Origin of the sequence: Deinococcus aerius (assembly GCF_002897375.1) — a bacterium.
In the GTDB taxonomy this organism is placed as follows: domain Bacteria; phylum Deinococcota; class Deinococci; order Deinococcales; family Deinococcaceae; genus Deinococcus; species Deinococcus aerius.
Map to the genome: position 1 here is coordinate 56,818 of NZ_BFAG01000016.1, position 54,090 is coordinate 110,907.

The following is a 54,090-nucleotide window of genomic DNA, read 5'->3' on the forward strand; positions in this document are numbered from 1 at the left end:
GGTCTTCACGTCGCCCGCCAGAATAACGGCTTGCGGCCCGGTACGCCCTCCCGCCGGGGGTAGCGGTCGGGGGTGGGGCTGGTCTTCTCGACCACGACCAGGGTGCGGGCATCCCCGGCGACCGGCAGCGTGAAGGGCTCCACGCCCCGCACCTCGCCCCCCACCTCGGCGGCGGCCCGCCTTCCGGCCTCCAGTTCCTCCGGCGCGATCGGCCCCTTCTGCGCCACGAGCAGTCCACCTCCCCGCAGGAACGGCAGCGCGAGTTCGGCCAGGACGGGGAGTGCCGCGACGGCCCGCGTCACCACCCGGTCGTAGGTTTCACGCTGTCCCAGTTCCCGCCCCAGGGTCTCGGCGCGTCCGACAAGCGGGTGGACATTTTCCAGCCCGAGGGCCTGCGCCGCCCGGCCCACGAACTCCACCTTCTTGCGCGTCGCGTCCATGGGAACGAGCTGGAGGTCAGGCCGCACCAACGCGAGCGGGAGGGCGGGGAACCCGGCGCCCGTGCCCAGGTCGAGGACCCGCAGTCCCCCCTCCAACCAGCCGCCACGCAGGCAGGTCAGCGAGTCCACGAAGTGCTTGAGCACGATGTCCCGCTCGTCATGAAGGGCGGTGAGGTTCATCTGGGCGGAGGCTTCCCGCAGGAGGGCGAGCAGCCGGGCGAACCCCTCCACCTGTCCGGCGTCCAATTCCAGCCCCAGTTCCGACGCGCCCTCCACCAGCAGGGTCTGGCCTTCCGGCGTCACAGCCCGTACTTCACTTTCATCGCCTGATACCGCTCGAACACATGCTCGTCGATCTCCCCCAGCGGCAGGGCGTCCAGCAGCGGCACCAGCCGCTCGCGCAACACGTCGCCCCGCGCCATCCATTGAAAGTAGCTCCGCCCACCGTGGTGGTACGGCCCGTAAAGCCGCGAGCCGGGGCACCACGCGAGGAGCCGCCCGAACAGCCGCTCATGCCGAAGGTGCATCCTCACCGTCACCTGGGGCTGTTTGCCATCACCCCCGAAATGTCCCTCGCCGATCAGGACGCCTAGCAGAACGCCAGTTTCAAATGCTGAAGGCTCCAAGACTCTCCTCCTGTTTCACCGTCAAGTTTCTCGTGAAACGGGAGGGGCGTCAAGGCGGGAGAGACCCTATTGTTTCACCGTTAGGTTTCCCGTGAAACGGTTGTGCCCCTACGCAGGTGGACGAGCAGGGCGCTGATGTCGGCATGCCGAACACCGGGGACGCGGGCAGCTTGGGCAACAGTAGCGGGTTTCGCCCGGCCCAGCTTCTCGCGCGCCTCGTTCGAGAGGGCCGTGATCCCGGCAAAATCCACCCCGAGAAGACTCAGCCCGCGCGCCTTGTCCTCCGAGGCCAACTGACGCTCGGCCCGCTCGATGTATCCCGCATACTTCACCCGAATCGTTAAGGCTTCCCGCTCGTCCGCCGATAAGTCGGGGAGGTTGAGACCCAACGCCTCCACGTCTTCCAGCGTAAACTCCGGCCGTCGCAGCCAAACGTCGCCGGGTTGCCCCTGAAGACGCTGCGTTTGCAGAGAACGCATGCCTTCACCAACCCGCCGATATTTTTCGGCCACGGCCTGTCGCCTGAACTGGTCTACGAGGCCCAACTCAAACCCCAGCTCAGTCAGCCGCTCGTCGGCGTTGTCCTGCCGCACCACCAGGCGGTGTTCCACCCGGCTGGTCATCATCCGGTAGGGTTCGTCGCTCCCCTTGAAAACCAAGTCGTCGAGGAGAACGCCCAGGTATCCCGTTTCACGTGAAATCCGAACCTGCTCCAGCCCCTGGGCGCGGCGGGCGGCGGCAGTCCCCGCCACCAGGCCCTGGGCCGCCGCCTCCTCGTAGCCGCTGGTGCCGTTGATCTGCCCGGCGGTGAACACTCCCGGCAACAAGCGGGACTCCAGATTGAGGGTCAGCTCCGTGGAATCCACCACGTCGTACTCCACGGCATAGGCGTACCGCTGAATTACCGCCGCCTCGAACCCGGGAAGCGTGCGGACAAGTTGGTCCTGGAGCGCGGGCGGCAGGCTGGAGCTGAAGCCCTGGAGGTACACCTCGCTCGTCTGCACCCCGTCGGGTTCCACGAACAGCAGGTGGCGGTCGTGGTGGGCGAAGCGCACAACCTTGTCCTCGATGCTGGGGCAATACCGTGGCCCCAGTCCCTCAATGTCCCCGGCGTACATGGGCGACTCGTGCAGATTCTCCTGAATCAGGCGGTGCGTCTCGGGCGTGGTGTGCGTCTGCCAGGTTGGGGATTCGGTCGCGCGGGGGCCGGGCCGACCCGTGAACCCGCGCGGCTGGGGATCGGCGGGAATCTCCAGGAGATCGGCGAAGCGCACCGAATCCGCACGCACCCGGGGTGGTGTGCCGGTCTTGTACCGCTTGAGGACGTGCCCACCCCGGGCCAATGCCTCACTTAGAAACCGCGAAGGTGGCTCGCCCTGACGGCCCTCGGGGCGCGAGTGGCGGCCATACCAGGTGACGCCACGCATGAAGGTCCCGGCAGCGACGACCACACTCCGGGTATGCAGGCGGCGTCCGTCGGTGGTGACCACGAACCAACCCCCATTGCCATCCGGCTCCAGGTCTGCCGCCTCGCCCCGCACCACGTCGATCTCCGGGTGGCCCAGAATCACGTCCTGCGCCCGTTCAGCGTAGGCGTCACGCTCGTTCTGCACCCGCAAGGACTGCACGGCGGGACCCTTGCTGGCGTTCAGCACCCGGGTATGGATGGCCGTGTCATCGGCCAGACGCCCCATCAATCCGCCCAACGCCTGCACCTCAAACACCAGTTGGCTCTTGCCAGGGCCGCCCACCGCCGGGTTACAGGGCATCCGGCCAATGGTCGCGGGGTTTCCAACCAGCAGCGCCGTGCGGGCAAACTTGGCGGCGGCCCAAGCGGCTTCCAAGCCCGCATGACCCCCACCGATGACGATCACATTCCAGCCGCTCATCTCAGCCGGAAGTGTACCAATGGGGGAGGGGCCGCTACTCCGTTCAGGGTCACGGTGGGAAGGACGCCGCTGCATACGCGCTCACCCTGTCCCACATCCTTCCCGGAGGCAAAGGCACGGGAACAGAGCCGCACCCCGCCGCACCGGTTGGCCGAGCGGCTAGAATGCCTAACGAGCGTTAGCCAGATAGTCAGGCAGCGGCTGCCTCCCGGCAGGGTGCTGCCTCCCGCTCAGGAGGCCCCTCATGATTCAGCCGTTCACATCTGACCCCCTGCGGTGGGTCGCGGAAGACGGCCTTCCAATCCGGGAACTGCCCGACCGGTTCACCCCCGCGGTGTTGCGCGACCTGCACCGCGAGATGGTGCGGGCGCGGGAGTTCGACAAGAAACTCGTCACCCTGCTTCGGCAGGGCCGCACCACCTTCTACGCCCAGTCGAGCGGCATGGAGGCCACCCAGGTCGGCCTGGCCCGCTCCATCCGGGTCGGGCACGACTGGGTGTGGCCGTACTACCGCGACCACGCGCTCGGCCTGGCGATGGGTGTGCCGCTCCTCGACCTGATCAGCCAGTGCCTGGGCACCAACTCGGACCTCTGCCGGGGCCGCCAGATGCCCCACCACTTCGCGGCCCAGCGGCAGAACTTCGTGTCCATCAGCTCCTCCATCGCCTCGCAGGTGCCGCCCGCCGCGGGCAACGCGATGGCGCAGAAGTACCTCGGCGTGGACGAGATCACCGTCTGCACCTTCGGCGACGGCGCGACGAGCGAGGGCGACTGGCACGCGGGGATGAACATGGCGGGCGCGGCCGGGGCGCCGTGCCTCTTCGTCTGCGAGAACAACCAGTGGGCGATCAGCACCAACCTGCGGGCCCAGACGGCGAGCGAGACCATCCATATCAAGGCGAAGGCCTACGGGATGCCGGGCTACTACGTGGACGGCAACGATGTCGTGGCCGTCATGGAGGTCGTCTCTCACGTGGCCGAAGGGGTCCGCGCCGGGAACGGCCCGGCCCTGGTCGAGTGCCTGACCTACCGGGTGGGCTCGCACTCCAACGCCGACGCGGACGCCGAGAAGAACTACCGCACCCGCGAGGAGGTGAACGCCTGGCTCGCCCGCGACCCGATCACCCGGGTGGAACGGCTGCTCGACCACCTGGGCGAGCCCGTGAGCGCCGAGGAACGCGCCGACCTGATTAGCGCCGTTCACCGCGAGGTGGACGAGGCGGTGCTGAGGGCCGAGGCGACCGGGCAACCCGACTGGCGCATCATGTTCGAGGACGTGTACGCCGACACGCCCGTTCACCTGCGCGAGCAGGCCGCCTTCCTCCGCAATGAACAGGAAGGGGTGGGGGCATGACGGCGACCCAGCCCAAACCGAGCACCACGACCGGAGCAGGGGAGACGCGCATCCTCACGCTGATCCAGGCGATCAACGAGGCGATGGCAGAGGAACTCGCCCGTGACGAGCGCGTGGTGGTCTTCGGCGAGGACGTGGGGGCGCGCGGCGGCGTGTTCCTGGCGACCGCCGGGCTCCAGGAGAGGTTCGGCCCCCGGCGGGTCTTCGACACCCCGCTCTCCGAGGCGAGCATCGTGGGCGCGGCGGTCGGCATGGCGGTGCGTGGCCTGCGGCCCATCGCCGAGATCCAGTTCGCGGACTACATGGGGCCGGGGTTCGACCAGATCATCAGCCAGGCGGCCAAGATTCGCTACCGCTCGGGCGGGCAGTTCACGGCGCCGCTCGTGATCCGCACCCCCTCGGGCGGCGGCGTGAAGGGCGGGCACCACCACAGCCAGAGCCCGGAGAGCTACTTCTGCCACACACCGGGCCTCAAGGTCGTGATGCCGTCTACCCCCTACGACGCCAAGGGGCTGCTCAAGGCCGCCGTGCGCGGGGGCGACCCGGTGATCTACTTCGAGCCCAAGCGGCTCTACCGGGCGGCCAAGGGCGAGGTGCCCGCGCAGGACTACACGGTCGAGATCGGCCAGGGCGCGGTCCGGCGGGAAGGCACCGACCTGACGATCATCGGCTACGGCGGCGTGATGCCCGACGCGGAGAAGGCGGCTCAGGCCCTCGCCGCCGAGGGCGTGCAGGCCGAGGTGATCGACCTGCGGTCGCTCGTGCCCTGGGACCGCGACCTCGTCCTCACCAGCGTCGCCAAGACGGGGCGGGCCGTCCTGGTCAGCGAGGCGCCGCGCACCGCCAACTTCATGAGCGAGGTGGCGTACACGGTTCAGGAGGAGCTGTTCGACTCGCTCCTCGCCCCCGTCCTGCAGGTCGCGGGCTTCGACACGCCGTACCCCTACGTGCAGGACAAGGTGTACCTGCCCGGCCCCAACCGCATCGCGGCGGCCTGCGTGCGGGCGCTGAACTACTGACCCCCACCCGATGAAGCCCGACCTCCTGCGCCCCCTGCTCGGCATCCTCGGCCTCGCCATCGGCTTCGGCGTGTACCCCCTCGCGGAGAGTGCGCCGCAGCCCTGGCCGCACGTGCTGATCGGCGGCATGTTCGTGGCGCTGGGGCTGGCCGCCTGGTTCTACGCGCGTGGTGAACGCTGGATTCAGGCCCTCGGTGTGCTGCTGATGCTGTACGGCGTGGCCCGGATGCTGTTCCTGCGCTGATATTCAACTTCCCAGACGAGGTTTTCCCATGAAAGAAGTGCTGCTGCCCGAACTCGCCGAGAGTGTGGTCGAGGGCGAAATCCTGAAGTGGCTGGTGCAGGAGGGCGAGACGGTCGCCCTGGAACAGCCCCTGTGCGAAGTGATGACGGACAAGGTGACGGTGGAGCTGCCCAGCCCCTACGCGGGCGTGCTGGAGCGTCGCCTGGCGAACGAGGGTGACGTGGTTGCCGTTCACGCCCCCATCGCCGTGATCGCCGAAGCAGGCGCGACAAGTGGGGGAGGGGAGAGGGCGAATCAGACCACCTCGGCCGCCCCCGGCGTCACCCAGGCCATCCAGGAAACCTTCGAGAATCCCGAAACCACCGAGGCCCCCCTGCCCATTCAGGCCGCCGAGGAGCGCGAACAGGTCGGCGGCAGCATCGTGGAGGCGGGGCACACGGCCGCGAGGGGCGACGACGACGCGAGCCTCTTCAAGGCCTTCGCGTCGGACGAGACGGTGCGGCTCCAGGGGCTGGAGAACCGCAGCGGCAGCGGCGCGCCGGGGACCTACACGGGCGGCACGGGGAGCATCCTCAACCGGACGCAGACGCCCTCGGGCCGGACGGACGGGCGGGTCCTCGCCGTGCCCGCCGCGCGCAAGCTCGCCCGGGAACTCGGGGTGGACCTCGCGGGCGTGCAGGGCAGCGGCCCCAACGGGCGCGTGCGGGTGGACGACGTGACGGCCCACGCCCAGGGCCAGCAGGCGCAGTCCAGCGCTCCAGCACAGGCGGTCCCGTCTCCCGCTCCCCAGCCCGCCCCGGCGGCCCCCACGCCTCAGCCTGCCCCCTCGGCCAAGGGCACGGGCGGCATGCCCGTCGCGCCCGTGCAGTACCGCACGCCGAAGGGCTACGAGCACCTGGAGGACCGGGTGCCCCTGCGCGGGATGCGCCGCGCGATCTCCAACCAGATGCAGGCCAGCCACCTCTACACCGTCCGCACCCTGACCGTGGACGAGGTCAACCTGACGAGGCTCGTCGAGTTCCGCTCACGTGTGAAGGACGAGGCGCAGGCGGCGGGCGTGAAGCTCTCCTACCTGCCCTTCATCTTCAAGGCGGTGGCCGCCGCGCTCCGCAAGTATCCCAGCCTCAACTCCTCCTTCGACGAGGCGACGGGCGAGATCGTCATGAAGCGCTACTTCAACATCGGCATGGCGGTGGCGACCGACGCGGGCCTCACGGTGCCGGTCCTGCGGGACGTGAACCAGAAGAGCATCCTCGAGCTGGCGCGGCAGGTTTCGGACCTCGCCTCGCGCGCTCAGGCCGGGAAGCTCACGCCGGACGAGCTGGCGGGCAGCACCTTCTCGGTCACGAACATCGGCTCCATCGGGGCGCTGTTCTCCTTCCCGATCATCAACGTGCCCGACGCGGCCATTTTGGGCGTCCACTCCATCCAGAAGCGGCCCATCGTGAATGAGCGCGACGAGATCGTAGTGGCGCACATGATGTACCTCTCGCTGAGCTTCGACCACCGCCTGGTGGACGGGGCCGAGGCCGCGCGCTTCTGCAAGGAAGTGATCCGGCTGCTGGAGAACCCCGACCGGCTGATGCTGGAAGCGATGTAGGAGCACTCAGCGATCAGCAGTCAGCGAGGTACTGAAGGCTGACTGCTGATCGCTTCTTATCCCCCGGGTCATGGGGCCGTCAGCTTGACCCGCTAGTGTACCTGCTGACGGGACCCGGGCTCCCCTGCCCGCCCGCCGATTGGATTACAGTGACCGTGATGAACCGCGCCCTCGCCCTGCTGACGCTGCTCGCCCTCGCCACCCCGGCGCAGGCCCTGAAGCTGATCGTCTGGGACCGCGAACTCCAGACCAAGCTGGGGTACGGCGAGACGAGCGGGGACCGGATGGTGGTCCAGCTCGTGCGGGACTACAGCGGCCCAGTCTACGTCCTGTTCTCCCGCGACGACGACGAAAAGGCCCAGGGGCTGTATCCCAGCCTGAAAGGCCGTTATGACGGCGCCCTCAAGGGCGGACAACTGACCCTGGACGCACCCAACGGGACCGTGACCCTGGCCCGCTTCCTGACGGGTCTCGGGCTGACCCTGCAATCGCAGGCGGCGGGACAGGCCCTGAGCCTGCCCGGGCTGCGCGCGGTGCCGGAAAAAGCCAAGCTGACTGAGCCCAAAGACCAAGGAGACCGCTGAATGCTGGCACAGATTCTGGTGGTGGAGGACGATCCCCACCTCGGACCACTGCTCAAGGAGTACCTGTCGGCCGACTACCTCGTGGAGCACGCCTCCACCCTCAAGGAGGCGCAGGCGTGGCTGGGGACCCACTCGCCGCAACGCCTGCTCGACCTGAACCTGCCCGACGGGGACGGGCTGGACCTCGTGCAGGCGTTGCGGCAGTATTCCAGCACGCCGGTCCTGGTGCTGTCGGCCAGAAGTGGCGTGCAGGAACGGGTGGCGGGCCTCAACGCGGGCGCGGACGACTACCTCACCAAGCCCTTCGCCATGCCGGAACTCGACGCACGGATCACGGCCCTGCTGCGCCGCACGGCGGCCGGGACGGGCGTGAACCTGGGCAACACCAGCCTCTCGACGAGCAGCCTGCTCCTCACGGTGAACGACAAGAACGTGAACCTCACCGAGCATGAGGCGCGCATCCTGGAACTCATGATGCGGACACCCGAGCGGGTCTTCTCGCGGGCGGACATCGAGTCGCACCTGTACGGCTGGGAGACGCCCAACAGCAACTCGGTCGAGGTGCGGATTTCGCAGCTTCGCAAGAAGCTGGAGCAGGCCGCCTCCGACCTGCGGATCCGCACCATCCGCAATGTCGGGTATGTCCTGCAAACCTGACCTCTTCCCCCTACACTCCGCCTATGCCCGCCTCCACGACCCATCCCGCGCCCTGCCGCCGGGGTGGGCCGCAGCCTTCTGAGGGGAAGGGCGCTTGACCCGGCCCGCCCCCCTCAGGAGCGCGCGGGTGGCCTGGCGCCACAGCCTGCGTTTCCGGCTGGCGCTGGTGTACACCCTCGTCGCCCTGGCCCTGATTACCGTGATCGGGCTGGGCGTGATGACCCTGCTGCTGCGGCAGATGGACGCGCAGTTCCAGACCCGGCTGGACGAGCGCGCCGACACCCTGGCGGAGGCGTGGCTGGGCGGTCAGCAGGGCCTGGGGAAAACGCCGGGCGGCGCGGGCACCTACACGATGATCGTGGACGAGGACGGGCAGGTGCTCGCCGCCACCCCCAGCCTGCGGCAGTACGAGAAGGCCCCCTTCCCCTTCGAGGGCCAGCGGACGGTGCAGCTCGGGGGGTCCTCCGCCCGCACCGCCACCCGCAAGCTGGGGGGCTTCGGGACCCTGTGGGTGGCGCTGCCGGAGGACGACCTGGTGGCCGCCCGCCAGAGCGCGACGAACGCGCTGCTCCTCGCGCTGCTCGTCACCCCGGTCCTGATGCTGGTCGTGGGGTGGGGGGTGGGCCGCCGGGCGCTCGCGGGCCTGGGGGAGGCCGCCGACCTCGCCGACCACATCGACCCCACCCGCAGCGTCGCCACGCTGCCCCTCCCGGCGCGCGAGGACGAGGTTCACCGCCTGCTCGCGGCCCTCAACCGCCTGCTCGTCCGCATCGAGGCGGTGCAGGCGCGCGAGAAGCAACTGCTGGGGCAGATCGTCCACGAGCTCGGCGCCCCGCTGACAGTCCTCAAGGCCAGCCTCGCGCGGGCCGCCGACCGCACCCGCGACCCCGAGGTGGTGCGCGCCGCCCTCGTGACGGACGAACTCACCTTCACCACCCAGGACCTGATGCAACTCGCTCGGGGACACCTGGAGATGAAGGTGGCTTGGCACTTCATCCCGGCGTCGGCGCTGCGCGGGCGACTCGACCGGCTGGTGCCGGGCACCTCTTTTGCCGGGGACTGGGGCGGGATGCTGCTGTGCGACCCCGACCGGCTGACCCAGGCCCTCCGCAACCTGCTCGCCAACGCCCGCCGCGCCGCCGGGCCGGAGGGGACGGTCAGCCTGACCCTGGAGGAAACCGCCGACCACGTCACCTTCACCGTGCGCGACAGCGGCCCCGGCCTGCCCCCGGAACTCGGCGAGCGGATCTTCGAGCCCTTCGTGAGCGGCAGCGGCTCCAGCGGCCTGGGCCTGAGCGTGGCCCGGCAGATCGCCGCGCTGCACGGCGGCACCCTGACGGCCGGAAATGCCCCGGGCGGCGGGGCCCAGTTCGTCCTCACCCTCCCCGGCGTGGCCCTGGGCGACGAGGAGGACGAGGAGCCCGCCGGGCAACCGGGGACGGCCCTCTCCGCCCCGTAGGCCCGCTTCCGGGCCTGCCGGGGGCACATCACGAAAATCCCCGGAGCCTGGACCGGACCCCCGTTATCCTGGCGCGGTGACCCCCACCCTCGACCGCACGGAACTCCACGCGCTGCTCACCCTGCGCTTCACCCCCCATCTGGGTCCGCGGCGCACCGAGCACCTGCGGCGACACTTCGGGAGTGCGGGGGCGGCCCTGAGCGCCCCCCTGACGGCCCTGCGCGATGTGCCGGGCCTCGATGCCCGGTCGGTGGCGGGGGTCGGGACCGCGGGGCCCCGCGAGCAGGCGGAGGCGGAACTCGCCAAGGCGGCCCGGGAGGGGGTGACGCTGCTGGGGCGGGGGTTGGAGGGTTATCCCGACGCGCTGGAGGCCCTGGGGGACCCGCCCGCGGTCCTGTGGGTACGGGGCGACCTCCCCGAGTTCCCGGTCGTGCCGCGCGCCGTGGGCATCGTGGGCACGCGCGGCGCCAGCCCGCACGCCCTGGGCCTGACGCGCCGACTCGCTGCCGACCTGGCGCGGGCGGGGGTCACGGTCGTCAGCGGGCTCGCGCGGGGCGTGGACACTGCCGCGCACGAGGCGAGCGTGGACGCCGGGGGGATCAGCGTGGCGGTGCTGGGCAGCGCGGTGAACATGATCTACCCCAGTGAAAACGCGGGCCTGGCCCGCCGCCTCACCCTGGTCAGCGAGTACCCGCTGGACACCGGCCCCGCGCAACACCACTTTCCCACCCGTAACCGCATCATCGCGGCCCTCTCCAGCGCGACAGTGGTGGTGGAGGGCGAGCTCAAAAGCGGCTCGCTGATCACCGCCACCCATGCCCTGGAGTGCGGGCGCACCGTCTTCGCGGTGCCGGGCCGGGCGGGGGACCCCCGCGCCGCCGGGCCCCACCGCCTGCTGCGCGAGGGGGCCGTGCTGACCGAGACGGCGGGGGACATCCTGGACGAGCTGGGGTGGGGGGACGCGCCCGCCGCGCCCCTCCCCGACCTCCCGCCCGAGCAGGCCCGCGTCCACGCCGCGCTGACCACGCCCGCGACGCTCGACGACCTGCAAGGCGCGACCGGCCTCGCGCTGCCCGACCTCCAGACCGCCCTGGTGATGCTGCAACTGATGGGCCTGGCGGAGGAGGTCGGCGGGCGCTGGGCGAGGCGGTAGGCACAAGCTAAAGAGCACGCCGCGCCCCTCCTCACGCGGCCCGGCCTCCCGCCCCGCTACGGTTGGCCCATGGACAGGGACTTCACGATGGTGCTGCCCGGGGGCCGCGTTCCGGCCCGCTTCGTCACCCTGGAGGACGGGACTCCCGGGGTCGAGGTGGAGGGGGTACGCTTTCCCCACGTCACCGACGAGGTGCCCCACGGCATCCGGGGAAACGGTGACGATCAGCGCCGGGTGCTGGACGGCCTGCGCGGGCGCTTCAGGATCACGTCCGACTCCCCGATCCTCGCCTTCGAGGTGGGGGAGGAAGGTTCCGGCCACTGAGCCCCGTGCCCTCCAAGAGGGGAGAGGAGCCCATGCCCCTGACCGATGCTGAGGCGAAGGTCCTCCGCGGGATGCGGGAGGGTGCCGAACTCGCCCTCCACCTGCGCCAGACCGGGCGCGGCCCGTACTACACGCTGGGGGGAAGAAGGCTCAGCGTCGTCACCTTCAAAGCGTTGGAGGGCCGAAAGCTGATCGCCCGGGAGAGCGGTGGGCAGACGAAAGCCGTCTACACCCTGACCCGGGCCGGGGAGGAGGCGCTGGCCGACTGGGAGGCCACCCGGGCGCCTAACCGCCTTCTGTTGCCGTAAGCCGTTCGGGCAGGGCCAGCGCCTCAAAGGTCGCTGGTGCCCGTCACTCCCCCTGTATCACCGGAGACTAGGCCCTCGCCACTCTCGGCCTCAGCCGCTCCGCCCTCCTGCCCAGGACTTTCCCCGCTGCCGTCCGCATTCCCGGACACGTCGTAGGTTTCGGGCGGGGCCCCCGCGGCAGAGACACCGTCGATGCTCCCGGCCTCTCCCGGCACTCCCGCCTGATCGGGCGTGTCCTCGGTGATCCCGCTCATGCCACCCGTGGCGGCGCCGCCGTCGTCATTGCCTGTCATGTTCCCTCCTCTGGCTCAGCCTCCACAGCTTAGGAAGTGCGAAGCCGGACGATGGCGGGAGGGATAGGGGACTTCGAGCCTGACGCGCGACCGGGAACTTGCTGAACGCAAAGGGCAGCCAGGGGGTCAGCGCGGCCATATTGTCAGGGGGAGGAGCGCGCCCCGCTCCGTTTTCAAAAGGTACTTGCCCGCGGGGGGCGCCTTGACCCGCAAGGCCAGCCCCGGAAACTCCCGCGCCTCTCCTGGCTGGAGGACGATCAGCATCAATTCGTCAGTGCAAATGGGAATTGACTCCCCCGGCTCCTCGGGCAACGGCTGCCCCCGGGAGGTCAGCACCCGAAGGGGCAAAAACCCACTACAGCCGTACGCAAAGGCAGCGGGACGGTCCAGCGTGTTTCTGACCTGCACCCGCAGCAGGCCTTCCAGCGGCTTCCCAGCCGTGATCTGGCCGCGCACCAGCAGTTTTTCCTCGAACTGCGGCTTCTCCTCCCGAGCGACGAGCAGGGCGCGTGGCACGCCCCATTCCCGCGCCAGCTCGTCCAGGTATGATCGGGGCGAGTCCACCACGACCCGGTTCAGCCCAAAGTCCACCACAGGCTGTGCGGAGGGCTGCTTTGCCGCGATCCGCCGCACGGCCTCCACCAGCGTCCGGGCACTGTAGCGGGCCGGGATGGCAACTGGCAGGGCTGGGAGGTTGAACGTCTCCCTTACGGCCACTGCCGCCTGCGCGGCCAGATTCGGGAACACAAGGAGGGGCACCGCGCGGGAATGTCCGTTCTGCCGCGGCTGGAGGACGAACCCCGCGAACCCAGGCACACGAGCCTGAATGTCGAGGAGAAGCTTCCATTCCGGCCCGTTGCTCGCCACCAGCATCGACGTTTCCGCCCCGGCGGGCGCAAGCAGACTGAGCAGGAGAGCGCACGCCACCCCCCGCCAGTGTCGCGTGCGGGAGGAGTGTTCAGCCATGCTGCGGCCCATAGTCCTTTTCCACGTCCACCCGCGGGGGGCCGGGCAGCGTCACACCTTCCCGGGTCTCATCGAGCAGGTCCGGGAGCGGCGTCCGCAGGCCCACCCGGAGGGCCCCCTCCTGCCCGGAAACCCCGTCCAGACCGGGATCGAGGGTCAGGCCCCAGCCGCCACCGGGCCAGTCCACCCGGACCTCCAACGTTTCCCCCCGGGCCAGCGCGGCGACCTCCAGATCGTCGAGCCGAACGCGGACCTTCCCCGACGTGAACCGCACCTTCATGTGCCCCACTCTAGGCGCGCCGTCCGGTCACGTGGGATGCTGCGGCATGACCGGGAAAAAATTGAACGTGCTCGTGCTGGGCGGAACGCAGTTTGTGGGGCGGCACATCGTGGAGGCGCTGCTGGCGGAGGGGCACCGGGTCGCCGTGCTCACCCGTGGCCGCACCCCCGACGAGCTGCCCCAGACGGTCGAGCGCCTGAAGGGGGACCGCGACGAGGGCGCGGCGGGCCTGGCGGCGCTGGAGGGCCGCACCTGGGACGCCTGCGTGGACGTGAGCGGCTACACGCCGAGGCAGGTGCGCGCGAGTGCTGAAGAGCTGCGGGATCGGGTGGGGCGCTACGTCTTCGTCAGCACCGTGAGCGTCTACGCCGAGCAAGGCCGCCACCCCATTCGGGAGGACGACCCCCTGCTGCCCGAGGCCGCCGAGGACGTGACCGAGGTGACGGGCGAGACGTACGGCCCCCTCAAGGTGACCTGCGAGCGAATCGTGGGGGAGGTCTTCGGCGAGCGCGCGACCATCCTGCGCCCGCAGATCGTGGCGGGGCCATACGACCCCACCGGGCGCTACACGTACTGGGTGGACCGGGTGGCGGCGGGTGGGGACTTCCTCGCCCCCGGCGACGGCTCCGACTTCATCCAGGTCATCGACGCCCGCGACCTCGCGCGCTTCACGGTCAGGGTGCTGGAGGAGGATATCCCCGGCGTCTTCAACCTCGCGGGTCCCCGGCTGAGCTGGCGGGAGTTCCTGAACCTGGCGCGGGAGGCGACGGGATCGGACGCCCACGCGGTCTGGGTGGACGAGGCGACGCTGGAGGCGCAGGGCGTGGGCTGGCGCGAGTTGCCCGCCTGGGTTCCGGCGGGAGGCGAGCAGGGCGGGCTGATGGACGTGAGCAGCGAGCGGGCGCGGGCGGCGGGCCTGACCCACACCGACCCCCTGACGACGGCCCGGGACACCCGCATGTGGAGCGCAAACACGCCGCAAAAGCTCTTCCTGACCCCCGGGCGGGAGGCGGAGGTGCTGGCCTCCACCCGCCGGGGCTGAGTCTTCCCCTCTCGCCTCTCTCCCGGGAGAGAGAACGGGAGGGGGTGGTATGCTGGCCCCGAAAGTCCGAGTGGGCAAGACCTAGGGGAGGTGCGCCTTATCACGCAGGAAATCTGGGCGGACGTGCTGGGGTACGTCCGCAAAAACATCTCGGAAGTCGAGTACCACACCTGGTTCGCCCCCGTGAAGAACCTGGGGGTGCAGGACGGCTCGCTCGTGCTGGGCGTCCGCAACTCGTTCGCGCAGGAGTGGTTTCGCAAGCACTACCTGGAACTGCTGGAGGACGCGCTGCGCAGCCTGGGCGCGCAGAACCCGCAGGTCAGCTTCCAGGTGCTGCCCGCCGTGCAGGAGGCGATGATCCTCCCGCAGGACCCGCCGCCCGCGCCCACCCTGGGGCAGCCGCTGGGCCAGATCAGCCGGCCCGCACCCCCCGCCGTGGCCGCCGAGAACCGCAAGAGCCTGAATCCCAAGTACACCTTCGAGAATTTCGTGGTGGGGCCGAACAACAACCTCGCGCACGCGGCGGCGCTGGCAGTCGCCGAGTCGCCCGGCAAGGCCTATAACCCCCTCTTCATCTATGGGGACGTGGGCCTGGGCAAGACGCACCTCATGCACGCGGTCGGGCACTACATGACCGAGCGGTATCCCGAGAAGCGCGTCGAGTACGTCTCCACCGAGTCGTTCACGAATGACCTGATCAACGCCATCCGCGACGACAAGATGACCCAGTTTCGGAACCGCTACCGCTCGGTGGATCTGCTGCTCGTGGACGACATCCAGTTCCTGGGCGGCAAGGAGCGCACCCAGGAGGAGTTCTTCCACACCTTCAACGCGCTCTACGAGAACCACAAGCAGATCATCCTGAGTTCCGACCGCCCCCCCAAGGACATCGAGACGCTGGCGGGACGGCTGCGCAGCCGCTTCGAGTGGGGCCTGATCACCGACATCCAGAGCCCCGAGTTCGAGACGCGCGTGGCGATCCTCAAGATGAACGCCGAACACAACCGCATCGACATCCCGCAGGAGGTGCTGGAGCTGATCGCCCGCCAGGTGACGAGCAACATCCGTGAGCTGGAGGGGGCCCTGATGCGGGTCGTGGCGTTCGCCAGCCTGAACAACGTGCCCTTCTCGCGCGCGGTGGCCGCCAAGGCGCTGAGCAACGTGTTCGCGCCGCAGGAGGTCAAGGTCGAGATGATGGACGTGCTGCGCTCGACCGCCGCCCACTTCAACATGCCTCCGGACGTGATTCGCGGCTCGGGCCGGGTGCGCGAGGTCGTCGTGCCCCGCCAGGTGGCGATGTACCTGATCCGCGAGCTGACGAGCCACTCCCTGCCGGAGATCGGCCAGTTCTTCGGCCGTGACCACTCCACCGTGATGCACGCGGTCTCCAAGGTGACCGAGCAACTGGGCAAGGACCCCGAGCTGACGGCCTCGGTGGACGCCCTGCGACGCCATCTCCAGAATGTGGAAGATGAGGAAAACCTTGCGTAGTTTCATCTTCAATTCCTTGATGAACAGAATAAGTTCCAAAAACCGTTCCAAATCCGTGTGCAAACTTTCACTTTCTGTGGAAAACCCTGTGGATAACCTGTGGAAAACCCCGTTTTTTCTGTGGAAAACTCTGTGGAAAACCGGGTGGTCATTTAACCCTGTGGATAAGTGCCCGAGTTATCCACAGGTTATCCACAGGGAAGTGCCAGTTATCCACAATTTTGTCCACAGGCAAGATCGGCTCCTGGAGCGGCCCTAGGCCACTTTTCCACAGTTTCCACAGGACCTACTACTACTACTACTATCTTTTTAGTTTTAAAAGAACAGGTAAAAGATAGGGGCGAACCCAGAGAGGGGAATGATGAGAGCGCACGTCACCAAGAAAACCCTGAGCGAAGGTCTCGGCCTGCTGGAACGAGTGGTCCCCAGCCGCAGCAGCAATCCCCTCCTGACCTCCCTGAAGGTGGAGGCGTCCGAGGCCGGACTGACCCTGAGCGGAACCAACCTGGAAATCGACCTGTCGTGCTTCGTGCCCGCCGAGGTGCAGGACCCGCAGAGCTTCGTGGTGCCCGCCCACCTGTTCGCGCAGATCGTGCGGAATTTGGGCGGCGAACTCGTGGAGCTGGAGATCGTGGGGAGCGAACTCGCCGTGCGTGCGGGCGGGAGCGACTTCAAGCTCCAGACCGGGGACCTGGAGGCGTACCCGCCGCTGAGCTTTCCCGCCCACGCCGACGTGAGCCTTGACGCCGCCGAACTCGCCCGCGCCTTTGGCAGCGTGCGTTACGCGGCGAGCAACGAGGCGTTTCAGGCGGTCTTCCGGGGCATCAAGCTGGAACACCGCGGCGGCGGCTCCGCCCGGGTCGTCGCCTCCGACGGCTACCGGGTCGCCATCCGCGACTTTCCCGCTGACGGGGATGGCCGCAACCTGATCGTCCCCGCCCGCAGCGCCGACGAGCTGATCCGGGTGCTGAAGGACGGCGAGGCCCGCTTCACCTACGGCGAGGGGATGCTCAGCGTGACCACGGACCGCGTCCGCATGAACCTCAAGCTGCTTGACGGCGACTTCCCGGACTACGAGCGGGTGATTCCCAAGGACATCAAGCTTCAGGTCACGCTGCCCGGCACCGCGCTCAAGGAGGCCGTGAACCGGGTGGCCGTCCTCGCCGACAAGAACGCGAACAACCGGGTCGAGTTCCTGGTCAGCGAGGGCAAGCTGCGCCTGGCCGCCGAGGGGGACTACGGGCGGGCGCAGGACACGCTGGACGTGACGCAGGGGGGCAGCGAGCCCGCCATGAGCCTCGCCTTCAACGCCCGACATGTGCTGGATGCGCTGGGACCCATCGAGGGGGAAGCCGAACTCCTCTTCTCGGGCTCCACGAGCCCCGCTATCTTCCGCGCGAGCGGGGGGGGCGGGTACATGGCCGTGATGGTCACGCTGCGCGTCTAAGGGGGCAGTGGAGGGCAAGGAGGGGCATGTCCGGCGCCTACCCTCCCCGGCTTAGACCGCGTGCATTCACCTCCGGCCCGGGGCGCCTATAGTGTCCGCGCTACACTTGGCGCCGAGTGGTCGGCCCGGCAGTTTGCGAACGAACAGGGGAGGCAAGCGCATGAACATCGAGAAAGTCATCGCCCGTGAAGTGCTGGACTCGCGTGGAAATCCGACGGTGGAGGCCGAAGTCTTCCTCGACAGCGGCTTTTCTGGCCGCGCCATCGTGCCCAGCGGCGCCAGCACCGGCACCCACGAGGCGTTGGAGCTGCGCGACGGGGGCGGGCGCTACGGCGGCAAGGGCGTGCAGAAGGCCGTGCAGAACGTGAACGAGGCGCTGGGTCCCGCCGTCGTGGGCCTGGACGCCTCCGACCAGGGCGCGGTGGACGCGGCGATGCTCGACCTCGACGGGACGCCGAACAAGGGCCGCTTGGGCGGGAATGCGATCCTGGCCGTCAGCCTCGCCACCGCCCGCGCCGCCGCGAACGAGCTGGACGTTCCCCTGTACCGCTACCTGGGCGGCAGCAACGCCAAGACCCTCCCCGTTCCGATGATGAACGTCATCAACGGCGGCGCCCACGCGGACAACTCGGTGGACTTCCAGGAGTTCATGGTGATGCCTGTGGGCGCCCCCACCTTCCGCGAGGCGCTGCGCTACGGGGCCGAGACGTTCCACGCGCTGAAAAAGGTTCTCTCGGGCCGCGGTTACAACACCAACGTCGGCGACGAGGGCGGCTTTGCCCCGGACCTCAAGAGCAACGAGGAGGCGCTGGAAGTCCTGCTCGAAGCGATCCAGAAGGCTGGGTACGAGCCGGGCCAGGACATCTGCATCGCGCTCGACCCCGCCGTGACCGAGTTGTACAAAGGCGGCCAGTACCACCTGGAGAGCGAGGGCCGCGCCCTCTCGACGCAGGAAATGGTGGACTTCTGGGCCGACTGGAGCAGCCGTTACCCCATCGTGTCCATTGAGGACGGGCTGGCGGAGGACGACTGGGAGGGCTGGCAGCTCCTGACCAGCCGCCTGGGCGACCGGGTCCAGCTTGTGGGCGACGACCTCTTCGTGACCAACCCCGAGCGGCTGCAACGCGGCATCGAGACGGATGTGGGGAACGCGATCCTGGTCAAAGTCAACCAGATCGGCACGCTGACCGAGGCGATGGACGCCATCGAACTCGCCAAGCGCAGCCGCTACGGCACGATCATCAGCCACCGCTCGGGCGAGTCGGAGGACGCCTTCATCGCCGACCTGGCTGTCGCCACGAACGCTGGGCAAATCAAGACGGGCTCGGCTTCCCGCTCGGACCGCATCGCCAAGTACAACCAGCTCCTCCGAATCGAGGACATGCTCGGCGACCGGGCCGTGTATCCGGGGCGCCGGGCGCTGAGGTAGGAAGCGGTCAGCCGTCAGCGATCAGCTTTCAGAAGGTGCTGGCGGCTGATCGCTGATTGCTGACGGTTCTGGAAGAGATTCCAACACGGAAAGCAAGGACCCGATATGAAACACTTTGACCGAGCAACCAAGATCGTCGCCACCGTCGGCCCGGCGAGCCGCAACCCCGAGGTGCTGGGCCGGATGATCGACGCGGGCCTGAACGTGGTCCGCATGAACTTCAGCCACGGGGACCCCGAGGACCACCGCCAGACGGTGCAGATGGTGCGGGAACTCGCCACCCGCAAGGGCGTGACGGTGGGCATCCTGCAAGACCTCCAGGGGCCGAAGATCCGGGTGGGGCGCTTCCGCGAGGGGGCCGTGACCCTGGAGCCCGGCCAGAAGTTCACGATCACGATGGACGATGTCGAGGGCGACGAGACGCGCGTGAGCAGCACCTATAAGGGGCTCGCGCTCGACGTTCACCCCGGCATGACCCTGCTGCTCGACGACGGCAACCTGAACCTGAAGGTCGATCAGGTGCGCGGCAACGACGTGCAGACGACGGTAATCATCGGTGGCGTGCTGAAGAACAACAAGGGCATCAACGTGCCGCAGGCCGAACTCGCCGTGCCCGCCCTGTCGGACAAGGACGTGCAGGACATGGAGTTTGGGGCACAGCTCGGGGTGGACTGGGTGGCGCTCTCGTTCGTCCGCTCGCGCGACGACCTGCTGCTCGCCCGGCACTACCTCGCCCGTTTCGGCTCGCGGGCCAAGCTGATGGCGAAGATCGAGAAGCCTCAGGCGGTCGAGCGCTTCGAGGACATCCTGCGCGAGGTGGACGGCATCATGGTCGCGCGCGGCGACCTGGGCGTCGAGATGCGCCCCGAGCAGGTGCCCACCATCCAGAAGCGCCTGATCCGGTTGTGCCGCGAGGTGGGCAAGCCGGTGATCACCGCGACCCAGATGCTGGAGAGCATGATCAACCTGCCACGTCCCACCCGCGCCGAGGCGTCGGACGTGGCGAACGCGATCTACGACGGCACCGACGCGGTGATGCTGAGCGCGGAGTCGGCTGCCGGGCACTACCCCGTCGAGGCCGTCGCCATGATGGACCGCATCGCCCGCGAGGCCGAGGGGAGCGAGCACTACAAGATGCTCCAGCGTCAGGTCGTGATCGAGACGGAGCTCGCCCAGGACTCCATCGCCGCCGCGGCCTGCTCCATCGGCGAGAAGCTGGATACGCCCGTCATCGTGACCTTCACGAGCACGGGCGGCGCGGCGACCCGTATCGCCAAGAACCGGCCCCCGCTGGCGATCCTGGCCCTGACGCCCAACGAGCAGACCCGCAACCAGCTCGCCCTCTCCTGGGGCGTGGTGCCCATGCTCAGCGAGGACCCGCACGACACCGACGACATGGTCCGCATCGCCAACGACGAGCTGAGGAAGAGCGGGCTCGCGGATGTGGGCGACCGCTACGTCATCACGGCGGGCGTGCCCTTCGGCGTGAGGGGCACCACGAACATGCTGCGTGTCGAGCGTCTGCGTGAGGAAGACCTGAGCGACCGGGTTTAAACCTTCACCCGGCGCCCAAAAAGAACGGCCCCTCGTCTTCATGTGAGGGGCTTGTCAGGTTTTTATCCACAGTGCGCGGCTTTATCCACACCCCGGGTGTGGATAACTTTTTGGTGGGAACGAATCGAACCGCGTTCTGGACGTTATCCACAGAAGGGAGAGTTATCCACAGCGTTCTGTGCATAACTTTCCCTGTGGGCCGGGCCTCTGGGAAGCCCGTGGAGGCCCCGGCGAGACCCCGAACGGGTCAGGACCCCAGGACCAGCCGCGCGAACTTGTCCTTGCCCTTCTGAATGACTACGCCGCCCTCCCGGGAGAGGTCGCCCAGGCTCAGGTTGCCCTGCGGCTCGGTGTACGTCTCGCCGTTGAGCCTCAGGCCCCGGTTTCCGATCAGCTTGCGGGCGGCGCCGTTGCTGGGTTCCAGCCCCGCGAGGACCACCAGCCGGGCCATGCTGACGTTGCCGTTCTCGCCCAACTCCTCTTTGGGCACGCTCACGCTGGGGATGTTCTCGGGGATGCCGCCCCTCGCCACCGCCCGGAAGCGCTCCTCTGCCGCGTCCAGATCAGCCCGGGGGTGGAGCCAGGAGACGACCTGCTGGGCCAGTTCCCGGTGTGCGGCCACCGGATGGCCCGTCAGCAGCTCCGCGATCCGCTCCTGCGGCAGGTCGGTCAGCAGGGTGAAGTAGTTCTCCAGCAGGGGGTCGGGCACCTTCATCAGCGCGGCGAACATCAGGTGCGGCTCGTCCGTCAGGCCGATGTAGTTGTCCAGGCTCTTGGACATCTTCTCCACGCCGTCCAGCCCGACGAGGAGGGGCAGGGTCATCACGACCTGCGGTTCCTGGCCGTAGTCGCGTTGCAGGGCGCGGCCCACGAGGTTGTTGAAGAGCTGGTCCGTGCCCCCCAGCTCCACGTCCGCCTCCAGCGCCACGGAGTCGTAACCCTGGGTGAGCGGGTAGAGGAGTTCATGGACGCTGATGGGCGTTCCCGCGTTCAGCCGCTTGGTGAAGTCGTCGCGCTCCAGGATGCGGGCGACCGTGTAGCGGCTGGCGAGGCGAATCACGTCCGCGTAGCCCATCGGCTCCAGCCACTCGCCGTTGAAACGCAGCTCCAGCACCTCGGGGTCGTCGCGCAGGATCAGCCTGCACTGCTCCAGGTAGCTCTGGGCGTTGGCGCGCGTTTCCTCCAGGGTCAGCGGAGGGCGGGTCTTCGACTTGCCGCTGGGGTCGCCGATCATGGCGGTGAAGTCACCGATCAGCATGATGACCTTGTGCCCCAGGTCCTGAAACTGGCGCATCTTGCGGAGGATGACCGCGTGCCCCAGGTGCAGGTCCGGGCGGGTGGGGTCGGCGCCGAGCTTGACGCGCAGGGGCGCGCCTGTTTCTAAACTGCGCTCCAGCTTGCGCCGCAGGTCGTCCTCGGTCACGAGGTCCACGACGCCGCGTTTCAGGATGGCGAGCTGTTCGTCCACGGGCAGGTTCCGGCGGATTTCATTCATGGGCACTCCAAAAAAGAGGGCGGCGCACTCGCTCTTTCGCAAATGCGCCGCCGGGGGTTGGATTTCAGGCTAGAACTGACCCGCCCACCTAGCGGCGGGGAGGATACGCACGTCGGGTCAGACGCCTCATGCGGAGCAGTGTAGCAAAAGGCGGCTCACGCTCTACCCTGACCCGGTGAAGACCATCCACGAACTCCGCGCCACCTTTCCCCGCCCGGGCCGATTGGAGTGGATCGGGCTGCGCGAGACCCGGCGCGGCCCGGTGCGGAGCGTGACGGAAGCGGAGGTGCATCCCCTCGTCGGCCTGATCGGCGACCACGGGAAACAGGCTCCAGCCAGGCTGCGCGCCCTGACCGGGGAACCGGGGGAAGCGGCGACCCCACAGAGGACTTCTCCCATTCCCGGCGGTCCCGGGCGGCGACAGGTCACGCTCCTCCAGGCCGAGCACCTGCCCGTGATCGCGGCCCTGGCAGGGTTGTCCGAAGCCACACCCGAGAGGCTGCGCCGCAACCTCCTCGTGAGCGGCCTGCCCCTGCTCGCCCTCAAGGACGCCCGGCTCCGGGTGGGGGAGGTCGTGCTGGAGGCCACCGGGGAATGCCATCCCTGTTCCCGCATGGAGGAGACGCTGGGCGAGGGCGGCTACAACGCCGTGCGCGGGCACGGGGGCCTGACGGCGCGGGTGATCTCGGGCGGCCTGATCCGGGTGGGCGACCCCGTGACCGTGCTGGAACCCGTTCAGTCGGGGAGAGGCTGACCTTATGCTGGGCGGGTGAGCCGCTCGCGCCCTGCCTCCGGCCCGTCCAGGGTCCGCACAGTCGCCCGAGCGTTCGGGTTCACGCTGCTGATCGTGGAACTGGGCGTCCTCAGCTCCCTCGCCTTCAGCCTGGCGCTCTTCATCGCGGCCATCGTGCAGGCTTACCGCACCATCCGGGAAGCATTCGGCCACCTGGGCGAGGCGGGCACGACCAAGGAACTGCTTATCGCCGCCGTCGAGCAGGCCGACACGCTGCTCGTCGGCGTGGCGCTGCTGATCATCAGTCTGGGGCTCCAGGCCCTGTTCGTCGGGCAACTCCACAACGTTCCGGCCTGGCTGCACATCCGTACCTTCGATGACCTGAAGCAGAAGCTGCTGGGCGTGGTGGTCACGGCGCTGGCCGTAAATTTCTTCGCCGTGGCGCTGGAGTGGCAGGGGGGGCCGGACATCCTGACCTACGGGGCCGCCATCGCCGCCGTCATTCTCGCGGTGGGAACCTACAGTGTAATCCTGGGCCGACAAAGCGGCCTTCCGCACGAACACGAGGAGGCGCGTGATGCCGACCTCCACCCTTGACGCCCGGCTGGAAGCCGCGCTGCACCTGATTCGCTCGGAGGTCCATGCCGATATCGGCTCGGATCACGCCCACCTCCCCATCCGGCTGATCCGGGAGGGCCGCGTGGGGCGATGTGTGGTGGTGGAACTAAACCCCGGCCCGCTGGCCCTGGCGCAGCGCAAGGTGGCGCGGGCCCGGTTGGAAGACCGCATCGAGGTCCGCGCCGGAAACGGCTTCGCGCCCCTCCGGCCCGGCGAGGTGGACAGCGCCAGCATGACGGGCATGGGCGCGGGGACGATGGTGGGCATCCTGGACCGGGCGGGGGAGCGGCGACCGCCCACGCTGGTTCTGCAACCGAATGACTCCCCCCGGCCCCTGCGGGTCTGGGCGCGCGAGCACGGCTACCACCTGACCGCCGAGCGCCTGATCGCCGGGTACTGGCCCTATCCCGTGCTGCGGCTGGACCGCGCGGGGGGGACCGACCCAGCCTACGCGAGCCTACCCCTGAACGCCGCGTTGCGCTACGGTCCCCACCTGCTGCGGGAGGGGTCCGGGCTGCTCCGCGAGCAGGTGGAGGCTGACATCGCCCGCCTGGTCCCCCTCGCCGCGCCGGGCCGCACCGCACAGATGGAGCTGGAGGCCGCCCGTGACGCCCTCACAGTGCTCGAAGGGCAATAAAAAAGCCGCCTCTCTAGGCGGTGATGTTAAAAACTATAGCGTGGGATGCAGGGGAAGTCAACTTATGCAGCCGAGAGTTGGGAGGAAGTTGACTTGGCTGCGGCCAGCGCAGGTCTTTCGCAGTTGCCCCACTCCGGGTGAACTTCACAGCAGCAGGGCGAGGTGGTGTTCGGCGAGGTGCCCGCCCCCCGCGTCCCGCACGGCGTCGGGCTGCGTTCCCCAGAGCTGGAACCCGTGCCGCTCGTACAGCCGCCGCGCCGCGTGCTGCGTCTCCATCATGCCCAGGTGCAGCGAGGTCACGCCCGGCCAGCTCCGCGTGTGGGCGATTCCTGCCCGGAGTAAGGCGTCCCCGCAGCCCTGGCCCCTCGCGGGCGGGAGGACAGACACCCCGAACACATTCGCACGGTGGTTCAGCCGGGGCCGGGTCTCCCGGGCGACGGTCAGGAGACCGACCAGCACCCCATCCTGAAAGGCGCCGAAATTCGCCACCTCCGGCGTCGGCTCCAGCCGGGCGGCGATCTCGGCGAGGGGCCGCGCCGCGAACTCCTCGGCGGTGGTGATAAAGGCGAGCGGGTCCGTCCGCAGGGCCGAGAGGCGCACCTCCCGGTAGGTGGGCGCGTCGGCGGCGGTCAGGAGGCGGACGGTGACGGGCTCAGGCACGTGTTTCTTCCACCCGCGCGGCCTCGCCGAGCGGCACGACCTCGGCGGGGGTGGGGCGGGACTCGGCCACCGCGCGGTCGCGCCAGTTCAGGACGTGACCCTCCGCGCGCACCCGGCGCGTGAGGCTCAGGTCGAGGTCGGTGACGAGCCAGCCAGGCACGTTCCATTCCCCCTGGGCGACCACACCGTCCTCGGGGAGGTCGAGGTCGGCGGGGGCGTAGACGGCGGCCCTCCCGGTCGCCTGCTCGACGGCGTAGGTCCAGCCCGCGTCCGCAATCAGCGGGGCGTGGACGGCGTAGAGCTGGTTTTCCAGCGCGCGGGCCATGCTGCCCACCCGGACGCGGGTGTACCCGGAGCGCAGGCCGGTGAAGGACGGCACGACCAGCAGCTCTGCCCCGCCCTCCGCCAACCGCCGGGCCAGGGTCGGGAACTCGCTGTCGTAGCAGATGGCGACGCCGAAGCGGAGGGTCTCACCGCCGGGCAGCGGCATCTCGAAGACCCGCACGCCCCCGCCCGGCCCAATGAACCACTCCTCGGCCTCGAAGCGGGTCATCATCAGCTTGTCCTGGTGGCTGGCCTGGCCATCCGGGCCGAAGACGTGGGCGCGGTTCACGAAGCCCTCGCCGGAGGCTACTGGGAAACTCCCTGCCACGATGCCGACCCCGTGCTGGCGGGCCAGGCGGGCGTGCAGCGCGGTGAAGCCGGGCAGGAAGGCCTGGAGCGCGGGCCGCATGGGCAGGATGTCGTGGTGCAGCTCGGGGGGCAGCAGGCTCACGAGTTCCAGGGGGGCGTACTCGGGGAACACCAGCAGGTTCGCCCCCCGCCCCGCCGCGTCGGCGACCCAGCCCGAAACCTTGGCCTCGTACGCCCCCCAGTCCGGGTGAAAGTCCACCGGGTACGCCGCCGCCGCCACACGCAACACCGTCATGGGGGGAGTGTAGCGGCTGACCCGGAGGGGGTCGGGGCGACGGCCTCCCTTTCCCCTTTCTCAAGGGCGCTCTGCCGTGGGGCCGCGAACCCGGGTGTAGCCTGACCCCATGTCATCCGGCGGATTCGAGGATCTCACCGATGGGGAAGTCGAGCGGCAGGCCGAGCTGGAGGAACACTGGCCGGAGCGGCTGGAAGAGGCGGACCGGGCCGTGGCGGCGCGCCTCCAGGAGGCCGGGTTGACCGGCAGGCTCCAGATCGGGGACGGCTTCCGGTTCGCGTGGCTGCGGGGGGACGACGTGGTCGCCGAGTCGGACTTCCGGCAACGCTTCCCGGAGGCGTTCGAGGAGGCCGTGGGGCGGCTCCCGGCCCAGTACCGCGCTTGACCCGGGGCGGCCCGCCCCACTCCCCGTGACGGGCCTCGTCTGGCTCGCGCTGGACGGCGTCGGCCACCCGCAGGGCGCGCCGGAGGGCTCCGTCTGGGAGACCGAGTTGCCCGCGCTGCGCCCCCTGGTGGACTCGGGCCTGGCGCTCGACGCGACGCTGGGCGTGCCGGGCCTGCCGCAGTCGGGCACCGGGCAGACGTGCTGGCTGACGGGGCTGGACGCCGTGCGCCACATGGGCGAGCACTTCGGGCCGCACCCCGGGCCCACGCTTCAGCGGCTGCTGCGTGCCCGGGCGCTTCCCGGACGGATTGTGCGCGCGGGCGGACGGGCGGCGTTGGCGAACCACTACCCGCCCGCCTACTTCGCGTCGCAGGAACGGCGGCCCCGGATGGGCTGCTTCCCCTTCTCCTTCCTGGCCGCGGGGCTGAGCCTCAACCCGCCCGGTGTGCCCCCCGTGCCCGCCACCCTGGGGCTGGGCTACGCCGATCCCTGGCCGCCCGGGGAGCCCCTGGCCGAGGTCACGCGGCTGGGGACGGTGCTGGCGGATGCCGCGCGCGAGCAGGACCTGATCGTCTGCGACCTGTGGTTCGGCGACCGCCTGGGGCACCTGGGCCGCGACCCTCTCCCCTCAGGCGTCCTGCAGGCCGGGCGGGCCTACCTGGAGCGGGTGGACGCCCTGCTGCTGGGGCTGCTTGGCGCGGGGGCGAGGGTGGTCCTGACCAGTGACCACGGGAACCTGGAAGACCTGCGCGTCAAGACCCACACCGTCGCCCGGGTGCCGTTCGCCGGGGTGGGGGTGGACCTCGGCCCTGCCCAAACCGTGGTGGAGGGAGGCCGGGTCCTCGCGGGCTGGTTCGGGGAGCTGGGGGACGGCGACGGGCGCGCGGAATTGTAACCCAGGCCGGAGTAGGCGGCGGAAGTTATCCACAGCCTTTTCCACAGGCCTTGTGGACAAGTGTGGAAAAGGGCCGGGGTGCACTCGGGCGGGACACGGCAAAAAGAGCGTCCCACACGGCGCTCCCGGACAAGTACAAGGGGGATAAGCGCGACCGTGAGGTTATCCACAGGGCCGCGTTTCACTGTGGATAACTCTGCCGCCCCGCTTCCCGCGCGGCCCGAATGAAGGCGCGGACCTCTCCCGGATTTTTCACACCCGGCCTCTCCTCCAGGCGGCTCACGGCGTCCACCCCCGCCGGGCGCAGCACGCGGATCGCCTCCGCGACGTTCGCGGGTCCCAGGCCCCCGGCGAGCCAGGCCCCGGGCGGGAACACGTCCCGCAGGGCCTCCCAGTCGAGCGGCACCCCGCCCCCCGGTTCCGGCGCGTCCACCATGGGGGTCACGGCGGGGTCCTCCAGAGTCTCCAGCACGTCCCCGCGGCCCAGGTCGCCCGGGCACAGAACGCGCAGAACGGGATGATACCGGGCGACCTCGCGCACGTAAAGACTTGACAGCGGGCCGTGGAGCTGCACGGCGCTCACCCGCGCGGCCTCGGCCAGGCGCAGCACCTCGTCCAGCCCCTGATTCAGGAACACGCCGACCCGCCCCACCGCCGGGCCGACCGCGAGCCCCGCCTCCCGCGCCACCCCGGCCAGGACGAGCCGGCGGCTGACCGGCGCGAAGATGAAGCCCAGCGCGTCGGCCCCCACCTCCGCCGAGAGGAGGGCGTCGTGGACGGAGGTGATGCCGCAGACCTTGACGCGGATCAACGCCCGGCCTCCAGGGCGCTCAGCCGCGCCTCCAGGTCGCGGACGCGGCGGGTCAGGGCCACCAGCAGCAGCGCGTAGTGGTCGTACAGCTTGGGGCGCTCCAGCCGGGCCTCGCCGGACATCCACTCCGAGAGCAGCCGCTCGGCCTCGCGCAGCACCTCCTCGTCGGGCACCTCGCGGAAGTTCCGGTCCCCGAGGATCGTGCGGGCGAAATTCAGTTCGCGGTCGGTCATGGGGGCATTGTGGCGCAGCGGCGGGGTGGCCGGGGGTGCGCGGTGCCGGCCCGGGGACCCCACCGGCCCGTCCTTCTGCCCGGGGGCCTCCCCGTCTGCTCCTCGGCATCCGGTTCCCCGGTCGTGCGGGGAAGCTCCCGGACGCGCTTCTCCACCGGGCGGGAAAGCGCCTCGGTGGATGCCATAGCTGGAGCTGGGAGGATTCAGGGTGGGGCGGCCAACCTCCCGGATGCCGGCCTCCGTGCCGTGCCCCATCCTCTTCCCCGCTGAACCCGGCACTTGCCCGCCCGCTCACGCCCTTCCTGGGGCACTCTCACCACTGGACCCAACGGACTTAGGCCCCGGCCCAGGTGCGAGGGTTGTGGGGCGCCGCCCACCGGAAGAGCCTGTGACCCCCGGGAAGAAGACCACCTCCAGCCATTCATCACGGACGGCCCGTGGCGGACTGATGGGCTGAAGACCCTGCCCAGCGGGCCCAGCGAATACCGGGAACGAAGCGGGGCCGCCTGCCCTCAGAGCCGGACGCTGCGCCAGCGGCCGGAGGCGAAGCGCAGCACGTAGGCCACGGCGGCCAGGGTGATGAAGGCGAGCGCGGCCCCCCACGCCCCGGTCACGCCGTAGCGGGGGGCCAGCCAGGAGGCGCCCAGCACCATGACCAGCCACGCGCCCGTCAGGGTCACGATCAGCCGGAAGCGGGTGTCGCCCGCCCCGCCCAGCGCCCCGCCGAGGACGATGGCGACCCCGTCGAGGATCTGGTAGGCCGCCATAACGGCCAGGACGCTCGTGCCCACGGCGAGGACCTCGGGGCTGCGGCTGAACAGGCCGATCAGGGGGCGAGGCAGCGTCAGGAACAGGACGCCCAGCACGCCCATGAAGGCGGCGGCGAGGCCAGTTCCCCGCCAGCCGATGCGGGTGGCGACCTCGGGGCGGCCCGCCCCCAGCGCCCGGGAAAGCAGGCTCCCCGTGGCCGACGCGAGGGCGAAGGCGGGCAGAAAACCCAGGCTGGCGAGCTGGAGGGCGATCTGCGACGCGGCGAGTTCGGTGGGACCCAGGCGGGAGAGAACTCCCTGAAAGGCGGTGAAGGCGCTCACGTCGGCGAGTTCGGTGACGCCCGCCGGCAGGCTGACCCGCGCGAGGCTTCCCAGCTCCCCCCGGGTGGGCCGCGCCAGCCGGAACGGCCCGAAGCGCGGCCCGTGCAGGTGGCCCAGGAGCCCCAGCGCCAGGCCGTTCTGAAGGGTCACGGCGATCACGGCGGCCCAGGCGGCCCCGGCCACGCCCCACCCGAGGCCGAAGATGAACAGCACGGCCAGCGCGGCGTTGACGACGACCACCAGCCAGGCGAGCCGCATGGGCGTGCGGGTGTTGCCCAGCCCCACCATGACGGAGAGGGCCGCGCTGCCCAGCAGGAGGACCGGGATTTCCCACACCCGGATGTGCGTGTAGGTCCGGGCGACGGCGGTGATGCCGGGCTCGGGCCGCAGCAGGGCGAACAGGCCGTCGAGGAGCAGGGGGCCGACCAGCGCCAGCGGCACGCCGACGAGCGCCGAGCCCAGGAATACGCTCGCCCAGCGGCGCACCCCGGCGGCGTCCCCCGCCCCCAGCGCCCGGGCCACGAACGTCGAGGCGGTGTTCAGGCTGCCCCGGAACAGCAGCACGAGCGTGAGCAGGCAGATGTTGGCAAAGCCCACCGCCCCGACCTCGACCACCCCCAGGCGGCCCATCAGGAGGGTATCGGTAAAGCCGACCGCCGTGTAGGCGAGGTTCGAGAGCATCAGCGGCCCGGCGAGCGTGAGCAGCTCGCGGGTGCTGCCCTGTGGGGCGCCGGGGGAAGTGGGGGCGGCGGACACGCCGGGCACGCTAGCATTCCCCCCGCCGGAACCGTCCAGCCGGACAGAACCCGTACGGAAGGAGGAATCATGGTGGGCCGAATCCATTTGACTCATCCCGGGTCGGTCGGGGAGGGGGCGCGGTCTGCCCGGGGGGGCCGGTGGCCGTGACCCCGTGCCACAATCTGGTGTACGTCACGGGCGGCGCCCGCAGCGGCAAGAGTTCCTTCGGCGAGCGCCGGGCCGCCGCGCCCGGTCAGGGGGTCACGTACCTCGCCACCGCGCAGGCCCTCGACCCCGAGATGGAGGCCCGCATCACCCGTCACCGCGCTGACCGCCCGCCCGGCTGGGTGACCGTCGAGGAGCCCGTGAACCTCCCGCAGGCCCTCCGCGACGCGGCCACCCCCACCGTCCTCCTCGACTGCCTGAGCCTGTGGGTGAGCAACCTGATGCTGGCTGACCTGCCCGACGAGGCTATCCTCGCGCGGGCCGACGCGCTGCTCGCCGCCGCCCGCGCCCGCCCCGGCCTGACCGTCCTCGTGACCAACGAGGTGGGGTTCGGCATCGTGCCCGACAACGCCCTCGCCCGCCGCTACCGGGACGTGCTGGGCTGGGTGAACCAGCGGGCCGCCGCGGCGAGTGACGAGGCGTGGCTCCTGGTGAGCGGCCTGCCCGTGCGGCTCAAGCCCTCCGCACTCAACATTTGAAGGAGTCCCATGACCACCCCCCTTCACCCCGACCTCGCCGCCCTGATCGCTGCCACCGGACCCGCCGACCCCGCCGCCATGCGCTCGGCTCGCGAGCGGCAGGCCCAGCTCACCAAGCCCACGGGGGCGCTCGGCGACCTGGAGGAACTGGCGGTGCGGCTCGCCGGGGTGTTCAGGACCGAGAAGCCGTGGCCGCGCGGGGTGGCGGTCCTCGTGGCGGCGGGGGACCACGGGGTGGCGGCGGGGGGCGTGAGCGCCTACCCGCCCGAGGTGACGCCCGCGATGGTGGCGAACTTCCTGGCCGACACGGACGCGGGGCCGGGCGGGGCCGCCGTGAACGCCATCGCCCGCACGGTGGGGGCGCGGGTGTACGTGATGGACGCGGGGGTGAACGCGGAGCTGCCCGGCCACCCCCGGCTGGTGCGGGCGGCGGTGCGCCGGGGCACCCGCGACCTGCGCCGCGAGCCCGCCATGACCCGGGAGGAAACCGAGGCCCTGATTCTGGCGGGGGCGGCCCTGGCCCGCCGGGCCACCCAGGAGGGCGCCGACCTGCTCGTTCCCGGCGAGATGGGAATCGGGAACACCACGCCCGCCGCCGCCCTCACCGCCCGGCTGCTGGACCTCGACCCTGTGGAAGTGACGGGGCGGGGCACCGGGGTGGACGACGAAACGCTGGCCCGCAAGGTGGGGGCCGTGAGGGAGGCGCTGGGCCGGAACGGGAGTGACCCCAGCGACCCCCTCGGCGTCCTCGCCGACCTGGGCGGCTACGAGATCGCGGCGATGCTGGGGATGATGCTCCAGGCCGCCGCCTCCCGGCGCGCCGTCATCCTCGACGGCTTCGTGGAGGGCTCTGCGGCGCTCGTCGGGGTGGCCCTCGCGCCGCACCTCCGGGACTTCCTCTTTGCGGCGGGCGAGTGCGCCGAGATCGGGCACGCGGCGCAGCTCGCCCACCTGGGCCTGAAACCGATGTTCCGCCTGGGTCTGCGGCTGGGCGAGGGGACGGGCGGCGTGCTGGCGGCACCGCTACTCCTCTCCGCGGCGGCCACCCTGCGCGAGATGCGGACTTTCGCCGAGGCAGGGGTGCCGGGCGGGGTGTAGCGGAGGGGACGACCTACCGGGGCCGCGGGAGTTCCCCGGGCTCGCCGCGCAGGGCACGCTCGCGGGCCAGGTAGGCCGGAACGTCCCCCGCGGCCAGGGGCCGGGAGAGCAGGTAGCCCTGTGCGTAGTCGCAGCCGAGATCGCGGAGCCGCTCATGCTGGGCCGGGGTCTCGATGCCCCCTCGGCGACCACCCGCAGCCTCAGGTTCTTCGCCATCTGGATGATGGTGCGCACGAGTTCCGTGCTCTCCCCGTTGCCCGTCATGCGGTGGACGAAGGAGCGGTCGATCTTGGGGGTGTCCACCGGGTAGAACTGGAGGTCGCCCAGCGAGGAGTACCCGGTGCCGAAGTCGTCGAGGGAGAGGCCCACCCCCAGCTCGCGGATGCGAGCGAGGGTCTCGCCGATGGTCTGCGAATGCTCCAGCAGCACGCCCTCGGTGATCTCCAGCCTGAGGGCGCGGGGGTCGAAGCCCAGGTCACCCAGCACCCCCGCGAGCGAGGTGTACACGTCGGGCGCCGCGAAGTGCCGCCCGGAGAAGTGGACGCACAGCTCGGGGGGCACCCCCCCGGGCCGCCGCCACGCGAGCACCTGCGCGCACGCCCCGCGCAGCACCTAGCGGTCGAGGTCGAGGATCAGCCCGGTCTCCTCGGCCAGGTCGATGAACCCGGCGGGGGGAGCAGGCCGCGAACGGGATGCTGCCGGCGCACGAGCGCCTCGAACCCCACCGTGCGCCCCGAGGCGAGCGCCACGATGGGCTGGTAAAGCACGCGCAGCTCCCCCTGGCGGATGGCCCGCCGCAGGTCCCGCTCCGGGTGGGTGCGGTCCACGGCCTGCTCGCGCATCTCGGGCGTGAACTCCTGGTAGCCCGCCCCGCCGCGCGCCTTGGCCCGGTCCATGGCGATGTCCGCGTCGCGCAGCACGGCGGTCGCCGACTCGTACCTCGGGCCGCCGAACACCAGCCCGATGCTCGCCGAGACGAGCAGTTCGTGCTCCTGCACCCCGAAGGGCTGGCGCCGCGCCGTTCCGACGCGCCCCGCGACCCCCCGGGCGTACTCCCCGTTCCCCAGCGGTTCGAGCAGCAGGGTGAACTCGTCCCCGCCCAGCCGGGTGACCGTGTCCGTGGGGCGCAGCTCGGCCCGCAGCCGCCCCGCCAGGGCGACGAGCAGCGCGTCCCCCGCTGGGTGCCCCAGCGAGTCGCTGATCACCTTGAAGCGGTCGGTGTCCAGGAACAGCACCGCGAAGCCGGACCCGTTCGGCTCCCGGGCGCGGGCGAGCGCCTGCTCCAATCGGTCGCGCCGCAGGGCGAGGTTGGACAGGCCGGTCAGGGCGTCGTGGAGGGCGTCGTGTTGCAGCCTGCGGTTGGCCGTCTCCAGCTCGCGGTTGAGCCCCGCCAGCTCTCCAGGGCCTGCTTGCAGTCGGTGATGTCCAGGCCGTAGCCGGTGGCGAGGTCCAGCTCCCCCCGCCGCCGAGGACACCGGGTTCAGGCAGCGCAGCATGGGCCGAACGCGGCCGTCCGGCAGGGTGAACTGCTCCCCTCACAGAAGATCGGCCCCCGCTGCCGCACCGCCGCCTGGAACCGCTCGCGGCGGTTCTGCGCCAGGGTGGGCGAAAACCCGCGGTGGGCGCAGTATTCAAAGTCGTCCCGGCCGATCACCCAGGCGCGAATCTCGTCGTTGGCGATGGCGCTGGGGTTGCAAAACAGGTAGCGCTGCTGGCGGTCGAACACGGCGAGCGGGGCGGGCACCGCGTTCAGGACCGTCTCGTACGAGCGGTCACGCTCCTCCAGCGCCTCGGTCTTTCGCTGACGCTCGGTGATGTCCGTGCAGGCGAGGATGCACCCCCCAATCCCGCCGTCCTCGCCCCGTGACGGGTACAGGTGCGCGAGCATGAGGCGCGCCGAGCCGTCCGGGAGGCGGACCTCCAAGTCGATGCCCTCCAGCACCTCGCCCCCCAGGACCCGGTCGGTCCACTCGGCCAGCCGCGCCGCCTGCGCCGGGGGACACAGGGACCCGGCGAGTCCCCGACCGCCCGGTGGTGCCAGGAGGCCAGCGTCTCGGCGGGGAGCTCGGGGCGTCCAGCGCGGCCAGAAAGGCGCGCCACTCCCCGGCGCCGGGGGGCGAACCCGCGCTCAGCCCCAGGCGGCCAAGGTGGCGTTGAACCTCGGTCGGCACGAGTCAGGCTAGGCCAGGGGCTCTTACACCGCGCTTGCGGGCAGCGTCGGGCGGGGGGAAGGTCAATGGCGCTCCCCCTCCCGCCCGGCTCAGCGGTGGGGGCGGCCCCCGGAGGGGAGGTGGAACTCGGCCCGCCGTCGGCGTCCTGTCCCCCCCGCCGAGAAGCTCGCCATCCCGCGCCCACAGCGCCCTCTCTGCATCGTCCTGTTCGGCCCACTCACGGCGCGCCGCCCGCCCGTCCCGGTGCAGCCGAGAAGGTGGCGACGACGGGGGCGTGGTCCGAGGGCCGCTCGTGCCGCCGGGGCTCCGGGTCCACCGTGCAGGCCCGGCACTCGGCCGCCAGCGTCGCCGACACGAGGATGTGGTCGATCCTCAACCCCCAGTTGCGGGCAAAGGCCAGCCGCCCGTAGTTCCACCAGCTAAACACCCGCTCAGGCTGCTCGAACAGCCGGAAGGCGTCGTGCAGCCCCAGGCCCAGCAGGGCGCGGAAGGCCTCCCGCTCGGGTTCACTCACGAGGACCTGTCCCTCCCAGCGCCCCGGGCTGTGGACATCCCGGTCCTCGGGCGCGACGTTGAAGTCGCCGACCACCGCCAGCCGCTCATGGGCGCCCAGTTCACCGCGCAGCCACTCGCGCACGGCGGCCAGCCACTCCAGCTTGTAGGCGTACTTGGGCGAGCCGACCTCCTGCCCGTTGGGCACGTACAGGCAGACCACCCGGACTCCGCCCACCGTCGCCGCGATCACCCGGCGCTGCTCGTCCTCCAGGCCCGGCACGCCGACCTGCACGTCCCCCGGCGGCAGCCGGGAGAGGAGCGCGACCCCGTTGTAGGTCTTCTGGCCCGAGAACGCCGCCGAGTAGCCCAGCGCCTCAAAGTCAGCGGCGGGAAAGCGGTGGTCCTCCAGCTTGGTCTCCTGGAGGGCCAGCACGTCGGGACCCTGGCCCTCCAGCCAGGCGAGCACCTGCGGCAGGCGCACGTTCAGGGAGTTGACGTTCCAGGTGGCGACCTTCACCGGAACCCGCCGGGAAGGTGTGCGGAAATGGGGGCGGTCAGCATGGGGGGATGATGGCACGGCCCCCTCACCTGGCCTCCCCCAGCACCGTGAGTCGCGTCAGCCACCAGTCCTCCCCCGCCCGCCCCAGCGTGGCGATTCCACCCGGCCTTATCTCCGCCGCCCGCAGGCCCACGGTGAGGCGCAGGGCGGCCAGGATCACGCCCGCGTGGGTGAAGGCGGCCACCTCAGCCGTGCCAGGAAGGCTGTTCAACCAGGTGTCAATGCGTGCGTGAAAGCCGCGCCCCGTCTCTCCCCCGGGTGGCCCCAGGTTTGCGCCCGGGTCGGCCAGACCGTCGATCCAACCCCGCGGCGCCTCCCCGAACTCCGCCTCCAGCTCGGACCAGGTGCGGCCCGCCATGACCCCGAACCGCGCCTCCGTGAGGGCGGGGATGGGGATGGCCTGCGGGAATCCGGCCAGCGCGGCGGTTTGCCGGGCACGGAGGCTGGGGGAGGTGAGGGCGAGGACCCCCGGGGGCAGACGGAGGGAGGCGGCCAGCGTTCGGCCTAGCTCTGAGAGCGGCGCGTCCTCCCCCTCACGCGGGTAGCGCCGCTCGGCGTTGGGCGGGGTGGGCCGCGTGGCGAACGAGGTGCAGGGTCAGCACGGTGGGCGGCCCCAGGCGAAGGCACCCAGCGCCAGGAGTTCCCCCGTCACGATCAGCAGCCCGTACACGTCCCCGCTCAGCCCGCCCCCCAGCCGGGAGGCCGCGAACCGGGCGGCGAGCAGCACCCCGGCGAGGGCGGCGAGCGCGGCCACCCACGCCCCCGGCAGCAGCAGGGCGGGCAGGGCGAGGAGGAGGGCGGCGCCCCAGCGCCCCTCGCGCGAGCGGGCCCCCAGCGACTCCTCCCGCGCCGCCGGGTAGAGGTTCATGGGCACGAGGACGAGCAGCCGCGCGACCACCGCCGCGACGAGGGGGGCGAAGGCGGGCAGCCCCGCCCCGAGCAGGCTCCAGAGAATGAGCAGTGCCAGCACGCCCGTCGCCAGCCCGAAGGCCCCCACATGCACGTCGCGCAGGATCTCCAGCCGCCGCGCCGGGCTCTTCACGGCGAAGAGGGCGTCCGCGCTGTCCACCAGTCCGTCGAAGTGCAGCATCCCCGTGACGGCCAGCCACGCGCCCACCGCGAGGGCCGCCCGCACTCCATCCGGCAGGGGGAGGGGGAGCCACAGGCTGAACGCGACGAGCCCGCCCACCGCGTACCCCGCCAGCGGGTAGTAGGCGCTCGCCCGCGCGAAATCCCCCGCCCGCACCTCCCCGACGTGGGGCAGCGGCAGGGTGGTCAGGAACGTGAGGGCGAGGTGCGCGGCGTCCAGTTGCCGTCGCCAGCGGGGGCGGGGGTCGGTCACACCCCGGATGGTCGCACAGATGGCGGGAGGTCCGGCCTACCGCCCGGGGCGCCCCTCCCCATGCACCTGCACCTGCGCGGCCACGCCCAGCGCCAGCGTGAGGAGCTGCTCCCCCGGCAGGATGACCGTGAGCGTGCCGAGCGCGGCGTCCACCCGGCGCAGCGTGACGACTACCCCGGGCGTCAGGCCCGCCGTCACCAGCGCCCGCAGGCCCGCGGCGTCGGTATCCGGGACGCGGGACACGGTCGCCCCTTCCCCCGGCGCGAGCTGCGTCAGGCGGCGCTCGGCCCGGGACGGCACCTCGCCCGCGAGCGTCGGGATGGGGTCGCCGTGCGGGTCGTGGGTGGGGTCCCCCAGCCAGGCGGCGATGCGCGCCTCCAGCCGCTCGGAAAGGGCGTGTTCCAGCCGCTCGGCCTCCTCGTGGACCTCGTCGAGGGGCACGCCCAGTGCCCGGTGCAGGAAGAGTTCGAGGAGGCGGTGGTGGCGCAGCACCTCCAGCGCGACCCTTTGGCCCTCGGCGGTCAGGCTGGCCCCCTGGTACGGCGCGTGCGCCACCAGCCCCTGCTCGCTGAGCTTGCGCAGCATCCCGGTCGCGCTCGCGGGCACCACCCCCAGCGCGTCGGCGAGCGCCTGCGTGTTCACCTTGCCGCGCTGCCCCAGCAGGTACAGATGCTTGAGGTAGTCCTCGGCGGAGGGGGAGAGCACGCGGGCCGTCATAAGCTTATTTTAGGCGGAACGAAAAGAGGGCGGGCAAGCCGGAGGTGAGGCAGTTTGTGATGGCGGGCGGCCAGGATCGCCGCACGGCCGCGGGGTGGGCACGGCGACCCCTCTGCGGCGCAGACCCGCGGGCCACCTCCCCTGGGGGAGGCAACAACCTCCGGTTCCTGGAGGGCCGGGGCCGTCCCTGGCCCCCCAACACCCCCTCCAGCGTCCTCTCCCCGGGCTGGCAGGACCCTCCGGCGAGGGCTTTGCCGTCCCCCCACCGTCCATCCAGTCCGCGCGGAACTTTTTCGAAAGTCCCGGCCTCCTACCCTGTGAGGCAGCCTTGGACGACCTGACGGACGAGCAACTCGTGCCCCTCGCCGCGCATCCCGGGCCGCGGCGGGAGGCGGCGTTCGAGACGCTGGTGCGGCGCCACGCCGGGCGGGTTCACCGCGTGGCGGCGGGGACGGTCGGGCCGGGGGCGGCCGACGACGTGGTGCAGGAGGTGTTTATCAGCGTGTACCGGCATCTCCCGGGCTTTCGGGGACAGGCGCAGTTCACGACCTGGCTGCACCGGGTCACCCTGAACGCCTGTCACAAGGCGCTCGCGGCACGCAGCCACCTGCCGCTGGAGGAGGCCCCCGAACCCGCCGCTCCCCACAGCCCCGTCCGGGCGGGGGAACAGGCCGACCTGCGCGCCCGCCTCGCCTGGGCCATGCGCCAGCTTCCGCCCGAGCAGCGCGACGCCGTGACCCTGCGCGAACTCTCGGGCCTGGACTACGCCGAGATCGCCGGGGTCCTGGGCGTCGAGCTGGGCACCGTCAAAAGCCGCATCAACCGGGGGCGCGCGGCGCTGCGGGCCCTGCTGACCGGAATCGGAGTCACCCCATGAACGATCACGAACTGGACACCCTCTTCGCCCAGGCCCGGCAAGAGACGCCCGAGGACGCGGGGGCCGCCGAACGGTTCCTCGCCCGGCACCGGGCGGAAGGGGCCCAGGCGAGCCCGGCCATCCTCCCCCGGCGGCACGCCCACCCCTTGCGCTGGCCGCTCCTCATCGGCTGCGGCGCCCTGCTCACCGGCGCGTTCGTGTTGCGCCCCGCACCGGCGCTCCCCGCCAGCGCTGCCTACGATGCCTACCAGGCGGCCCTGGGCGACGGCTGGTAAGTCGTCTCCGGCCAAAAGAAAACCCCCGCCGCAGCGGGGGCAAAAAGTTCTTTTGGATTCGTTCAGGCGGCGAGTTCGGCCTGAATCACTTCGAGCAGGCGCCCGCCCGACAGTTGCCGGACGATCTGGCCGCGCAGCGCGTTCGCATTCTCCAGACCCAGCTCCTGGACCAGCCGGACGAAGTCGATTTCCTGGTAGTGACGCTCGGTGTCGGCCTGCGCGTAGAAGAAGTAGGAGACGATCTCCTCCAACGTCAGTTGGGACATGCCATTAAGGTACTCTTCATTTCTGACAGATGCCTTAATCGTTGAACATTTCGCGTTGAGGAGTCACAGCCCCTTCTCCCAGGTCACCCACATCGCCTCCGCGACGTAGCCCAGGCGGGTATTCACGCGCAGCATGGGGAGGTTCAGGACGGTGCCTCCCGTTCCCGCGTGGGTATACCCCGCGCCCCGCGCCCAGGCCAGCGCCGACGCCTTGACGAGGGTGGCGAGGCCGCGCGAGCGGTGGGCGGGGTGGGTGACCGTCTGTTCGCTCTCCACCTCGTGGCCCCGGGGCGTCAGCCGGGTGCAGGCGACGATCCCGCCGCGGTGGCGGGCTACGAACGTAACCTCCTCCCGCTGGACCATGTCCCGCAGTTCGGTACGGGTCAGGGGATCAGGGGTCGTCGTGGGGTTGCGGGGCGCGTCCCGGACGCCCACCTCGTACAGCGCGTGCAGGGCGTCCCAATCCGCCTCCGTGGCGTCCGGGCTCAGCCGCTCGACCTCGTAGCCTTGCAGGTAGAGCCGTTCCTCCAACGGGCGGACGCGCCCAAAGTCGAACCCGCTCAGGTCCAGATGTGCCCCCCACGACTGCCAGGCGTTGCGAAAGCCCGCCGCGTGGAAGAAGCCCATCTTCTCGGGCCAGTCCTCGCGCGTCACCCCCAGGAGGCGGGTGAAGCGGCCCGGAAGCTGCGACAGGGCCGCCAGGTACAACGCCGAGAAAACTGTTCCGTCCCCCGCCAGGTCGAGCCGCAGGGCATCCGGGGTGGCCGGGCCGAAGGGGCCGAGGTGCAGGGTCGCCACAACTTCGCCACCACGTTCGGCGACGAGGCGCAGCCGCCGGGGATCAGCACTCTCGCGGAACTGCTCTGGGGTGTAGGTCCAGTGTCCCCGCACGCCCTCCGTCACCAGCCGCGCCACCACGGGGGCATCGGCTTTTTGAAAGGGGCGCAGGACCAGGGCCATCTCCGTCGGGGCTGGGGCAAAGCCATTCATGCGGTCATGGTGGGACAGGGCGGGGCTGAAACGCGAATCCGGGAGGTACGCCAGATGGCGGAGGGATGCATATACGCCCCCTCCCCCCGGCCTGACTTCGTAGTCCCCGTCCCCTCCGCCATACACTCCAACTCATACTCAGGTCACATTCACATACTGGCTTGACAGAATTACGCCCATTCCGTATTCTGTTCTTACCGGAATGGAAGCGCCGCGGAGTGCTTGTTGCCCAGCCCGGAGGGAGCCGAGAGCCCCCAACCTTTTCTTCAGACCATGCCCCTGCCTGTTTCCGGTGGGGGCATGTGCCTTTGGGGAGATTTGTCTGGTCTGGGAGTGAAGACAGACCGAAAGGGTCTCTTTGGTGTGGGGATTACACTGGCCGCATGACCGCGATAGAGCAGCAACAGAGCGTGGACCAGCTCAGCGTGAACACCATCCGCACGCTGTCCATCGATGCCGTGCAGCAGGCCAACAGCGGGCACCCCGGCGCGCCGCTGGGAGCCGCCCCGATGGCCTACGTGCTGTGGCAGCGCTTTCTGCGTCACAACCCGAAAAATCCCGAGTGGGCCGGGCGTGACCGCTTCGTGCTGTCGGCGGGGCACGCCTCCATGCTGATCTACTCGCTGCTGCACCTGACCGGGTACGACATGCCGCTTGACGACCTCAAGCGCTTTCGCCAGTGGGGCAGCAAGACGCCGGGCCACCCCGAGTTCTTCCACACCAAGGGGCTGGACGCCACGACGGGACCGCTCGGTCAGGGCGCGGCGATGACCGTCGGCATGGCGATGGCCGAACACCACCTCGCCGCCCGCTACAACCGCGAGGGCTTTCCGGTCTTCGACAACTACGTGTACTCCATCCTGGGCGACGGCGACCTTCAGGAGGGCGTGAACCACGAGTCGGCGGCGCTCGCCGGGCACCTCCGCTTAGGCAAGCTAATCTGGCTCCACGACGACAACTCGGTGCAGCTCGACACCGCCACCGACAAGGCCGAGTCGGAGGACACCGCCGAGCGTTACCGCGCCTACGGCTGGGAGGTGCTGCGCGTCGAGGACGGCAACAACCTGGGCGAGATCGAGGCGGCGATCCGGCAGGCGCGCGAGAACCTGGACCAGCCCACCCTGATCCAGGTCCGCACCATCATCGGCTTCGGCAGCCCCCGGGCGGGCACGAGCAAGGCGCACGGCGAGCCGCTGGGCGCGGAGGGCGTGGCCGCGACCAAGGCTGCGTTGGGCTGGACCTACCCCCCCTTCACGGTGCCCGACGAGGTGCGCCAGCACATGGACGCGACTGGGCGCGGCGCCGGGTACGAGGCCGAGTGGCAGGCCATGTTTGGCCGCTACCGGGAGGCGTACCCCGACCTCGCCGCCGAGGTCATGGCCCTGCTGAAGCGCGAGTTGCCCGGGAACCTGGAAGCCGCCCTCCCCACCTTCGAGCCCGGCGGCAAGGGCATCGCCACCCGCAACGCGAGCGGGGAGGTCATCAACGCGCTGGCGAAGGTCGTGCCTGGCCTGCTCGGCGGCAGCGCCGACCTCAGCGGCAGCACGAAGACCACGATCAAGGACGGCGGCGAGCTGATGCCCGGCCACTACGAGGGCCGCAACATCTACTTCGGCGTGCGCGAGTTCGGGATGGCCGCCGCCGGGAACGGCCTCGCGCTGTACGGCGGCCCACGTCCCCTCGTGGGCACCTTCCTGGTTTTCGCCGATTACCTCAAGCCCGCCTTCCGCCTCTCGGCGATCCAGATGCAGCCCGTCACCTACGTGCTGACCCACGACTCCATCGGCCTGGGCGAGGACGGCCCCACCCACCAGCCCATCGAGCAGCTCGCCATGCTGCGCGCGGTTCCGAATGCCCGCGTCATCCGCCCCGCCGACGCGAACGAGACGGCGGCGGCGTGGCTGATGGCCCTGGAACACGGCACCGGCCCCACGGCGCTGGCGCTGTCCCGCCAGGACCTCCCCGTGCTGCCCCGCAACATCGAGGGCGTGAAGAAGGGGGCCTACGTCGCCCGGGATGCCGAGAACCCCCGGGTCATCCTGATCGCCTCGGGCTCGGAGGTCAGCCTGGCCCTCGACGCGGCCGAAGCGCTCGCCGGGGAGGGGGTCGCCGCCCGCGTCGTCTCCATGCCCTGCATGGAAGTTTTCCGCGAGCAGGAGAAGACCTACCGCGACTCGGTGCTCACCCCCGGCGTGAAGCGGGTGGCCATCGAGGCCGCGGCCAAGCAGCCCTGGTACGAGTGGGTCGGCTCGGACGGCGCCGTGATCGGCATGGAGACCTTCGGCGCCTCCGCCCCCGCGAAGGTGCTGTTCGAGAAGTTCGGCTTCAGCGTGCCGCACGTGGCCGAGGTGGTGCGGGGCGTTCTCGGCCAGTAGCGAGGGGGTGAGGAGGGCCCGCTTTCCCGGTGGAGGCGGGTCCTCCTGCTCTTTCAGCCGAGGTCGTATAAAGGCCGAGTTGTGCTGGATGTTCGGACACCTTCACAAGCCGTGGCCGGCCTTCACCCCTCCTCAAAGATGTGATCCGGTCGGCCTTACCGCCGGGGTCCGGGTGTGAGATTGACGACCATGACGAACCGATCCCAGGACCAGGACCAGCCCACCTCTGCCCCCACCGAGAGCTTCCCCCAGAAGGCCCCCGGCCAGACCCAGGAGGACCAGCCGGGCCACGAGTCGCAGATGACGCTGGAGCCCATCACCATCCGCGACGACTACCGGGGCAGCGGCAAACTGGAGGGCAAGGTGGCCCTGATTACCGGCGGGGACAGCGGTATTGGCCGCGCGGTCGCCGTGCATTTCGCCCGGGAAGGTGCCGACGTTGCCATCGTCTACCTCGACGAGCACGAGGACGCCCAGGCGACCGTGGGGATGGTGGAGGGCGAGGGCCGCCGCGCGCTTGCCATCGCCGGAGACATCGGTGACCCGCAGTTTTGCCAGCAGGCCGTGCAGCGGACGGTTCAGGAACTCGGGGGGCTCGACATCTTAGTCAACAATGCCGCCGAACAGCACCCGCAGGAGAGCATTACCGACATCACGCCCGAGCAACTGGAGCGCACCTTCCGCACGAACATCTTCGCCATGTTCTACCTGACGCAGGCGGCGCTGCCCCACCTGAAAAAGGGCTCGGCGATCATCAACACCACGAGCGTGACCGCGTACAAGGGCAGCCCGCAACTGCTCGACTACTCCTCGACGAAGGGCGCCATCGTGGCCTTTACCCGCAGCCTCAGCCAGAGCCTCGCCGAGCAGGGCATCCGGGTGAACGCCGTCGCCCCCGGCCCGATCTGGACCCCGCTGATCCCCTCCACATTCCCGCAGGAGAAGGTCGAGAGTTTCGGCCAGGACGTGCCGTTGAAGCGCCCCGGCCAGCCCGCCGAAGTTGCGCCCGCCTACGTGTTCCTGGCCTCCGAGGACGGCTCCTTCATGGCCGGTCAGGTGCTGCACCCCAACGGCGGCGAGGTCGTGAACGGGTAGGCCGGCGTTTTCCCAGCAGCCCCGACAAACGGGACGCCCGGGCGGTTGCTCAGGCGTCCCGTCCCAGTTCGCTGCTTAATTCCCGATGAGACAAACCTCGGTCACGTACCGGTCGACGGGATCGAGGTACGCCGTGATGAAACGGTCCCCCGAGTAGTAGGTCTTTTTCAGGAAGCCCTGCCCGTCCCCGGCATCCCCGAAGTCCACGTAAGTCTGATCGCTGCCCAGGGGCGCCTGAAAGCCGTTCTGGTTGATGGCGGTCTGCACGATGTCCTTGACCAGAAAGGCGGGCAGGTTCAGCCGGTACGGGCGGTAGAAGGTGGCCTTTTCGGGCGAGTAGACCCGCAGGGCGTTGCAGATATTGGTGGCCTTTACCTCGTAGGGTCCCAGGTTCCCCGCCCACGTCTGCGCCGACCCCGGGGAAACGAGGGCCAGCAGGGCAAGAGTCAGAAGTCTTTTCATGTCGTCCTTTCGGGCCAGCCACGTTCCGTGCCCTTCAAGAGGATGACCCCGGAGGGTTCCAGGGTCAGGGATTTGTCTGTTTGTGGAAGGACGGGACTCAGGAACTCGCCCCGAGATGAGTCTTTTCCCACTCGTAGAACTCGGGCTTGTAGAACTCCAGCCGCACCTTCTTATATTCCTTTGTCGAGTACAGGATGGCGTGGTCAATCCCCCGGGCCACCTCACGCTCAATGGCGCCGATCTTGCCGAAGGCTTCTTCCTTGCTCCGCCCGTGGACCATCGTGAAGATGGTGTAGGGCCACTCGGGGTAGGTGGGGCGCAGGTAGCAGTGCGAGACCGCCTTGAACTCGGCCATGCGGCGGCCCACCTCGGCGACCTGCTCCTGGGGCACGGCCCAGACGCCCATCGCGTTGAAGGTGAAGCCCGCCTTCTGGTGGCGAAAGACGGCGGACACGCGGCGCAGGGCCCCCGCCGCCTTCATCCGCTCGGCATGGGCGGCGAGTTCGTCGATGCTCAGGCCCAGGGCGGCGCAGGCGTCCGCGTAGGGCTCCTCGGTCACCGGCAGGTCCTTCTGGAATTCCAGCACGAAGGCGCGGTCGAGGTCCGAGACCTGATAGCCGAGGTTGCGGTCGGCGTTGGTGTACTGCGGGGCGGCCTTGGCGTTCCAGTCCTCCTTGCCGCTCATGTCGAACTCGACGCCGATCTTGAAGAGGTGCAGGGTGGGCATCAGGCGGGTGACCCTCGCGCCGCTCAGCTCGTGGAGCTTCTGGACATGCGCCTCCAGGTCGCTCTCGGGCGGCACGGCGATGGTGTACCAGAGGTTGAAGCTGTGGTTGCGCTTGTAGTTGTGGCTCACGCCGGGATGCCCGTTCACGACCTCCGCCCCGGCGTCAAGCTGATCCTCGCCATACACGGCGGCGACCAGGCTCGATTTGTACCCCAGGGTGCGGGTGTCGAAAATCGCGCTGACCTGCCGCAGCACGCCCTCCGCCTTCACCTCGCGCAAAATCTCCAGGGCCTCTTGCTCGGTCAGCCCGACCTCCTCGGCGATCACCTGGTAAGGACGCCGAACGATGGGGATGTCGCGCTGGATGCGGTTGAGCAGTTGCTCACGCGGGGTAACCTGCGTGGGCGTGGGGGCGGGGGCAGTCATGGCCCCACGATACGCCCGCTCCCGGCGGCAGAACGTCCCCGAACGAACGGTCAGGAGAAGCGGTGGGCAGTCCGGGCCGCCCCGGAGGAGCGTTCTCCCGGTTCCGCCAAAACTGGGGGCGAAGTGACGTGGGAATCCGAACGATCAACAGCCTCCCCTAAACCCAAAGGGCACCGCTGACCGCTGATAGCTCTTCCCGGCCCAAGGAGCCACAATGCACCCATGGTCACCGCAATCGTGATGGTGCAGGCAGAGAGGCAGCGCATTCAGGAGACGGCGGAGGCGCTCGCGGGCGTGCCCAGCGTGCGTGAGGTGTACTCCGTGACGGGCGAGTGGGACATCGTCGCCGTGCTGCGGCTCACGCGCTACGAGGATCTGGACGACGTGGTGACCGGTCACCTGCGGAAGGTCGAGGGCATTGTGCGCACCCAGACCATGCTCGCCTTTCGCACCTACAGTGAATCGCTGCTGGATCAGGGCTTCGGGGTGGGCCTCGACGAGAGCCAGCCGTCCTGAGTACACGAAACGGCCCGGGGACCAAAGGCGCCCGGCGTTCCCCTAACAAACCCGCGAAGGGTAGCTTGAGAAAGGCCGGACGGCACACCTTGGCGGCTTGGGACAGGGGGCCGGGTGCAGCGCGTCAGCCGAAAGATGGACGTGCGCGAGCATATTGAAAAGCCTTGCAGAGAGGCGCAAGCTTGAGCGCGGCCAGATGTGGTTGATCCTTGCCTTTACAAATGGGCCACGCGGGATTCATACTGGCTGGGCGGAGGAATACAGATGGCTTATAAGAAACTCAGCGAACAGCTTCAGGAACTCGACAACCCCCAGCGCAGTGATGCATTCGTCAAGGCGTTCCGTGAAGCGGTTCGTGAGGGAAAGATCGAGGCGACGTATCTGCCCGAACGTTTTACGCTGCCCAAGCAGTTCAGCCGCCGCGGCGCGGAGGGCACCTACCAGCGCGACTCGCGCGAGATGCTGTTTGAAGTGACGCCCGCCTTTGAGAAGTGGTTTAACCAGACCAATGCGGAACTCACCGCCACCGCGCGCAGCCGGGGCGGTCAACCCAAGGCCACTGCCGAGAACATCGAGGCGGGCCTCGTGGATTTCAAGGCGCTGGCCGAAGAGACCCGCAAGAAGATGCAGGCCAGCTTTGAAAAGGGCCAGGCGCTGGGCAAGAGCCGCAGCCAGAGCAGCGGCGGCAAGAAGAGCAGCGGGGGCCGCGGCCGGGTCAAGGGCAAGTAACCCGCCGGGCCGGGCGCGGGGCAGGGAAGGGCAAAGGTGTCCCCCTGCCCCGCGCCCGCGTCGCCGGGCCGTATGCTGTCACGAATGATGGTCGCCGTGCCTGACTCTGGTTCCCAAACGAGTTCCACTCCCCCTGCGCCCCGCCGCGGCCTCCTGATCGTGATGACGGGCGCCTCGGGCGTCGGCAAGGGCACCCTGCGCGAGCGGTGGCTCTCGGGGCAGGACGTGTTCTACTCGACCTCCTGGACCACCCGGGGGGCCCGGCCCGGCGAGCGCGACGGGGTGGACTACGTGTTCGTGACGCCGGAGGTCTTTCTGGAAAAGGCCCGCCGGAACGGCTTTCTGGAACACGCCCAGTTCGTCGGCAACCACTACGGCACGCCCATTGAACCCATCGAGGCCGCCCTCGCCCGCGGGCAGGACGTGGTGCTGGAGATCGAGGTCGAGGGCGCGATGCAGGTCAAGGACCGCGTGGGCGAGGAGGCCGTGCTCGTATTCATCATGCCGCCCAGCCTCACCGAGCTGCGCCGCCGCCTGACGGGCCGGGCCACCGAGACTCCCGAGCGCATCGAGAAACGGCTCGCCCGCGCCCGGGACGAGATCATGCAGGCCCACGCCTTCCGCTACGTCGTCGTGAACGATGATCTGGACCGCGCCGTGTGCGAGTTGCAGGCCGTCCAGCGGGCCGAGCACGCCCGCCAGCGCCCCGAGGACGAGTGGACCGACGAGGACCGCGCCGCCATGCGCCTCGCCGAGACCGTGCGGAGTACGGCCCTCACGCGCGAGGACCTGAGGCGCGTGGTCGAGAGCTAGGGGTATTCCATGCCACTCGAACTCGTTCAGGGGGACATCGGACAGGAGCGGACCTGCGCGGTCGTGACCGCCGCGAACAGGGAGCTGATGGGCGGCGGCGGGGTGGACGGCGTCATTCACCGCGCCGCGGGGCCGGAACTGCTGCGCGCCATCCGGGCCATCGGCGGCACTCCGACGGGCACGGCGGTGATCACCCCCGCCTTCCGGCTGGAGGCCCAGGGCGTCCGCTTCGTGATTCACGCGGTCGGCCCGATCTGGCGCGGCGGCGGGCAGGGCGAGGCCGAGTTGCTGGCCGGGGTCTACCGGGAGAGCCTGCGGCTGGCCGTGGAGCAGGGGTGCGACTCGGTCGCCTTCCCCGCGATCAGCACCGGGGTATACGGCTACCCGCTCGCGGAAGCGGCGGAGGTCGCCCTGCGAACCATCCGGGATTTTCTGGCAGGCCACCCGGACCTCACCGTCCGTGTGGTGCTGCATGGCTCGGGACCGCTGAATGTTTTTCAAAGGGTGCTGAGCACGCTGGAACAAGACGGGGCTTGAACACAAGGAAGCCCTATCTCCAACACCTGGCTGGGCTGACGAATTGAGCGTGGTTTGGTGTCAGCCAGCTTCAGGGAATGGAGGGCACTTCATAACTCCTGCCCAACCCGAGTGCATAAATTGACTTCCCCTGCATCCCACGGTATCTTCTCCCTATCACCGCCCGGAGAGGCGGCTTTTTTTATCCCCCAACGCGTCCGCCAGCTGGCCCATGCCCCACCCTCAGTCCTCCGGTAGCCTGCCGCATGGCGCCCCATTTCGTCCGCCCACCCCGTCTGCTGCCCGGCTCGCGCGTGGCGGCCCTCAGCCTGTCGAGCGGCTTCGTGACGGAGGTGATGGGCCGCTACCACGCCGGGGTCCGGCAGGTCGCCGGGACGTTCGGCTGGGAGGTCGTGCCCGCCCCGAACGCCCTGCGCGGGCCTGAGTACCTGGACCGGAACCCACAGGCCCGCGCCGACGACCTGCACTGGGCGCTGGGGAACCCGGAAATCCACGGCCTGGTGAGCATTATCGGCGGGGACGACAGCGTGCGGCTGCTCCCCTTTCTCGACCCGGGGATGATCCGCGCCCATCCCAAGGTGTTCCTGGGCTTCAGCGACGCCACCGTCACCCTGACCCAGTTCCTGCGGGCGGGCGTGATGGCCTACCACGGGCCTGCCCTGCTCACCGACCTCGCGGAGAACGGCGGCATCCACCCCTTCGTGGCCGAGGGGGTGCGGCGGGCGGTGGTGGACGAGCCGCGGCCCTTCGACCTGCGGCCCGCCCCCGGGTGGACCGAGTTCCGGCAGGACTGGGCCGACGAGACGCTCCAGGAGGTTCCCCGCCCCTTCCAGCCCGGGGACGGCTGGGTGTGGCTCCAGGGGGAGACGGCGGCCGAGGGGCACCTGATGGGCGGCTGCCTGGAGGTGCTCGACATGCTCAACGGCACCCCCGGCTGGCCCGGCCCCGACCTGTGGAACGGCGCCGTCCTCGCGCTGGAGACGAGCGAGGACGTGCCGCCGCCCGCCCAGGTGGGGTACTGGCTGCGGAACTACGCCGCTCAGGGCATCCTTCCGCGCGCCGCCGGGCTCCTCCTGGCCCGGCCCCGGGGGTATACGCCGGAGATGGCGGAGGCTCTCTACGCCTGGGTGCGGCGCGTGCTGGCCGAGTGCGGGCGACCGGAGATGCCGGTGGTCGCCAACCTGGACTTTGGACACACGAGCCCCCAGCTCACGCTGCCGCTGGGAGGTCAGGCCCGGCTTGACCCCGTCACCCGGCAGGTCACGGTGACGCCTTGAGGGTCAGCCGCCCGGTGGCCGGGGACGTCCACCACCGGGAAGGGGCCGTTATCATGTCGGGGTGCGGCTCCTGCTGCTGTCCGACATTCACGCGAACCAGACGGCGCTGGAGGCCGTGCTGGCTCACGCCGGGTCCCGGTCCTACGACGAGGTGGTTCATCTCGGCGACGCGCTGGGGTACGGCCCCCATCCCCGGCAGGTGCTGAACACGCTGCGCGAGCTCGACGCCGTGTGCCTGCTGGGCAACCACGAGCAGATGCTGCTGGAGGCCGTGGACGGGCGGCGGGTCCGGGCAGGCGGGGTGGTCGCCGACGCGCTGGCCTGGCAGCGGCTCCAGCTCTCCGAGCGGGACCTGGGCTGGGTGCGCGGCTGGCCCGATGGTCTGGAGGCGCCCGGGGTGGGCGCCCGCTATCGCCACGGCACCCCCGTCAGCCTGGACACCTACACCGACTCGGTGACCGCTGCCCGCGACGCCTTCGCGCGCTGGGGTGGCCGCCTGGGCTTCGTGGGGCACACGCACCTGCCCGCCGTGTACGCGACCCTGAACGCCCCGGTGGGGGAGTGGATCAAGCACCAGGCCTTTCCGCAGGGCGGGACTTACCTCGTGCCGCCGGGCGCCCGGGTGATCCTGAATCCCGGCAGCGTGGGCCAGCCACGCGACGGCAACCCGCAGGCCAGTTACGCCCTCTTCGACAGCACGCGCGGCCACTTCGAGGTCTTCCGGGTGTCCTACGACATCGGGCGGGCGCAGGAGGCGACGCTGGCGGCCGGGCTGCCCCCGGTGCTCGCGGCGCGGCTGGCGATCGGAAAGTAGGGTGGAGGTTGGGGTGTGGAGGCAGGGCGGCCCGGGCGTTCTCACCTCTGGTATGAATTGCGGCCCTTTCGTTCCCCTCCGGGAAAGCGCCGAAGGAGAACTTCATTTCGGAATCCGCACCCGTTCCTTCCTCCTCTGCTGCGCAGCGCCACGAGTCCGGTCGGGTTCCACAGGGGTGGCATCCCTGCTCAACCGGAACTCGTGTAACCTCCCCGAGGCGCCCATCCCCCTATGACTACCACCGTCCTCCTCCACGGCCCGCTGCTCGAACAGACGGGCGACTTCCGGGGTAATGCCCTGCTGCTCACCGGCCCGGCGCGGGTGGGCAAGCGCGACGTGGCGCTGGCGGTCGCCGCCCAGCACAACTGCTCGGGCACGCGCGGCATGTACGGGGAGGGCTGCGGGATATGCCCCTCCTGCCGGGCCTTCGCGGCGGGGGCGCACCCCGACCTCCTGATCGTCGAGCCCCGCGCCACCACCTCGACGGGCAAGGCCGCGCGGCGCAAGGTCATCCCCATCGGCGCGATCCTGGAGAACCGCGACAAGGGCCGCGAGTACGAGACGCACGTGTTCGAGTTCCTGGAGGTCCGGCCCACCTTCCGCCGCCGCGTCGTGGTGGTGGACGGCGCCGAGCATCTGGGGGCGGAGGCGGCGAACGCCCTCCTGAAGCTCGTGGAGGAGCCGCCGCACCGGGCGCTGTTCGTCTTCCTGGCCGAGGACGTGCGCGCCGTGATCCCCACCATTGTGAGCCGCAGCGCCCGCCTGAGCGTGACCCCCGCCCCCGACCGCGCCATCGAGCGCACCCTGACCCGGGCGGGCGAGGCGCCGGACGCCGAACTCGTCGCGTTCGCCGCCGGGCGGGCCGGGGTCCTGGCCGACCGGGAGGCCGTGCGCGCGGCCCTGACCGACGCCGCCGAGTTCACCCACGCGCTGAATACCGGCCTGCTGAGTGCGCTGGAGGCCGCCGAGCGGCTGGAGAAGCGCTGGAACGCCGACTGGCACCCCGAGGCGCTGCGCTTCACCTGGCGCACCCTCTCGGCCCACGAGCGCGCCCGCGCCGACGCCGCCCTGGAGGCCCTGCAAACCGCGCTGGAGGCCTACGCCAGCCCCAGCCTGAGCTTCCAGGTCTTCGTCCTGAATCTGCGGGAGGCGCTGGGGGAGGGGTGAGGGGGATTGCTCTCATGGTGGTCCGTGAGATTGAACATCTCCCGCGTCTGCTGAAGGGTGACCACGTTGGCGACGACGCCGGTGGTGCCGTCCGCCTGCTTGATCTTATCCCCCACCTTGAGGTGCCCGGCGCCGACCCAGTGCTCGTTCAGGTTCTCGTGGCCGACGGGCTTTGGTCAGTTCCCACCGTCAGACCACTCCTTGACGTAGAAGGGGTGTTTGCCCCATCTTCCGCCCTACACTCCTCCCCATGACGAGGGCGAGACAACACGGCGCCGCGCGGGTATGGACCCTCCCGACCGGGCCACTTCAGGAGAACGCGGTGCTGGTGGCGGGGCAAGGTGGGGAGGGCTTTCTCTTCGATCCAGGTGACGACGCGGAACGGGTGTTGGCGCTCGTGCGCGATGCGGGCGTGACGGTGCGGGGCATTCTGCTCACCCACGCGCATTTCGACCACATCGGGGCGGTGCAGCCGGTGCGGGAGGCGCTGGGTGTGCCGGTGTACCTCCACCCCGCCGACCTGCCGCTCTACCGGATGGGGGCGGCGTCGGCGGCCCGCTGGAACCTGCCCTTCGTCCAGCCGGAGGCACCTGAGCACGAGATCACGCAGGGGCAGACCTTCACGGCGGGCGACCTCACCCTGAAGGCGCGGGAGTTGCCGGGCCACGCGCCAGGACACGTCGTGTTCGTCGGGGACGGCTTCGTGGTGGTGGGGGACACCCTCTTCCAGGGGAGCATCGGGCGGACGGACCTGCCGGGCGGGAACCATCCCCAACTCATCGCGGGGATTGAGCGGGAGTTGCTGAGCTTGCCGGACGACACCGCCGTCTATCCCGGCCACGGCCCGTCCACCACCATTGGGGCCGAGCGGCGCACCAACCCCTTCCTGCGCTGACCCTCCCCATTCGGCCAGGAGGCGGCCCGGCAGGCGGGTGCGTTAAGGTCGGGCATGTTGCGGAACTACCGCCTCTGGTGGCACGCGCCCCGGGTCCACGAGCCGGGGGATCAGGCCCGGCGGGTGACCTGGCTGGAACTGTTCTACGACCTGGTGTTCGTGGTGGTGATCTCGCGGCTGGCGCACCACCTCGCGGCGCACCCGGACGCGCGCAGCCTGGGGGAATTCCTGCTGCTGTTCGTGCCGGTGTGGTGGGTATGGCTCAGCATCGCCTATTACAACGAGCGCTTCGAGACCTACGACCTGAGCTTCCGGGTCCTCACCCTCCTTCAGATGCTGGTGGTCGCCGCGATGGCCGCTAACGCCGAGTACGGGCTGGGGAAGACCGCCACCGGCTTCGCGCTCTCGTATGCGTCCGCGCGGCTGCTGATCGTGCTGATGTGGTGGCGGGCGGGGCGGCACAACCCGCGGGCGCGGCCCGTCACCGACCTGTACGTGCGGAACTTCAGTGTCTCGGTGGGGCTGTGGGGCATCGCCGCCTTTCTCACCGGCCCGGAGGCGCTGGCCCTCAAGGGGGCGGGCCTCCTGATCGACCTGTTCACGCCGCTGCTCACGCTGGCCGACCAGCGCCGGGCCTTTCCCGCCTCGGCGCGTAAACTGCCCGAACGCTTCGGGCTGTTCGTGATCATCGTGCTGGGCGAGAGCCTGGTGGGGGTCGTGAACGGGCTGGCCGACGTGCCGCGCCTGGACGCCGTGACGCTGCTGCGCTTCGTGCTGGGCTTTGGGCTCGGCTTCGGGCTGTGGTGGGTGTACTTCGACTTCATCGGTCGCCGCGAGCCGGATTCGCAGGACCGCTGGCGCTTTTTCGCCTGGTCGTACCTGCACCTGCCGCTGGTGATCGGCATCACGGTGGTCGGGGCGATGGTGCAGCATGCCGTCGCGCTGCGGGCGGACGTGCAGCCGGGGGTGCCCTGGCTGCTCGCCGGGGGCTTCGCCCTGTACTACGCCGCCTGCGCCGGGCTGGAGTTCACCCTGGAACCCGACGATCCCCCGCTTGTCCGCCTGGGGCCTATCGTCCGTCTGCGGCTGCTGACGGCGGGGGCCGCGCTCGCGCTGCCGCTGCTGCTGCACACGGTGTCGGGCCTGGTGCTGGGCCTGATCGCCCTGCACGGGGTGCACATGGTCGTGGGGCTGCGGGCCTGGTTCGCCAGCGGGAACGCGGGGCGGCCCGACGTGCATTAGCCTCCCGCGAAAAAGAGCGCCCAGGAAAAGGTCTGGCGTTGGTCTCAACCCGGGACAACGCTCCTGCGCCCCTTCCTCCTGGGCTGTTCCGACCCCCTCCCCTCGTGGGAGAAGGCCTGGCGCAGCCAGGGGTGAGGGCGCGCCCCATCAGCGCCGCTTCCAACGCTGGGACGGCCCGGAGAGAGGAGCCTGGGCCAGGGCACCCGTACGGGCTTTCTGCCTTCGCCGCCTTTCGCCGCAAGCCTGTGGAGTCCGCCCCCGGATGGGTCCCCCGTCCACCTTTCCTTCGACCGTCGGGTTTACGCTATGGCTATGTTTTCCCGCCGCAACCTCTGCGCCCCCCTCCTCCGCCCATGCCCGGTGTAAAGGGTGCACCGGGGGCCGCGCTCGATGCCCTCACCGATGTCAGTTACAGCACGAACACGGCGAACGCGCTGATCCACCTCTACCGCGCCGAGGTCGGCAAGATGACCGCCTACCGTCAGCGCCTGGACATGACGACCAACTGGTCGGTGGTGACGACGGCGGGCCTGGCCTCCTTCGCCCTGGGGAGCCCCAACAACAGCCACGCCACCTTCCTCTTCGCCATGTTCATGAACTACTTCTTCCTGCGGCTGGAGGCCCGGCGCTTCCGCATCTACGAGATCGCCCACCACCGGGTGCGGATCATGGAGCGCTTCTTCTACCCCGCCATGCTGGGTGACCGGGTGGACCCCGGCTGGCACCAACTGCTCCTCGCCGAACTGAGTAAACCTCGCAGCCCGATGAGCCGGCTGGACGCGCTGGGGTGGCGGCTGAACCGCAACTACCTGTGGATCTACACGGGCGTGCTGCTGGGGTGGTTCGCCAAGCTGGACATGGACCAGCCCAAGGGCTGGGTGCTGGAATTCCCGGACGCCCTGTCCCTGGCCGACATCGGGAGCTTTCCGGGGTGGCTGGTGTTTCTGGGCGTGTTCGTGTTCTACGGCTTCCTGATCGGGCTCGCCATCCGCGCGGCGCGCACCTACCCGCTCGAGGAGGGGTAAGAGGGGTGGGGCTGCCGACCCCTCCGCACCTGGTCCTCCCGCCAGAGCTGCACGCCCGCCAGCAGCAGGGCCTGCCCGGGCAGGCTCCACAGGTAGAGGTGCGGTCGGCGCAGCAACAGGCAGGCACCCAGGGCGAGGAGCTGGGTACTCAGGCCGAGGTTCACTGCGACCCGGTTGATGGCCCGGGGCGTGTAGGCGAAGTGGTCGGCAGAGGTCGGCCCTCCTCCAGTCACGGCGCGCAGCCGACGCTCGAATAACGCACCCAACACCCGCTCCTGCGGCGTGAAATACAGGCCGTAGACGAGCTTCAGGACGGAAAGGACGCGCGGATCGTCCCCGGCCTGTGCGGGAGGGTCGCGGAACACCTCGCCCCGCGCCGCCCGGTGGTCCCGTTCCCACAGGTAGTCCACGCTCAGGATCAGGCTTTGCAGCAGGGTGAGGGGGAGGCCCCAGCGCCCGGCCAGCCCGATCAGCACGGCGGCGTTGACGATCACGTCCCCCTCCGAGTCGAGGTAGCGGCCCGTCTCGGTCGTCTGCCCGGTTGCGCGGGCGAGCTGCCCGTCGAGGTTGTCGAGCAGGGTCTTGGTCTGGAGGAGCAGGGCGGGGGCTACCCGGTGCCCGCGCCGCAGCAGGACGCCCGTGAACACGCCCAGCGCCGTATGGGTCAGCACCACGTGGAGAGGGTTGACCCGGCGGCGGGCGAGCGGCGGCACCAGCCGTTCCGCCAGGGGCCGGAACACGCTCTCGGCCGCCCACTCGCGGGCGGGGCGGGCCTTGGCGTGCGTCACCCGGCTACCGTCGCCCGGCCCCGCCGCGCGGGGGACCCTTGCGGACGCCCGCGAAGCGGTTGCGCTCCCTGCGGCGCTCGGCGCTCGTGAGGCCCTTCTTGTTCGTGCGCGCTCCACTGGTCCGGCCCGGTCCTCCCCGCGCGGGAACGAAGGTGTCCACCGTCAGGAAGCGGAACAGCGGGATGTACAGCAGCAGCACGAAGATCAGGGTGCCCCACCACGTGTCCAGGTACGGCCCAAGCCCGAAGGCCCGCCCCACCGCCGAGAGGACCGTGGCGAGCACGGTGAAGAGCAGCACCCGCACGAGCAGCCGCAGCAGCTTGGG

General features: G+C 70.1%; 61 protein-coding genes and 1 pseudogene (2 of these 62 cut by a window edge). 36 read left to right on the forward strand and 26 right to left on the reverse strand.

Going from position 1 to position 54,090, the window contains the following annotated elements; translation table 11 throughout:
- The 4 genes from DAERI_RS18780 to mnmG form a co-directional block, all read right to left on the reverse strand.
- Positions 1-9, reverse strand: the beginning of a protein-coding gene (locus tag DAERI_RS18780) for a ParA family protein (RefSeq protein WP_103130973.1). Its footprint begins 741 nt before the window's first position; 9 of the gene's 750 nt are visible here — the first part of the coding sequence; its start codon is at positions 7-9; its stop codon lies off the left edge, out of view.
- Complete coding sequence (rsmG, locus tag DAERI_RS18785; RefSeq protein ID WP_201262790.1) at positions 6-743, reverse strand: 16S rRNA (guanine(527)-N(7))-methyltransferase RsmG; 738 nt, start codon at positions 741-743, stop codon at positions 6-8. Before rsmG ends, DAERI_RS18780 begins: the two co-directional genes overlap by 4 nt.
- A complete protein-coding gene (locus tag DAERI_RS22615) occupies positions 740-967 on the reverse strand; it encodes a hypothetical protein (protein WP_235610462.1) in 228 nt (75 codons plus the stop codon). The genes rsmG and DAERI_RS22615 overlap by 4 nt, the downstream gene beginning before the upstream one ends.
- Before the next feature lie 179 nt (positions 968-1,146).
- On the reverse strand, positions 1,147-2,955 hold the full coding sequence (gene mnmG / locus DAERI_RS18790) for a tRNA uridine-5-carboxymethylaminomethyl(34) synthesis enzyme MnmG (protein ID WP_103130975.1): 1,809 nt from the start codon (positions 2,953-2,955) through the stop codon (positions 1,147-1,149).
- Between the two features lie 244 nt (positions 2,956-3,199).
- On the opposite strand from mnmG, the gene DAERI_RS18795 reads away from it, so the two are divergent.
- The 10 genes from DAERI_RS18795 (at position 3,200) to DAERI_RS18840 (ending at position 11,657) form a co-directional block, all read left to right on the forward strand.
- Positions 3,200-4,309: a thiamine pyrophosphate-dependent dehydrogenase E1 component subunit alpha gene (locus DAERI_RS18795; protein WP_103130976.1), complete on the forward strand. Its 1,110-nt coding sequence runs from the start codon at positions 3,200-3,202 to the stop codon at positions 4,307-4,309.
- On the forward strand, positions 4,306-5,328 hold the full coding sequence (locus DAERI_RS18800; protein WP_103130977.1) for an alpha-ketoacid dehydrogenase subunit beta: 1,023 nt from the start codon (positions 4,306-4,308) through the stop codon (positions 5,326-5,328). The genes DAERI_RS18795 and DAERI_RS18800 overlap by 4 nt, the downstream gene beginning before the upstream one ends.
- Before the next feature lie 10 nt (positions 5,329-5,338).
- Positions 5,339-5,572 (forward strand): hypothetical protein, encoded by a 234-nt coding sequence (locus DAERI_RS18805; protein WP_103130978.1) that lies wholly within the window; start codon positions 5,339-5,341, stop codon positions 5,570-5,572.
- A gap of 28 nt (positions 5,573-5,600) precedes the next feature.
- Positions 5,601-7,172, forward strand: a complete 1,572-nt coding sequence (locus tag DAERI_RS18810) for a dihydrolipoamide acetyltransferase family protein (RefSeq protein WP_103130979.1) — start codon at positions 5,601-5,603, stop codon at positions 7,170-7,172.
- Positions 7,173-7,330: 158 nt separating this feature from the next.
- On the forward strand, positions 7,331-7,756 hold the full coding sequence (locus DAERI_RS18815) for a hypothetical protein (protein ID WP_165794291.1): 426 nt from the start codon (positions 7,331-7,333) through the stop codon (positions 7,754-7,756).
- Complete coding sequence (locus DAERI_RS18820) at positions 7,757-8,413, forward strand: response regulator transcription factor (RefSeq protein WP_103130981.1); 657 nt, start codon at positions 7,757-7,759, stop codon at positions 8,411-8,413. It begins immediately after the preceding gene.
- 94 nt (positions 8,414-8,507) lie between these two features.
- Entirely contained in the window at positions 8,508-9,872 is a 1,365-nt protein-coding gene (locus DAERI_RS18825) for a sensor histidine kinase (protein ID WP_103130982.1), read from the forward strand.
- Between the two features lie 76 nt (positions 9,873-9,948).
- Positions 9,949-11,025 carry a DNA-processing protein DprA gene (gene dprA, locus DAERI_RS18830; RefSeq protein ID WP_103130983.1) on the forward strand — a complete coding sequence of 359 codons (1,077 nt, stop codon included), beginning with the start codon at positions 9,949-9,951 and terminating at the stop codon, positions 11,023-11,025.
- Between the two features lie 69 nt (positions 11,026-11,094).
- Positions 11,095-11,349: a hypothetical protein gene (locus DAERI_RS18835; protein WP_103130984.1), complete on the forward strand. Its 255-nt coding sequence runs from the start codon at positions 11,095-11,097 to the stop codon at positions 11,347-11,349.
- 32 nt (positions 11,350-11,381) lie between these two features.
- Positions 11,382-11,657, forward strand: a complete 276-nt coding sequence (locus DAERI_RS18840; RefSeq protein ID WP_103130985.1) for a hypothetical protein — start codon at positions 11,382-11,384, stop codon at positions 11,655-11,657.
- Between the two features lie 23 nt (positions 11,658-11,680).
- Here the strand turns inward: DAERI_RS18840 and DAERI_RS18845 are convergent, their stop codons facing one another.
- From DAERI_RS18845 to DAERI_RS18855, 3 genes are all read right to left on the reverse strand, one after another.
- Entirely contained in the window at positions 11,681-11,950 is a 270-nt protein-coding gene (locus tag DAERI_RS18845; RefSeq protein ID WP_103130986.1) for a hypothetical protein, read from the reverse strand.
- 126 nt (positions 11,951-12,076) lie between these two features.
- Positions 12,077-12,877 carry a hypothetical protein gene (locus tag DAERI_RS18850; protein WP_133162076.1) on the reverse strand — a complete coding sequence of 267 codons (801 nt, stop codon included), beginning with the start codon at positions 12,875-12,877 and terminating at the stop codon, positions 12,077-12,079.
- A gap of 31 nt (positions 12,878-12,908) precedes the next feature.
- Complete coding sequence (locus DAERI_RS18855) at positions 12,909-13,196, reverse strand: hypothetical protein (protein WP_103130988.1); 288 nt, start codon at positions 13,194-13,196, stop codon at positions 12,909-12,911.
- A 46-nt stretch (positions 13,197-13,242) separates the two neighbouring features.
- On the opposite strand from DAERI_RS18855, the gene DAERI_RS18860 reads away from it, so the two are divergent.
- The 5 genes from DAERI_RS18860 (at position 13,243) to pyk (ending at position 20,159) form a co-directional block, all read left to right on the forward strand.
- Positions 13,243-14,238 (forward strand): SDR family oxidoreductase, encoded by a 996-nt coding sequence (locus tag DAERI_RS18860; RefSeq protein ID WP_103130989.1) that lies wholly within the window; start codon positions 13,243-13,245, stop codon positions 14,236-14,238.
- A gap of 99 nt (positions 14,239-14,337) precedes the next feature.
- Complete coding sequence (gene dnaA, locus DAERI_RS18865; protein WP_103131042.1) at positions 14,338-15,729, forward strand: chromosomal replication initiator protein DnaA; 1,392 nt, start codon at positions 14,338-14,340, stop codon at positions 15,727-15,729.
- A 361-nt stretch (positions 15,730-16,090) separates the two neighbouring features.
- Positions 16,091-17,176 carry a DNA polymerase III subunit beta gene (gene dnaN / locus DAERI_RS18870; protein WP_103131043.1) on the forward strand — a complete coding sequence of 362 codons (1,086 nt, stop codon included), beginning with the start codon at positions 16,091-16,093 and terminating at the stop codon, positions 17,174-17,176.
- 160 nt (positions 17,177-17,336) lie between these two features.
- Complete coding sequence (gene eno, locus DAERI_RS18875) at positions 17,337-18,605, forward strand: phosphopyruvate hydratase (RefSeq protein ID WP_103130990.1); 1,269 nt, start codon at positions 17,337-17,339, stop codon at positions 18,603-18,605.
- Positions 18,606-18,710: 105 nt separating this feature from the next.
- Positions 18,711-20,159 carry a pyruvate kinase gene (gene pyk / locus DAERI_RS18880; protein WP_103130991.1) on the forward strand — a complete coding sequence of 483 codons (1,449 nt, stop codon included), beginning with the start codon at positions 18,711-18,713 and terminating at the stop codon, positions 20,157-20,159.
- Positions 20,160-20,406: 247 nt separating this feature from the next.
- Here pyk and tyrS read toward each other — a convergent pair whose 3' ends face one another.
- Positions 20,407-21,654: a tyrosine--tRNA ligase gene (gene tyrS / locus DAERI_RS18885; protein ID WP_165794292.1), complete on the reverse strand. Its 1,248-nt coding sequence runs from the start codon at positions 21,652-21,654 to the stop codon at positions 20,407-20,409.
- 175 nt (positions 21,655-21,829) lie between these two features.
- Here tyrS and DAERI_RS18890 point away from each other — a divergent pair, with 175 nt between their 5' ends.
- The 3 genes from DAERI_RS18890 to DAERI_RS18900 are packed head-to-tail and all read left to right on the forward strand — an operon-like array spanning position 21,830 to position 23,642.
- Positions 21,830-22,408 carry an MOSC domain-containing protein gene (locus DAERI_RS18890; protein ID WP_103130992.1) on the forward strand — a complete coding sequence of 193 codons (579 nt, stop codon included), beginning with the start codon at positions 21,830-21,832 and terminating at the stop codon, positions 22,406-22,408.
- A gap of 15 nt (positions 22,409-22,423) precedes the next feature.
- The gene (locus DAERI_RS18895) at positions 22,424-22,984 is read left to right on the forward strand and encodes a YqhA family protein (RefSeq protein WP_103130993.1); all 561 of its coding nucleotides are present in this window, start codon (positions 22,424-22,426) and stop codon (positions 22,982-22,984) included.
- The gene (locus DAERI_RS18900) at positions 22,965-23,642 is read left to right on the forward strand and encodes a tRNA (adenine(22)-N(1))-methyltransferase TrmK (RefSeq protein WP_103130994.1); all 678 of its coding nucleotides are present in this window, start codon (positions 22,965-22,967) and stop codon (positions 23,640-23,642) included. The genes DAERI_RS18895 and DAERI_RS18900 overlap by 20 nt, the downstream gene beginning before the upstream one ends.
- A gap of 144 nt (positions 23,643-23,786) precedes the next feature.
- On the opposite strand, the gene DAERI_RS18905 is transcribed toward DAERI_RS18900, so the two are convergent.
- Positions 23,787-24,302, reverse strand: coding sequence for a GNAT family N-acetyltransferase (locus tag DAERI_RS18905; protein WP_103130995.1), 516 nt, complete (start codon positions 24,300-24,302; stop codon positions 23,787-23,789).
- Positions 24,295-25,230, reverse strand: a complete 936-nt coding sequence (locus DAERI_RS18910) for a carbon-nitrogen hydrolase family protein (RefSeq protein ID WP_103130996.1) — start codon at positions 25,228-25,230, stop codon at positions 24,295-24,297. The genes DAERI_RS18905 and DAERI_RS18910 overlap by 8 nt, the downstream gene beginning before the upstream one ends.
- A gap of 109 nt (positions 25,231-25,339) precedes the next feature.
- Between DAERI_RS18910 and DAERI_RS18915 the strand changes: the two genes are divergently transcribed.
- Positions 25,340-25,615 carry a hypothetical protein gene (locus DAERI_RS18915; protein ID WP_103130997.1) on the forward strand — a complete coding sequence of 92 codons (276 nt, stop codon included), beginning with the start codon at positions 25,340-25,342 and terminating at the stop codon, positions 25,613-25,615.
- Positions 25,616-25,640: 25 nt separating this feature from the next.
- On the forward strand, positions 25,641-26,510 hold the full coding sequence (locus DAERI_RS18920) for an alkaline phosphatase family protein (protein WP_103130998.1): 870 nt from the start codon (positions 25,641-25,643) through the stop codon (positions 26,508-26,510).
- A gap of 181 nt (positions 26,511-26,691) precedes the next feature.
- On the opposite strand, the gene DAERI_RS18925 is transcribed toward DAERI_RS18920, so the two are convergent.
- The 3 genes from DAERI_RS18925 to DAERI_RS18935 form a co-directional block, all read right to left on the reverse strand.
- Positions 26,692-27,321 (reverse strand): phosphoribosylanthranilate isomerase, encoded by a 630-nt coding sequence (locus DAERI_RS18925; protein ID WP_103130999.1) that lies wholly within the window; start codon positions 27,319-27,321, stop codon positions 26,692-26,694.
- The gene (locus DAERI_RS18930; RefSeq protein WP_103131045.1) at positions 27,318-27,554 is read right to left on the reverse strand and encodes a hypothetical protein; all 237 of its coding nucleotides are present in this window, start codon (positions 27,552-27,554) and stop codon (positions 27,318-27,320) included. Before DAERI_RS18930 ends, DAERI_RS18925 begins: the two co-directional genes overlap by 4 nt.
- Before the next feature lie 512 nt (positions 27,555-28,066).
- Positions 28,067-29,401: an MATE family efflux transporter gene (locus DAERI_RS18935; RefSeq protein WP_103131046.1), complete on the reverse strand. Its 1,335-nt coding sequence runs from the start codon at positions 29,399-29,401 to the stop codon at positions 28,067-28,069.
- 140 nt (positions 29,402-29,541) lie between these two features.
- Between DAERI_RS18935 and cobU the strand changes: the two genes are divergently transcribed.
- Together cobU and cobT are read left to right on the forward strand one after the other, a co-directional pair.
- Complete coding sequence (gene cobU / locus DAERI_RS18940; protein ID WP_235610463.1) at positions 29,542-30,087, forward strand: bifunctional adenosylcobinamide kinase/adenosylcobinamide-phosphate guanylyltransferase; 546 nt, start codon at positions 29,542-29,544, stop codon at positions 30,085-30,087.
- A 9-nt stretch (positions 30,088-30,096) separates the two neighbouring features.
- Positions 30,097-31,185, forward strand: coding sequence for a nicotinate-nucleotide--dimethylbenzimidazole phosphoribosyltransferase (gene cobT / locus DAERI_RS18945; RefSeq protein WP_103131000.1), 1,089 nt, complete (start codon positions 30,097-30,099; stop codon positions 31,183-31,185).
- Here cobT and DAERI_RS23180 read toward each other — a convergent pair.
- The 7 genes and pseudogenes from DAERI_RS23180 to DAERI_RS18980 form a co-directional block, all read right to left on the reverse strand.
- Positions 31,111-31,797, reverse strand: a complete 687-nt coding sequence (locus DAERI_RS23180) for an EAL domain-containing protein (protein ID WP_103131001.1) — start codon at positions 31,795-31,797, stop codon at positions 31,111-31,113. The two genes, cobT and DAERI_RS23180, sit on opposite strands and share 75 nt — an antisense overlap.
- Before the next feature lie 20 nt (positions 31,798-31,817).
- Positions 31,818-32,681, reverse strand: a complete 864-nt coding sequence (locus DAERI_RS23185) for a bifunctional diguanylate cyclase/phosphodiesterase (protein ID WP_103131002.1) — start codon at positions 32,679-32,681, stop codon at positions 31,818-31,820.
- Entirely contained in the window at positions 32,666-33,226 is a 561-nt protein-coding gene (locus tag DAERI_RS18960; RefSeq protein WP_103131003.1) for a PAS domain-containing protein, read from the reverse strand. Before DAERI_RS18960 ends, DAERI_RS23185 begins: the two co-directional genes overlap by 16 nt.
- A 347-nt stretch (positions 33,227-33,573) precedes the next feature.
- Positions 33,574-34,368 carry an exodeoxyribonuclease III gene (xth, locus tag DAERI_RS18965; protein WP_103131004.1) on the reverse strand — a complete coding sequence of 265 codons (795 nt, stop codon included), beginning with the start codon at positions 34,366-34,368 and terminating at the stop codon, positions 33,574-33,576.
- A gap of 67 nt (positions 34,369-34,435) precedes the next feature.
- A pseudogene (locus tag DAERI_RS18970) lies at positions 34,436-34,915 on the reverse strand (histidine phosphatase family protein); the annotation flags it as partial.
- A 90-nt stretch (positions 34,916-35,005) separates the two neighbouring features.
- Entirely contained in the window at positions 35,006-35,752 is a 747-nt protein-coding gene (locus tag DAERI_RS18975; protein WP_103131005.1) for an adenosylcobinamide-GDP ribazoletransferase, read from the reverse strand.
- 36 nt (positions 35,753-35,788) lie between these two features.
- Positions 35,789-36,469: a metal-dependent transcriptional regulator gene (locus DAERI_RS18980; protein WP_103131006.1), complete on the reverse strand. Its 681-nt coding sequence runs from the start codon at positions 36,467-36,469 to the stop codon at positions 35,789-35,791.
- 328 nt (positions 36,470-36,797) lie between these two features.
- On the opposite strand from DAERI_RS18980, the gene DAERI_RS18985 reads away from it, so the two are divergent.
- Positions 36,798-37,346: an RNA polymerase sigma factor gene (locus DAERI_RS18985; RefSeq protein ID WP_103131007.1), complete on the forward strand. Its 549-nt coding sequence runs from the start codon at positions 36,798-36,800 to the stop codon at positions 37,344-37,346.
- Positions 37,343-37,621: a hypothetical protein gene (locus DAERI_RS18990; protein ID WP_103131008.1), complete on the forward strand. Its 279-nt coding sequence runs from the start codon at positions 37,343-37,345 to the stop codon at positions 37,619-37,621. Before DAERI_RS18985 ends, DAERI_RS18990 begins: the two co-directional genes overlap by 4 nt.
- A 62-nt stretch (positions 37,622-37,683) precedes the next feature.
- On the opposite strand, the gene DAERI_RS18995 is transcribed toward DAERI_RS18990, so the two are convergent.
- Both DAERI_RS18995 and DAERI_RS19000 read right to left on the reverse strand, forming a co-directional pair.
- Positions 37,684-37,887: a hypothetical protein gene (locus tag DAERI_RS18995; protein WP_103131009.1), complete on the reverse strand. Its 204-nt coding sequence runs from the start codon at positions 37,885-37,887 to the stop codon at positions 37,684-37,686.
- A gap of 63 nt (positions 37,888-37,950) precedes the next feature.
- On the reverse strand, positions 37,951-38,877 hold the full coding sequence (locus DAERI_RS19000; protein ID WP_165794293.1) for a GNAT family N-acetyltransferase: 927 nt from the start codon (positions 38,875-38,877) through the stop codon (positions 37,951-37,953).
- A gap of 383 nt (positions 38,878-39,260) precedes the next feature.
- Here DAERI_RS19000 and tkt point away from each other — a divergent pair, with 383 nt between their 5' ends.
- Together tkt and DAERI_RS19010 are read left to right on the forward strand one after the other, a co-directional pair.
- Positions 39,261-41,252, forward strand: coding sequence for a transketolase (gene tkt, locus DAERI_RS19005; RefSeq protein ID WP_103131011.1), 1,992 nt, complete (start codon positions 39,261-39,263; stop codon positions 41,250-41,252).
- A 189-nt stretch (positions 41,253-41,441) separates the two neighbouring features.
- The gene (locus tag DAERI_RS19010; RefSeq protein WP_103131012.1) at positions 41,442-42,347 is read left to right on the forward strand and encodes an SDR family oxidoreductase; all 906 of its coding nucleotides are present in this window, start codon (positions 41,442-41,444) and stop codon (positions 42,345-42,347) included.
- A 75-nt stretch (positions 42,348-42,422) separates the two neighbouring features.
- On the opposite strand, the gene DAERI_RS19015 is transcribed toward DAERI_RS19010, so the two are convergent.
- Together DAERI_RS19015 and ahbA are read right to left on the reverse strand one after the other, a co-directional pair.
- Entirely contained in the window at positions 42,423-42,809 is a 387-nt protein-coding gene (locus DAERI_RS19015; RefSeq protein WP_103131013.1) for a hypothetical protein, read from the reverse strand.
- A 97-nt stretch (positions 42,810-42,906) separates the two neighbouring features.
- On the reverse strand, positions 42,907-43,962 hold the full coding sequence (gene ahbA, locus DAERI_RS19020) for a siroheme decarboxylase subunit alpha (protein ID WP_103131014.1): 1,056 nt from the start codon (positions 43,960-43,962) through the stop codon (positions 42,907-42,909).
- A 222-nt stretch (positions 43,963-44,184) separates the two neighbouring features.
- On the opposite strand from ahbA, the gene DAERI_RS19025 reads away from it, so the two are divergent.
- The 10 genes from DAERI_RS19025 (at position 44,185) to DAERI_RS19075 (ending at position 52,977) form a co-directional block, all read left to right on the forward strand.
- Complete coding sequence (locus DAERI_RS19025; protein ID WP_019587995.1) at positions 44,185-44,478, forward strand: Lrp/AsnC family transcriptional regulator; 294 nt, start codon at positions 44,185-44,187, stop codon at positions 44,476-44,478.
- Between the two features lie 264 nt (positions 44,479-44,742).
- On the forward strand, positions 44,743-45,207 hold the full coding sequence (locus DAERI_RS19030) for a hypothetical protein (protein WP_103131015.1): 465 nt from the start codon (positions 44,743-44,745) through the stop codon (positions 45,205-45,207).
- Between the two features lie 84 nt (positions 45,208-45,291).
- Complete coding sequence (gene gmk / locus DAERI_RS19035) at positions 45,292-46,020, forward strand: guanylate kinase (protein WP_103131016.1); 729 nt, start codon at positions 45,292-45,294, stop codon at positions 46,018-46,020.
- Positions 46,021-46,029: 9 nt separating this feature from the next.
- On the forward strand, positions 46,030-46,557 hold the full coding sequence (locus tag DAERI_RS19040; protein WP_103131017.1) for a macro domain-containing protein: 528 nt from the start codon (positions 46,030-46,032) through the stop codon (positions 46,555-46,557).
- 245 nt (positions 46,558-46,802) lie between these two features.
- Entirely contained in the window at positions 46,803-47,834 is a 1,032-nt protein-coding gene (locus tag DAERI_RS19045) for a S66 family peptidase (RefSeq protein ID WP_103131018.1), read from the forward strand.
- Between the two features lie 61 nt (positions 47,835-47,895).
- Positions 47,896-48,648 (forward strand): metallophosphoesterase family protein, encoded by a 753-nt coding sequence (locus DAERI_RS19050; RefSeq protein WP_103131019.1) that lies wholly within the window; start codon positions 47,896-47,898, stop codon positions 48,646-48,648.
- 231 nt (positions 48,649-48,879) lie between these two features.
- Positions 48,880-49,815 (forward strand): DNA polymerase III delta subunit-related protein, encoded by a 936-nt coding sequence (locus DAERI_RS19055; RefSeq protein ID WP_103131020.1) that lies wholly within the window; start codon positions 48,880-48,882, stop codon positions 49,813-49,815.
- Positions 49,816-50,065: 250 nt separating this feature from the next.
- A complete protein-coding gene (locus tag DAERI_RS19065) occupies positions 50,066-50,710 on the forward strand; it encodes an MBL fold metallo-hydrolase (RefSeq protein WP_103131022.1) in 645 nt (214 codons plus the stop codon).
- Positions 50,711-50,764: 54 nt separating this feature from the next.
- The gene (locus DAERI_RS19070) at positions 50,765-51,952 is read left to right on the forward strand and encodes a low temperature requirement protein A (protein ID WP_103131023.1); all 1,188 of its coding nucleotides are present in this window, start codon (positions 50,765-50,767) and stop codon (positions 51,950-51,952) included.
- A 353-nt stretch (positions 51,953-52,305) separates the two neighbouring features.
- Positions 52,306-52,977, forward strand: a complete 672-nt coding sequence (locus DAERI_RS19075; RefSeq protein WP_103131024.1) for a DUF2270 domain-containing protein — start codon at positions 52,306-52,308, stop codon at positions 52,975-52,977.
- Here DAERI_RS19075 and DAERI_RS19080 read toward each other — a convergent pair.
- Both DAERI_RS19080 and DAERI_RS19085 read right to left on the reverse strand, forming a co-directional pair.
- Complete coding sequence (locus DAERI_RS19080) at positions 52,956-53,765, reverse strand: CDP-alcohol phosphatidyltransferase family protein (protein ID WP_103131025.1); 810 nt, start codon at positions 53,763-53,765, stop codon at positions 52,956-52,958. The two genes, DAERI_RS19075 and DAERI_RS19080, sit on opposite strands and share 22 nt — an antisense overlap.
- 4 nt (positions 53,766-53,769) lie before the next feature.
- Positions 53,770-54,090, reverse strand: the 3' portion of a protein-coding gene (locus DAERI_RS19085; RefSeq protein ID WP_103131026.1) for a hypothetical protein. It continues 54 nt past the right edge of the window; only the last 321 of its 375 coding nucleotides appear in the window; the start codon falls outside the window, past its right edge; it ends in the stop codon at positions 53,770-53,772.

What these genes read in the sequence shown, in the direction of transcription:
- DAERI_RS22615 (WP_235610462.1), bottom strand. Translation starts at nt 967, where the DNA reads ATGCACCTTCGGCATGAGCGGCTGTTCGGGCGGCTCCTCGCGTGGTGC.
- mnmG (WP_103130975.1), bottom strand. Translation starts at nt 2,955, where the DNA reads ATGAGCGGCTGGAATGTGATCGTCATCGGTGGGGGTCATGCGGGCTTG.
- DAERI_RS18795 (WP_103130976.1), top strand. Translation starts at nt 3,200, where the DNA reads ATGATTCAGCCGTTCACATCTGACCCCCTGCGGTGGGTCGCGGAAGAC.
- DAERI_RS18800 (WP_103130977.1), top strand. Translation starts at nt 4,306, where the DNA reads ATGACGGCGACCCAGCCCAAACCGAGCACCACGACCGGAGCAGGGGAG.
- DAERI_RS18805 (WP_103130978.1), top strand. Translation starts at nt 5,339, where the DNA reads ATGAAGCCCGACCTCCTGCGCCCCCTGCTCGGCATCCTCGGCCTCGCC.
- DAERI_RS18810 (WP_103130979.1), top strand. Translation starts at nt 5,601, where the DNA reads ATGAAAGAAGTGCTGCTGCCCGAACTCGCCGAGAGTGTGGTCGAGGGC.
- DAERI_RS18815 (WP_165794291.1), top strand. Translation starts at nt 7,331, where the DNA reads ATGAACCGCGCCCTCGCCCTGCTGACGCTGCTCGCCCTCGCCACCCCG.
- DAERI_RS18820 (WP_103130981.1), top strand. Translation starts at nt 7,757, where the DNA reads ATGCTGGCACAGATTCTGGTGGTGGAGGACGATCCCCACCTCGGACCA.
- DAERI_RS18835 (WP_103130984.1), top strand. Translation starts at nt 11,095, where the DNA reads ATGGACAGGGACTTCACGATGGTGCTGCCCGGGGGCCGCGTTCCGGCC.
- DAERI_RS18840 (WP_103130985.1), top strand. Translation starts at nt 11,382, where the DNA reads ATGCCCCTGACCGATGCTGAGGCGAAGGTCCTCCGCGGGATGCGGGAG.
- DAERI_RS18845 (WP_103130986.1), bottom strand. Translation starts at nt 11,950, where the DNA reads ATGACAGGCAATGACGACGGCGGCGCCGCCACGGGTGGCATGAGCGGG.
- DAERI_RS18855 (WP_103130988.1), bottom strand. Translation starts at nt 13,196, where the DNA reads ATGAAGGTGCGGTTCACGTCGGGGAAGGTCCGCGTTCGGCTCGACGAT.
- DAERI_RS18860 (WP_103130989.1), top strand. Translation starts at nt 13,243, where the DNA reads ATGACCGGGAAAAAATTGAACGTGCTCGTGCTGGGCGGAACGCAGTTT.
- dnaN (WP_103131043.1), top strand. Translation starts at nt 16,091, where the DNA reads ATGAGAGCGCACGTCACCAAGAAAACCCTGAGCGAAGGTCTCGGCCTG.
- eno (WP_103130990.1), top strand. Translation starts at nt 17,337, where the DNA reads ATGAACATCGAGAAAGTCATCGCCCGTGAAGTGCTGGACTCGCGTGGA.
- pyk (WP_103130991.1), top strand. Translation starts at nt 18,711, where the DNA reads ATGAAACACTTTGACCGAGCAACCAAGATCGTCGCCACCGTCGGCCCG.
- tyrS (WP_165794292.1), bottom strand. Translation starts at nt 21,654, where the DNA reads ATGAATGAAATCCGCCGGAACCTGCCCGTGGACGAACAGCTCGCCATC.
- DAERI_RS18900 (WP_103130994.1), top strand. Translation starts at nt 22,965, where the DNA reads ATGCCGACCTCCACCCTTGACGCCCGGCTGGAAGCCGCGCTGCACCTG.
- DAERI_RS18910 (WP_103130996.1), bottom strand. Translation starts at nt 25,230, where the DNA reads ATGACGGTGTTGCGTGTGGCGGCGGCGGCGTACCCGGTGGACTTTCAC.
- DAERI_RS18915 (WP_103130997.1), top strand. Translation starts at nt 25,340, where the DNA reads ATGTCATCCGGCGGATTCGAGGATCTCACCGATGGGGAAGTCGAGCGG.
- DAERI_RS18930 (WP_103131045.1), bottom strand. Translation starts at nt 27,554, where the DNA reads ATGACCGACCGCGAACTGAATTTCGCCCGCACGATCCTCGGGGACCGG.
- cobT (WP_103131000.1), top strand. Translation starts at nt 30,097, where the DNA reads ATGACCACCCCCCTTCACCCCGACCTCGCCGCCCTGATCGCTGCCACC.
- DAERI_RS23185 (WP_103131002.1), bottom strand. Translation starts at nt 32,681, where the DNA reads ATGCTGCGCTGCCTGAACCCGGTGTCCTCGGCGGCGGGGGGAGCTGGA.
- DAERI_RS18980 (WP_103131006.1), bottom strand. Translation starts at nt 36,469, where the DNA reads ATGACGGCCCGCGTGCTCTCCCCCTCCGCCGAGGACTACCTCAAGCAT.
- DAERI_RS18990 (WP_103131008.1), top strand. Translation starts at nt 37,343, where the DNA reads ATGAACGATCACGAACTGGACACCCTCTTCGCCCAGGCCCGGCAAGAG.
- DAERI_RS18995 (WP_103131009.1), bottom strand. Translation starts at nt 37,887, where the DNA reads ATGTCCCAACTGACGTTGGAGGAGATCGTCTCCTACTTCTTCTACGCG.
- DAERI_RS19000 (WP_165794293.1), bottom strand. Translation starts at nt 38,877, where the DNA reads ATGAATGGCTTTGCCCCAGCCCCGACGGAGATGGCCCTGGTCCTGCGC.
- tkt (WP_103131011.1), top strand. Translation starts at nt 39,261, where the DNA reads ATGACCGCGATAGAGCAGCAACAGAGCGTGGACCAGCTCAGCGTGAAC.
- DAERI_RS19010 (WP_103131012.1), top strand. Translation starts at nt 41,442, where the DNA reads ATGACGAACCGATCCCAGGACCAGGACCAGCCCACCTCTGCCCCCACC.
- DAERI_RS19015 (WP_103131013.1), bottom strand. Translation starts at nt 42,809, where the DNA reads ATGAAAAGACTTCTGACTCTTGCCCTGCTGGCCCTCGTTTCCCCGGGG.
- ahbA (WP_103131014.1), bottom strand. Translation starts at nt 43,962, where the DNA reads ATGACTGCCCCCGCCCCCACGCCCACGCAGGTTACCCCGCGTGAGCAA.
- DAERI_RS19025 (WP_019587995.1), top strand. Translation starts at nt 44,185, where the DNA reads ATGGTCACCGCAATCGTGATGGTGCAGGCAGAGAGGCAGCGCATTCAG.
- DAERI_RS19030 (WP_103131015.1), top strand. Translation starts at nt 44,743, where the DNA reads ATGGCTTATAAGAAACTCAGCGAACAGCTTCAGGAACTCGACAACCCC.
- gmk (WP_103131016.1), top strand. Translation starts at nt 45,292, where the DNA reads ATGATGGTCGCCGTGCCTGACTCTGGTTCCCAAACGAGTTCCACTCCC.
- DAERI_RS19040 (WP_103131017.1), top strand. Translation starts at nt 46,030, where the DNA reads ATGCCACTCGAACTCGTTCAGGGGGACATCGGACAGGAGCGGACCTGC.
- DAERI_RS19045 (WP_103131018.1), top strand. Translation starts at nt 46,803, where the DNA reads ATGGCGCCCCATTTCGTCCGCCCACCCCGTCTGCTGCCCGGCTCGCGC.
- DAERI_RS19055 (WP_103131020.1), top strand. Translation starts at nt 48,880, where the DNA reads ATGACTACCACCGTCCTCCTCCACGGCCCGCTGCTCGAACAGACGGGC.
- DAERI_RS19065 (WP_103131022.1), top strand. Translation starts at nt 50,066, where the DNA reads ATGACGAGGGCGAGACAACACGGCGCCGCGCGGGTATGGACCCTCCCG.
- DAERI_RS19070 (WP_103131023.1), top strand. Translation starts at nt 50,765, where the DNA reads ATGTTGCGGAACTACCGCCTCTGGTGGCACGCGCCCCGGGTCCACGAG.
- DAERI_RS19075 (WP_103131024.1), top strand. Translation starts at nt 52,306, where the DNA reads ATGCCCGGTGTAAAGGGTGCACCGGGGGCCGCGCTCGATGCCCTCACC.